The organism is Lederbergia sp. NSJ-179 (genome assembly GCF_022867885.1).
GTDB lineage: Bacteria > Bacillota > Bacilli > Bacillales > Bacillaceae_C > Lederbergia.
Window position 1 is genome coordinate 115,343 of sequence record NZ_JALIFP010000004.1, and the last position, 57,671, is coordinate 173,013.

The window sequence follows — 57,671 nt, forward strand, 5'->3', positions numbered from 1 at the left end:
ATGATCACACACAGCCAACACCAGCTACACCTAAAGGATTGGAAATTTTAACAGCAAGAAGCATGTCTGTTGAATTAAGTTGGGAACCTGTTAAGGATGTGACCGGCTATTCTATCTATCGAGCGAATCAGGAAGATGGCTCATACAAAAAAATAGCTGGCACGACAACGCCAGGGTATACCGATGAAAAACTTACACCGGATACAAAGTATTATTATCAAGTATCGGCAACCGGGATTGGTGGTGAATCGGAAAAAACAGATCGTGTAAGCGTTAAAACCGGGCCTCCTGTCGTTTTACCAGAAATTCCGTCAGGATTAACGCCAGGCAAAATTGCCACTTCTACCTTTGAAATTCAGTGGGAAGCTGTTGAAGGTGCGGAAAGTTATAACATCTATCGAAAAGCAAATGAGGAAAATGACTTTTCGATGATTGCGAATACCGATTCTACTAGCTATCAAGACAAAGGTGTGAGTAACAAACAAACGGGATACACATACAAAATAACGGCCTTGAACGAAATGGGCGAAACAAAGCCTTCGAAAGAACTTACAATTGATATGCCATTACCACAAGCACCAATCGATTTGAAAATTGGGTTAGTGGGAGAATCATTTGTAGGGTTATTGTGGACATCAGGTGGTGGTGGCTACCAATTTAATATCTATAGAGAAGCGAATGGTAAAGTGGAAAAAGTAGGCGATGCGAAGGTGGCAACTGGTTTTGATCGGACAGTCGAGCCTGGTGTTGAATATGTCTATTATCTCAAAGCAGAAAATGCTAATGGGGAATCGGAGGCATCTAATAAAGTAACTATCACACCAGATCAGGTTAGTGCAACAAGTATGAAGACTTTTGTTAAGCAGTTCAAAGAATCAGGTGAGTGGAATGATGAGAAATCTGCTCACGGGTTGAAGCTCCATTTGACAGCAGTCGAAACTTTTGAAAAACAAGAAAATCAGGAAAAGATTGTGAAGCATATGGAAGGCTTTCAACAATTAGCTAAACATCAAAAAGATCATCAGTTACTCCCTATTCATATCTATAATGTCTTAAAAGCTTATGCTGAAGCGATGCTAAGCAAATGGAATTCGTAAAAATAGATTTTTGAAATCATTTTGTTTCAGATGATTAGGCATGTAGTATACTGGAAAAAGGGGGGAAATACATGCCTAATTTTTTCCATAAATGGTTTCGGTTCAATTTACTCAAAAACCAAACAAGTCTTCTGTTGTTTTTAACGATCGCGATTTTCCTTATTATTCTAATTGTGAGTATCACTTCTTACAATACGTCTAAAGCTGTACTCCAAGAGCAATTAAATGAACCACAGCAGCAAATGCTTCAGATCAGTATGAATTTTATCGACGAAGCGATCAACGAAAGCAATAGAATCGCCACAGAAGTGGCATTAGATGACCATGTTTATCGTTTTCTAACAAGCGATGACCCAAATGCTTATAATAATATAAAGGAAATTTATCGACTATTAACCTCCTTCGTGACGAATTCGCCTGTTATTAAAAGTATATATGTGTATGATATCAACAAAGGGAGTTTCGTGACCATTCCGCATGGATATAGTGCAACAAAAGTGACATTTGTTGATTCACAATGGACAGATGTTGCGGAAGAATTACAAGATAAGATGATGATTGTGAAAAAAAGGGAGGTACCTGAAGGAGCAAGAAGTAGCGGTTCAGAAATTACTCTCTTTCGAAAAATCCTGATCCAAGGTGAATCTAAAGGATTGGTTGCCGTTAATTTAAATGAGAAAGAGTTGTTCAGAAAAATCAACCCACCAAAGTTAACCAATATAGATAGTACTCGCTTTATTATAGATGAGCAGAATGAAATCCTTTATTCTGTATCCAATCATTCTTTTGATCAAGAGGCTGTCGAAGCTGGCATCGCCAATCTTAAAAAAGAAAGATTAGGAGATGTTCGATACGAAGGAGAAACCTTACTGGCCAGTCAAGTACAATCTCCGGTTACAGGTTGGCAGTACATTTCGCTTGTGACACAAGAAAGTATATTGGCAAAATCCAAAAGAGTAGGTCATATTGTATTTTTCGTATCTTTAGTCGCTCTTTTCATTGGTTTGATGGTCATCGTTTATATGAATATCAAAGTATTTCGACCGATTTTTCGACTAAAGCAGTTATTTATCATGAAAGAGCAAGATATTTCAAAACAAGGTTTAAACGAATTGGAGAATATTGCTGGTCAATTAATTCACGATCATGCCCATTTAGCCCAAACATTGGACACAATTAAAGCGGAAGCTTCCTCAAAATTCATTCTTGATATCTATCAGGGAGATATCAAGTCAAGGCGAGAAATACAAGAAAAATGGAATGATTATTTTCGAGACTGGAATAATAAAAGTTTAGTGGTTGCCATTCTTTCGATCGACAACTTTTCAGCTTGGTCGCATACATTCCCAAGTATGGATCATTCTCTCTTAAAATTTGCGCTTAAAAATATAATTTCCGAAGTGCTTACAGAACATGCTTATAATGAATGTGTGGATTTTGGTCAAGACAAATTGGCTGTTTTGCTTCAATATGATGGAAAAACTGAGCCACTAACACACAAATTCATGAAAGCGTTGTCCTCCTCTGAACGTTTACTAGGCTTTAGTGCATCTGTTGGGATCAGCCATCCAAAGCAAACGGTAGGAGAGATCAAAGAGGCTGTATTTGAAGCCGAGCTGGCACTTGGATATAGACTATATAAAGGATATGGAAGCGTCATACCTATAAATAAATGTCATGTTGATACTCCTCATATCCCGACAAAGATGGACCAAAGATTAAAGCAATTAGCGGAGTCGATCATTGGAGGGGATGATACCCAAGGGATAAAGCTGGTAGAAGAGATCATTCAAGAGATTCGTGATCAACAAACCTTACCAACAATCGCTTTATCAAAAATACACAGCATGATTGATGTGATATGGAGTCATACACATGATAAATTTCAAGGCCATGCTGAGGAAAATGAGCTGAAAACAGGGATAATTTCTATTTATTTAGATGATATTGAAGTGTTATTAAAAGATGGCGTTATTCATGAGTCTGAAAAATGGAAAAAACAAGCGAAGAATAAAGAAAGTATACTTTGTGAAAAAATGATTACCTATATGAAGGATCATTTGAATGAGGCCATTGGAATTGCAGAAATTGCTGATTCAATTGGAATTAGTGTTAGTTTAGCGAGTCAAATTTTTAAAGAAAAGACGGATGATACGATTTATGGCTACCTTACCAAATTAAGAATAGAGAAGGCAGAAGAATTATTGTTACACACAGATAAAAAGGTGGCGACTATTGCATTTGAGGTAGGATATCAGCATGAAAACAGCTTTATTCGGGTTTTCCGTAAATATAAAAATGTCACACCAGGTAAATATCGAGAAATGTTACGAAATAAAAAAAGATCGTTAGCTGAATAAAATGATTTTTAAAATATAAGAGGTGTAATGATGGATAGAAAACAGATAGTTGAGCGACATGATCCAGTTATTAAAAGAGTAGAACCCCTGGCACCACTATCAATAGGCAATGGAGAATTTGGATTTAGTTTTGATTTTACGGGTTTACAAACCTATCCTGATGCATATGAAAGTCCACTTGGCACACAATCCAATTGGGGTTGGCATTATACGAGGGGGAGAGAGCTTTTCACAGATAAGGATATTCGATTTCAAAGCTATGATACATACGGCCGGCAAGTCAAATATCCGATGAAGCCGGAAGATAAAGAAGAGGCTTATCATTGGTTACGGCAAAATCCTCATCGATTGCAGCTTGGGAGAATATCTTTCCGTTTTTTCACAGAAGACCATCATGAAATCCCGGTTGAAGCGATCGACGATATTCATCAACAACATTACTTATGGACAGGGATAGTAGAAAGTCGCTATAAGGTGGATGGGATTCCAGTTACGGTGAAAACAGCCTGTCACCCCAAGCAAGATGTTATTAGTGTAAAAATAGAATCTTCCTTATTAAAGAGTCAAAGGATTCAAGTATTCACATTATTTCCTAGTCCTGATATGACGGACAACAGCTGGGCAAAAGCGATTTTTCCAGATTGGAATGCGGATGATCGACATAGAACAGAAATAGTACAAAGGTCAGAACATTCCGTTATTTTAAAAAGAACACTGGATGAAGATTCCTACCAAGTCCGTTGGACATGGGAGCACGGGGAATTGGAGCAAACAGATCGGCATGAATTTACCTTGTCTTCCGATGGCGAATCGGCAGAAATGTCTTTCACTGTAGCCTTCTCCGCTGAGGAACCTGTAAATGTGGATGCGGACGAGGTTTTTAGCGAAAATGAAAAGCACTGGGCCTCCTTCTGGAAAGAGGGTGGCGCGATTGATTTTTCAGGAAGCCCTGATCCAAGAGCCTTTGAATTAGAAAGAAGAGTTGTCCTTTCTCAATACTTATGTGCGATCCATAGCGGAGGGTCATTGCCACCACAGGAAACGGGGTATATGTACAATAGCTGGTTTGGAAAATTCCATTTAGAAATGCATTGGTGGCATTCTGCTCATTTTCCGTTATGGGGACGTGCCGAGATTCTTGGTAAAAGTCTGGACTGGTATAACAAAATCCTGCCATTAGCACGAGATTTAGCTGAGAGTCAAGGGTATGAAGGAGCAAGATGGCCGAAAATGGTTGGGATAGATGGAAAGCAAAGTCCGTCTCCTGTCGCACCGGGACTTATTTGGCAGCAACCACATCCTATCGCACTAGCCGAGTTGTATTATCAGGACAATCCAACTCGTGAACGATTGGAAAAATATAAGAATCTGATTTTTGAATCAGCGGATTTTATGGCTTCGTTTGCTCATTGGGATGAAGAGAAACGCGCCTATGTTCTGGGTCCTCCCCTTATTCCAGCACAAGAATGTCATCAAATGCAAGAAAGCCTAAATCCACCATATGAATTAGAGTATTGGAAATATGGGCTAGAAATAGCGATTAAATGGGCAGAAAGATTAAAGTCCAATGCCAACCCGTCTTGGTCCAAAGTGGCGCAAGCGATGTCTCCTCCTCCAGCCGCGGAAGGGGTCTATCTTGCCCATGAACACTGCGAACAAACCTATACGGAGAAAAATCATGATCATCCTTCCATGGTGGGGGCTTTAGGGATCCTATCAGGAACATTGATCGATAAGGAGATGATGAGAAATACATTAAGAAGGGTATTAAAGGTATGGGATTGGGAAAGTGCTTGGGGCTGGGATTTTCCCATGTGTGCAATGACAGCTGCAAGATTAGGGGAAAAGGAAATGGCTGTGGATTTTTTAATGATGGAAGCTACCAAAAACACCTATTTACCAAATGGCCATAATTATCAAAGACCCGGATTAACAGCTTATTTACCGGGTAATGGTGGTTTATTGGCTGCTGTTGCAATGATGGCAAGCGGCTGGAAAGATGCTCCAGATTCTAATTGTCCTGGTTTTCCCAATGATGGTACTTGGAAGATTGAACATGAAGGCTTGAATGCTTGGTTGTAAAGAGTGATGACTATCGTGAAAATGAGGAAAATCCATCAATGTCAATTTATGCTATTGATAAATCCTTCGAAAAAGAGTAAAATACTAGTAAAGGCTACATTGTTCGTACCTTTAATTAAGTTTTTCACCTAGTTAGGATATAGGGAGTTTTAGATTGAAACTGAAATGACAAATCTCTGTCTATAGGACATGGAGGACAAGCAGGAAGGTTTCTGCAAACACCCACTTTGCGAAGTGGTGTTTAAAACTTCATTAAACAAGATACGGCAAATGTGGCTTTTTATAAAACGGCCTATGAACGCCAGCTTCTACATGGGGCTGGTTTTTACATAGAATAATTTTAATTTGGATGTCACTTAAGATATATTGGCAAGAAAAAACAAATCTTGTTCATTTATCTCGTTTGTGTTACATTTATGTTAACGTTTTAGGTTCGTGTAGGGAGGGAATCAAGTGTACACATTGCTCATTATTTTATTACTTATTGATTCTATTGCACTTATAGGTGTCGTTTTACTTCAGTCCGGAAAGAGTGCTGGTCTTTCAGGGGCCATCTCTGGCGGTGCTGAGCAATTATTTGGTAAGCAAAAAGCACGAGGATTGGATCTTGTTCTTCAGCGCACAACGGTAATACTTGCTGTATTATTTTTTTTACTTGCCATTGCTGTAGTTATGTTCGAATAAATATTGAAAATCTAAACCTGGTCGAAAAAGGCTAGGTTTTTTTGTGCTTGCTAATGTTTTACTGATCTACACCCACTTGGATCGGCGTTTTTCCCGTTTCTTCGCATTTTTGTAGATTCAAACCTACCTTGGATCTATGTTTTTCCGGTTTCTCTTCGTTTTCGTTGACCTAACCACGCTTTGGATGTACGTTTTTCCCGTTCCTTCTCATTTTCGTCGACCCACCCACGCTAAGCTTAAAAAAATTAAGGAATATATTAGGAACGATTAGGGAATTAATGTACAATTATAGAATGGGTCAGGGCAAATAGGGATACCCGGATTACTTATGTAAAATGGAGGGAAAACCCAAAATATGTCTTTGCATGATCTTGGGTATATAGAGTAACAACGTATCGAGTTATAGAATAGGAGTTATCAAAATGAAGATAAAACCACCACAGCCATTCACGTTTCAAGCAGGAAAAAGGGCTGTCTTATTATTACATGGATTCACAGGAAATAGCGCTGATGTGCGGATGCTCGCACGTTTTCTTGAAAAGAAAGGTTATACAAGTCACGCTCCCTTATATAAAGGCCACGGAGTTCCACCGGAAGAACTGCTTCATACAGGTCCAGATGATTGGTGGCAGGATGTCATGGAAGGCTATCAACATTTAAAGGATTTAGGGCATGAAGAAATTGCGGTTGCCGGACTTTCGTTAGGTGGTGTTTTTTCCTTGAAATTGGGTTACACTGTACCTGTGAAGGGAATTATTCCCATGTGTGCCCCTGTGTTTTTTAAAACAGAGGAAGCGATGTATGAGGGAGTTTTACAATACGCCAAAGAATACAAGCAATTTGAAGGAAAATCCAAGGAACAAATTGAACAGGAAATGAATGAATTTCAGAAAACACCCATGAGAACGTTGAAAGCTTTACAACATTTAATTGCCGATGTACGCGGGTCTGTGGATATGATTTATAATCCGCTGTTTGTTGTACAAGCGAGACACGATCAAATGATTAATCCGGAAAGCGCCAATATTATTTATGAAGAAGTAGAATCTTCGCTAAAAGAGATCAAATGGTATGAAAAGTCCGGGCATGTCATTACCTTAGGTCCAGAAAAAGAACAGCTTCATGAAGATATTTATCATTTCCTCGAAGGATTGGATTGGACAAATTAGGTACCTAGGAGGACGAAGGATGGACGATAATATACAAATATTTATAGAGAAGATACTAGATTATCTGCAGGAGAAAGGAAAACCCTTAACTGTAAGTGAAATAGAGGAAGACTTACAGGTTACAGAGGCAGATGATTTTAAAAGTCTGGTAAAGTCCCTTGTCTATTTGGAAGAACAAGGGATGGTTGTAAGAACGAGAAGTAATCGTTATGGCTTACCAGAAAAAATGAATTTGATACGCGGAACACTATCGGGGCATGCGAAAGGTTTTGCTTTTTTATTGCCAGATGATAAAAGCCTCGATGATGTCTTTATCCCTCCGCATGAAAAAAATGGTGCCATGCATGGGGATCACGTATTGGTACGTATTTCAAATGAAAGTAAGGGATCTCGCCGCGAAGGAACGGTCGTCCGGATTTTAAAACGTGGCTCTGAAAAAATGGTGGGAACCTATTCAGAATCGAAATATTTTGGTTTTGTGGTCCCGGATGATAAGAAGATTGCCGATGATATTTTTATTCCGAAGAATAAAACGATGGGGGCAGTCGATGGCCATAAGGTAGTTGTACATATTACAACTTTTCCGGAAGATCGTAAAAATGCGGAGGGAGAGATTGTAGAAATCCTTGGTCATAAAAATGATCCAGGCGTTGACATTTTATCGATTATTTATCAGCATGAGCTGCCACTTGCCTTCCCAGACGAGGTCATGGAGGAAGCGAACCGGATTCCGGATGTGGTGGATGAACGTGACTTTCCGAACCGAAGAGATTTACGTGAGGAGACCATTGTAACGATTGATGGGGCGGATGCAAAGGATTTGGATGATGCCGTCACATTATCTCGACTACCTAATGGACATTATAAATTAGGGGTTCATATTGCCGATGTAAGCTACTATGTTTGCGAAGGGGAAGCGATTGATCGAGAGGCGTACGAGCGCGGGACAAGTGTCTATTTAGTTGATCGTGTGATTCCAATGATCCCCCATCGTTTATCAAATGGAATTTGTTCTTTAAACCCACAGGTGGATCGTTTTACAATCTCTTGTGAAATGGAAATTAATGGACAAGGGGAAGTGGTAAGTCACGAAATTTTCCCAGGGCTCATTAAGACAACCGAAAGAATGACTTATGAGGCGGTTAATCGGATATTAATTGAGAAAGATGAAGAGCTGCGGGAAAAATATGAACCGCTTGTCCCGATGTTTGAATTAATGGAAGAGCTTCAAGGCGTTTTACAAAAGAAGCGCATGAAGCGTGGAGCAATTGATTTTGATTTTAAAGAAGCAAAAGTTTTAGTAGACGAAGAAGGAAAGCCGACAGATGTAGTCACGCGCGAACGCTCCATTGGGGAACGGCTGATTGAGGAATTTATGCTAGTTGCCAATGAAACGGTGGCAGAGCGTTTCCATTGGATGGATGTCCCTTTTATTTATCGAATTCATGAAGACCCGAAAGAAGATAAATTACAAAGATTTTTCGAGTTTATCACAAATTTCGGTTTGGTTGTACGTGGAACCGCCAATTCTGTTCATCCTCGTGCTCTTCAAGAAATTATTGAGACGGTTTCTGGGAAACCAGAAGAAATGGTGATTTCAACTGTTATGTTACGCTCTATGCAGCAGGCGAAGTATGATCCAGAAAGTGTGGGCCATTTCGGGCTATCAACGAAATTTTATACTCACTTTACTTCACCAATTCGCCGGTATCCGGATTTAATCGTCCATCGTTTGATCCGCACTTATTTATTTGAAGGGAAGTTAGACGAGGAAACACGAGGAAAGTGGAATGCGGAGCTTCCAGATATCGCAGAGCATGCTTCGAAAATGGAACGTCGTGCTGTAGAGGCTGAGCGGGATACAGATGAAATGAAAAAAGCGGAATATATGCAAGATAAAATCGGGGAAGAGTTTGATGGAATTATTAGCTCTGTCACAAATTTTGGTCTGTTTGTCGAATTGCCCAATACGATTGAAGGGCTCGTCCATGTTAGTTATATGACGGATGATTATTATCATTATGATGAGCGTCATTTTGCGATGATCGGAGAAAGAACGGGAAATGTCTTTCGAATTGGGGATGAAATTACAGTTCGAGTCATCAATGTCAATAAAGATGAACATGATATTGATTTTGAAATTGTCGGTATGAAGAAAAAGCGGCAAAAGAAAGAGGAAGAAGCGAAACCACAAATTGTTAAATTAAATAAGGGGCGTAAAGGGAAGGGACCACAAGGAAATAAGGATAATGAGGAATGGTCTACAAGACCGCCGCGAAAAAAGAAGAAAAAAGCGTATCGCAATAAAGGTAGAAAAAAACAATAAAGTGTGTGATCAAAAGAGAGGATAAAATTTACCGTACTTTTTGAACATCCTCATAAAGTCAATGGGTTGGAGACTGAGGCTTCTACCCATTTTCTTCTTCGTGTATAATAGGGAAACAGAATATTTGTAGAGATGGGGGGAGAATTCATGCCAAAAGGGGAAGGAAAACTGATTGCGCAAAATAAAAAAGCAAGACATGATTATTTTATTGAAGAAACTTACGAAGCAGGAATGGTTTTACAAGGAACAGAAATCAAATCGATCCGGGCTGGACGTGTCAATTTAAAAGATTCCTTTGCGCGAATACAAAATGGGGAATTATACTTGCATAATGTCCATATTAGCCCCTATGAGCAAGGGAATCGCTATAATCATGACCCACTACGTACGCGGAAATTATTATTGCATCGCAAAGAAATTAGTAAATTAATTGGCGAATCTAAAGAACAAGGATACTCGATTATCCCATTAAAGATTTATATTAAAAATGGTTATGCGAAAGTCTTGATCGGACTAGCCAAAGGGAAAAAGAAATATGATAAACGTGAAGAATTGAAACTAAAAGAAGCCAAACGCGATATCGAAAGAGCCTTCCGAGAACGGCAAAAAATGTAATGATAAGCACAAAAGGGCAAGTGTATGTCAATAGGTTTGTAAGGATATAGGGAGGATAAGGAGGAACAGCAAGCCCACGTCATCCTGGCGCAACACTGTTCTTCCTTACATCGTGTGGGCATAGTTCGCATTGTTAGGAACTTAACTGCTACAGGCGAAAAACTATAAATTTTGAAGTGATGAAAAAGTTGACCAGTGCATATGCTTATGCTGGACAACTTTTTTTGTTGATAGCTTATTTCTCTTAATCTATAATCGCGACGATGCCCCATTCTGTAGCAGTTTAATGCGGTTATAAAGACTGGCTAAAGAATAAAACAAAAATATGGAGTAGTTTGAAAATAATGGTAAAATGAGAGAAGACACAGCTTTAATTGACAAGGGGGTTATTTTTCTATGAAGTTATCTATTGGAGGCTATTCGTTTAGAAACACGATGTATGAGGGGAAAATGGATATTTACGGTTATTTGGAAACGGTTAAATATCGGTATGGCTTGGATACAGTCGATTTTTGGAATGGGCAATTTGCCAATCGAAGTTTTGAGGCCCCTGAAGAAGAGTATATATTCAACATTCGCGAGGCTTTGGAGGAAAGGGAAATGACGTTAGTCAACTATGCGATTGATGGGGCACATATATGGGATCCAGATCCGGAAAAACGTGAAAATTTATATCAAAACGCCCTACAACATTTAAAAATTGGTGAGATCCTTGGAGCCAAAACGATTCGAATCGATACAGGAGGCCATTTTGGTTCACATCCGGATTTTTCAATGAGTATGGAGGAAGAGCAGTTTGAATATATTGTAAACCGTTACAAAGAGTTCTGTGATCGAGCAGCCAATTTAGGTTATAAGATTGGTCCGGAAAATCATACAGGTCCTTCGTTAAGTCCGAAAAACTTGAAGAAAATTGCAGAAGCTGTGCATCATCCTAGCTTCGGGATTTTGTTACATATGGGGCGTTGGCAAGAGGACGAGAGCATTGGTGATGAAATGGTTGCTCCATGGGTTTGTCATACCCACTTTGATGCTAGAACAGCTACAGCTGAAAATGGGGTTAGTATGATCCGCATGTTAAAAGATATTGGGTACGATGGATATTGGAGCATTGAACATAACGCAGAGAAACACCAATATATCGAGATCGAATGGCTTTTAGGGGCAGTGAAGCGATTGATTAAAAAAGCAGAAATATAATTTTAGCGGTTAAAGTCGGAAAAGAAGCTGCAACTAAGTACCGACACGAGTGTGAATGGGAAAGTCACCCACAAGCTTGTTGGTGCGGTACCTTGGCTTTTGGTGTATGGAACCGTATAGGGTCGGATGTTAAAAATTGACTTGTTCCTTTTTGAACATATAAATTTTAGGGGGAGTATTATGCGGAAAATACGAATTGGTATTATCGGAGTAGGTCAGATTGGGAAAAGGCATTTAGAGTTATATGAATCGATAGAAGACGCACAAGTTGTAGCTGTATGTGATCAAAATGAGCAGGAAGCAAGAAGAGTTGCGGAAAAGTATAATATTGACCATGTCTATACAGACTATCGTGAGTTAATTGCAAGAGATGACATTGAAGCAGTGGATGTTTGCTTGCATAATAATTTTCATGCGCCGATGACCATCGCTGCATTAAAGGCTGGTAAGCATGTTTATTGTGAAAAGCCGATCGCTGGCACTTATTTTGATGGAAATGCAATGGTAGAAACGGCAAAAGAAACCGGAAAAATGTTGCACATTCAATTGGGTACGCTTTATCATAAGGAAACAAAAGCAGCGAAAGCTTTAATTGATGATGGAAAACTGGGAAAACTTTATCATGCACGCTCTAATGGTTTTCGTAGAAGAGGCCGACCATTTGTGGATGGCTATGGGACTAAGTTTTTTACGAATAAAGCAACTGCGACTGGTGGGGCGCTAATTGATATGGGCGTATACCATATTGCCCAAATGTTATATCTCTTAGACACCCCAACGCCTACAAGAATTTCCGGGAAAGTCTATCAGGAGATGGAAATGGATCCTATTAGGCGAGCGGAAAGTCAATTCGATGTGGAGGAATTAGCGCTAGGGTTCGTGAAATTTGCAGATGGTTTAACTCTTGATATAAGGGAAGCTTGGTCAGCGCATATGGGTGATTTCGAAGCATCTAGTATTTTAGGATCTTTAGGTGGTATTCGTTTACCTTCCATGAGGGCTGGAGGCGAGTCAACACCGTTTAGTTTTTTCTCGACTGTAAGCGATCTTGACTTGAATAGTACTGTTGACCTGAATGCGATGGATATCCGCCGCCATCGTTTAAGGGAAAATGAAGATGCCTATGATTCATCGCAGCAACATTGGATCGCGGCGCTGCAAGGAAGGGTGGACTTATTACCGACTGCCCATATCGCCTTACAAACGATGTTAATTAGTGAAGCGATTTATCTATCAGATCAAAGAGGCGAAGAAGTTTCTGCACAAGAAGTGATGGAAAAGTCAATGTCGACTGCTATTTCATTATAAAATTAGGCTGGTAGCTTCTATGCTACTGGCTGCAAAATAATTCCAATTTCGAAAGGAACATTTGCTTGGCTCATGTAAATGCAGTAAACAAAAGTACTCTAAATTATGTAAAACTGTTTAATTTTTTTCTTTATGGTTCCATTTCAATTTTACTATCTTTTTTTCCACTTTATTTTCAGAGTGTGGGGTTTAATAAGATGGCCATTGGCATGCTTATGGCAGGTGGCCCGTTTGTTTCGATCTTTGCCAATCCCTTTTGGGGATATTGGAGCGATCGGCTGCAAAATATTCGCCGTATTTTAGTGATCATGCTTATCGGGAATTTGATTATTGTTCAATTTGTGTTCCAATTGAATTCGATGGTCTGGACGTTTATCGCCATGCTCTGTTTTTTTCTATTTCAAACACCGTTATTTTCGCAAAGTAATAGTTTGATCTTGAATACGATTGAAGGAACTAGCTATAAATTTGGTGCTTTTCGATTATGGGGGTCTTTAGGTTGGGCGCTGCTGGCTGTTGCTGTTAGCCCACTAATTGATTGGATAGGAATTGAAAACCTTTGGATTGTGTATAGCGGGATGTTATTTCTCACCATTCTTTTTACAATTAAACTTCCAACAGGAAAGGTGGAAGGGACGAAAAAAATAGAAAAAGGCGGATATGGTCAAGCCTTATTTGGGAATAAATATTTTTTAGTCTTTGTTTTATTAGGTGTATTGATTTCTGTGCCCAATTCGATGAATCAAACATTCAATTCTTTATATATTGACCAACTTGGAGGATCTGTTGTTCTAATCGGTTGGGCGGCCTTTTTGACCGCTATTTTTGAAGTGCCTGTGTTTTTATTGTTTGATCGCTATTTAAAACGAAATATCCCAGTTATGATTGGCTGTTTGATTGTTGTCAGTTTATTATTTGTGCTACGCTGGTACCTCATGTCGATTGCGGTATCGCCTGTCCAAATTATTTTTATTCAAATGCTACATAGCATTAGTTTTGGTGGCTATTATTATATAGGGACGACTTTAACGGCTGAATTGATCCCTGTTGAACTGCGGGCAAGTGGACAGGCTGTCTATGCGCTCACATGGGGAGGCATATCAGGGATCATAGCGGGTTTTTTTGGTGGCTGGTTATTTGGAACATTTGGTCCACAAATGATGTATCAGGTAAGCACAGGGATTGCATTATTCGGTGCTGTTGGTTTCAGTTTTTTGTGGATATGGATCCGAAAAGATGCGAAGTACCAAGTAAAGGCTAAATCTGAGGGAGTAGAACTATAAAAGATGAATGCGTTTGTCAATTTATGATTTATTAGCTATAATAAAGTTAGCTATTTTAGCTAATATGAATTGTGAGGTGGGATTCCATGATTGTCAGTTCAACCGAAGTACAGAATAATTTTGGAAAGTATTTACAACTTGCTGCCAATGAAGAGATTATTATTACCCGGAATGGCACGGAAATCGCTCGATTGCAATCGTTGAAGGATCATCCAACGAAGGAGGTTATATGGGACAGTTCAGTCAAAGAATCAGCAGAGCAGTATCATTTCAAAGGAAGAAAGGCTTCGTATGAGGAGTTTTTGGAATTAACTCGTGATGTGGAGAATCGCTATGAATACATTGATGGAGAGATTTATTTATTGGCCTCACCAAAAACGGCCCATCAGTATGCAATTACCCAAATGCTCGTCATCTTTCATGAGGCATTTCTTGGAGGACCGTGCATCCCGTTTGTTGCCCCTTATGATATCCGTTTAAAAAGAGTGAATCACGATGACCCAAATGTGGTTCAACCTGACTTAATGGTGATTTGTGATCTGGATGACCACTTAGATGAAAGGGATTACTATCGAGGGGTTCCATCCTTAGTCGTTGAAGTATTATCAGATAGTACAAGAAGTAAAGATATGGTGAAAAAGCTAGATCTCTACATGGAGTCTGGGATCAAAGAATATTGGATCGTGAATCCATTCAATCGAGACGTCACGATCTACTATTTTGAAAAAAATGAAGTCAGTGAAATAAGTACCTTCAAATATCCTGAGACTGCCAAATCTTTTCTTTTTGAAAATGTAACGGTTGAATTGGAGAAGATTTTTAAGTGAAAATAGCGTCAGCAAATATTGGCAGGCGTGAATCCTTGATGTTTTAAGGTATTGTGTTATAATAAAGAACGTAAGCAATTTGGTTTTATCTATTCCGAGTTCCCACTTGGACATGGATTGAGGATCATATCCTTATCCTTTTTTACATGGGGACGTTACGGATTCGACAGGGATAGTTTGAGCTTAAGTTGCGAGTCGAGGGGATCGGCCTCGTTAAAACGTCAACGCCAATAATAACTGGCAAAGAAAACAATAACTTCGCATTAGCAGCTGCCTAATAAGGCCTTAATGCGGTTCCTCCCTCCATCGCCCATGTGGTAGGGTAAGGGACTCACTCTTAGTGGGATACGCCGGAAGCCCTCCGCCTGGGGGCCAAGGAAGAGATAAATCAGGCTAGCGCTTCGGATGCCTGTCGATAGGCGGAAGAAGTTGCGAAATAACAATATATCGACTACACTCGTAGACGCTTAAGTGGCGATATTTCTGGACGTGGGTTCGATTAGTAATAGTCGCCTTATGTGGCAACACATAAGTGAAAACTTGGCTTTATCGGTGAAACCTACGTTGCAAACTTTGCAATAAGGCAATGCCGAGCGGTATGTGGAGCAATCCAACAGCCGTGTATCGACTTATAGGCTGCCAACAATGGTAGTACTAGGATGCGAAAAGCTGTCTAGTGACAAATCTATTTTTCGCATAAGACGCCAAGGGACCTGAACAAACAAGGTTCAAGATATAGTCAGTGCCATGACGAAAGCATGGAATAGCACGTCCCACCGTCTCCACCAAATACATAATTTGGTGGTTTTTATTTTGCATTTTTATAACTGGAAAAACCTCTCTTCAAATAACAATTTGGAATTAAGACTTTTCGCATTATATTTTCCGTTTCTAGGAGTGACCCTTTCGTAATTTTCAAGTATCCAGAGTGCGCGACTTCTTTTTTGATGTATTCTTAAGTAAGGGCTAACACTTCTTAATATATAAAGAACGTTTTCTTTTTTCTTTATATTTAATGTATAAGAATCCTTATGTTTATCTGGCCTATAGTTCTTTTTACTATTAATGTATCCACCTGTTAAAGTTTTAAATATAAACTAAAAGTTCTTTGTCTGATGAAGAAATGGTTATACAAGGTCGTCGGAATTCTTTTTTATGCATTCTTGTCAATGTAATTGATCCCTCTCCGTCAATAATTCCTGCTAAATAAGCTGCTTCCCAATCCTTCATAATTTCACCTCTGTTCATATGAAAAATAATTCCCCCTTAACCTATTATACCATTTTTACCTTTGCCTTTTAGGGAATTATAGCGAAATAGAACAAAAAGATTTAATCTTCAGAGCGGGTTTTGGACAAGCGTCCTAACTAAAGAATAATAAAAAATATATTTAACTTTTGTAATGCAGCGTTGCTGTTACTGGCAAGTGATCAGAGGCATTTGGTATGTTTGTTACAACCTTTGCCTCCGTCACTTTAAAATCACGACTAGTGAATATATAATCCAATCTAGATCTTGGGTGAAGTGAAGGGTAAGTATAACCTGGACATTTCCCCCCAATATGCCAAACATCTTGAAACTTGTTTGTTACTTTTCTCCATCCTTTAGAGCACGGTTTCATATTCCAATCTCCCATTAATATGATTGGTTCGGATTTTTTATCAAGATGACTGATAATAAAATCTGTTTGCTTTCTATGAAGAAACGGATTAAGACTTAAGTGGGTGACATTGATTTGGAAAGATTGTGTATGTACCTGAATGGTTGCATCTAGTAAAGACCTCCCTTCCAAGCCCCCATATAGCGTATTCAGTGAATGGTATTTCTTACAAGTAATTGGAAACCGGGATAAAAGAGCATTTCCATATTGGCGTACCTCTGTTACGTGCTGTGACTGTATAGAAATAGACGGGCTAAAAGCATATTCCAGTTTTAGTTGGTTGGCAAGCCAAGCAGCTTGATCCTCAAAATGACTACGATTAGAAAAATGGTTATCAACTTCATTTAGCCCAACGATATCAGCATGACAACGATCGATCACTTCCGCAATTCTATATAAATTTGCTTGCTTATCCATTCCTTTCCCATGGTGGATATTAAAAGTCATGACCCTGATCTCCAAAATCTACTCTCCTCAAAAAATGGTTTATCAAATTTTCCATATTTAATGCTCACTCTTCTGTAAGCTTAAAAAGCGATGCTAAATGCTTTTTGGTTTTCATTTAATCTGTATTAAAATAACCAATAATTCAAGTCGTATTCTAATCATTTTCTTGGCCCTCATCCTACTCCATTCCGCAATCGTTTGAAAAGTATAGAATTAGTTCCGGGAAGGTATGCTAAATATATTGCCCCCGGAATATCATTTTAATAATCGAAAAGGAAAGAAAAAAGGATGAAGAAAATGTTATATATTTTAACCATCATTGTCATCGTGCTAGTCATCTTTTTTTTAATAAGGGGCTTGAGACATGAAAATCAGTCCTTGGAACGGAAAGATATCACACAAACGGAGAATCCCGTTATTCTGCTAATCATTGATTCCTTAATGGACAAGCCTTTGCAGAAAGCAATCAAAGAAGGCCGTGCACCAGCGCTAAAATATTTAACAGAAAACGGCCACTATTATCCAAATGTGATTAGCAGTTATCCAACGATGTCCGTCACGATCGATAGCTCCCTTTTAACCGGTACCTATTCGGATAAACACCGAGTCCCAGGCCTTGTTTGGTATGATGAAAAAGAAAAGCGTCTCGTCAATTATGGAAGCGCGAAAGAGGAAGTGTTTAAAGTAGGAATGAAAAATGTAGTGGAAGACAATTTTTATCATTTAAATCATTCTCACTTAAACCGTGATGTAAAGACTATCCATGAAAAGTTAGCAGAGAAAGGGTTGCAAAGTGCGTCCATAAACGCACTGGTCTATCGCGGAAATGAAAAAATGACGTTAAAGCTATCGAAACTATTAGCGAAGTTCGACATAATGCCGGAAAAATTAAACATTGAAACGCCGTTGCTATTTTCTTATGGTGCATTGGCACAGTTCAGCCCGAAAAACAATCAAAATAATCAAGTTTGGAAAAAGGTTGGATTTAATGATAAATTTACCGCCCAAGAATTAAAATATATCATCCAAAATGGAAAGCTTCCTGCTTTTACGATCGCCTATTTTCCGGATCTTGATCAAGAGGTTCATAAACATGGCCCTACAGATCATATAGATGCGATCGAAAAAATAGATAAGCAGCTTCAGGAAGTATTGAATACGTACGAGTCTTGGGATAAAGCATTGCAATCTGCTGTTTGGATTGCGATGGGAGACAGCGGACAAGCGAAGGTTGGGAAAGACAAAAGTAAATCTTTCATCCACTTAAACAAGATCTTGGATCATTATCAAATCCACAAAATCACGGAGCCGGTAAAACAAGATGATCAAATCGTCTTAGCCTATAATGAAAGAATGGCGTTCATTTATAATTTGGATCAAAATTTAACAAATGAAGAAATTGTACAGAAATTGCAAAAAGATGATCGAATGAATTTGATCGCCTGGAAAAGTGAGGCCGATATAAAGGTAGTAGCGAACGGTCAGAAAGGAAATTTAATCTTCCGGCCGAACGGTGATTTCAAAGATGCCTACGGCCAATCTTGGTTTTTAACAGGTGAACATTCTATTTTGGATCTTACGGTAAACAATTCCCATATCAAATATGGGAATTACCCAGATGCTCTAGCACGATTACACACTGCATTAAATTCCCATTCTGGAAATTATATCATCGTGGATGCAAAACCCGGTTTTGAATTTGCTGGCGACGGGACTCCCATCCATCCCGGAGGCGCGGCACATGGATCCCTACATAAACATGATTCATTGGTACCAATGATTGTAACCGGAACAGAAGCAACACCAAAACATTTGAGAATCGTTGATTTATATCCATGGTTTTTACAACTATTGAATAAGGGAGACTGAAAGCGTTGAAAAAGTCTATTGCATTTATCGGGAATGGTATAATAAGGTACGCGATAAAATAGGTTTCCAAGGGTGGTCAATACCGTCTCTTTGTCCCCTGTCAAGGGGCGAGATGCTGTTATGATGACTGTATTCGAAGGATTAATGCTTGCCATTGCTTTCGCAAGCTTAATCCTAGCGATTCTGTCATTTGAGGTTATGAATGAACGGCTAAAAGCGCGACGACAATCGCCACGCCGTTCTGACCCACAATCCTGTGGGACTCCGCCCTTGCGCCTAGGAAACAATAGAGCGGATTATTCGCTTAATGCTGATCGCCTTAGAGCGATTCTATTACAGGCCGTTCGGCGTTCACAGCCCCGTATGGTCTTTTTTAATATATTCCATCTACAATGTTTAGCTTTATAATGGACTGAGGACTTGTGTGATGAAAGGGGAGCGATTATGTTTATAAAAGGTTTGAATCATTTTCTGTTTTCTGTTTCCAATTTAGAGACATCCATTTCATTTTATGAAAAGGTTTTTGGGGCAAAGCTGCTGGTGAAGGGGAAGAATACAGCCTATTTTGATTTGGCGGGGATGTGGCTGGCTCTCAATGTAGAAGAGGGAATCCCACGAAATGAAATTAATCAATCCTACACACATATCGCTTTTTCGATTGATGAAGAAGATTTTGATCCGTTGTACGAAAAACTTAAATCATTGGAGGTCAATATTCTTTCAGGTCGTCCGAGAGATGATAGAGATAAAAAATCGCTTTATTTTACTGACCCAGATGGACACAAATTTGAATTTCATACAGGTACACTACAAGATAGACTTGCTTATTATAGACAAGAAAAACCTTATATGGAATTTTTTAACTAAAGGGGGTTTTTGAACCTACTGCAGAGGGTTTTTTTCGGGGTAAGGAGAGCTGTGTAAAAAATTGTGTGTGGTAAAGTTAGAATAATAGTAGATTGGCGCAGTAACAAATGATGCTCTCCTATTTCCACTATTTTCCTGAATCATAAAATTTCGATCGAAATGAGGTATAGTTGGCCACTAGAAAGGCCATGTTCTCCGATACTCGAACTTTGTGTCACTGAAAGTTCCGTGGTATTAATGAAAAGTTCAGCAATCCCCCGGGAAGTTCAGCAATTCCCTCTCGAAGTTCAGCAATCCCCTCCGGAAATTCAGCAATCCTCACCGAAAGTTCAGCAATTAAGAAGGATGGGAGCAGATATTAAAGTACGTTCAGGTGTATCCTTCATTAAAGGCAGAACACCTCTAAAAGGTTCATACGTTCATGCTTCTGATATTCGGGCGGGCATCTGTTTAATCCTTGCGGGGCTAGTGGCAGAAGGCCAAACAAAAATCACCGATATCGAGCATATTGAACGGGGGTATGAAAATGTGGTTGAAACATTTCAATCACTTGGAGCTAGAATTGATTTAAAGGACACTAATTTAGAAGAAGACGAGATTTTCCGTGAAGTTCACTTAAATTCGTTTTTACGAGGAGAGCACGACAGAACCATTTACAAAAAGTGATTTTACAAGAAAACTAAGGCAGGGTTGGGGCTTAAGGGTGGCATGAGCACGACCATTGAAGGAAACTGTAACATAGTTTTTTTGAAATTAATTTTAATGATTTTTCCATTTTTGGTTAAGCTAACTAGCGAAAAGCGAAGACGAAAAGGAGTGTTCATTTTTGCTAAAGCTTAAAACCTTGGTAATGGCCGTTTGTTTTTCCCTCATCGGAAGCGGTACGATAACAGTGACTGTTTCGGCTCATGAACCGGCTCAATTCAAAATGGAGGAAGCGGAATTTCAGTCCCTATTGGAAAAAGGATATTCAGAAAAGGATATTTTTCATGCGAAAGGGATCGCTCATTTAGCGAAAAAAGATGTGGAGGATGTATTAAAGTACTATAAAAAGAGTGGTTCTTGGGAAAAGACAGCTGCACATTTTGGAATTGATTTAGAAAAAATGAAGGCCAAGCACGAAAAAATGAAAAAGTTTTATCTGGAAAATCAAGAGGAGATTTTAGCGTATATCGCTGAGTATTCTGATACCTCCCTAGAAGACCTAAAAAAGCTTCAGGAAGGGAACTCTTTTAAGATTCACCATTTGATGAAGGCCGCAGTCATTGCGAAGTTAAGTAATAGTGCTATGATCGATATTGTTAACGATCATAAAGCGGGGAAAAATTTTTATGAAATGGCGCAAGATCGAAATGTACAAAAAGAGGAATTCAGAAAAGAAATGAAAAGGATTCATCGGGAACTAAAGAGAAGGGTTAGTTCCTAAAGGTAAAGGGGGGCTTTCCAACTGAATGGTTAGCCCGCCTTTTTGTGTTTAATATCATAATCAATCGTAAGAAAGGGGAGGCCGAAAATCCACATTGTATGTTTTGCTCTTAATTTTCCTTTGGCAACCTCTTCCACTTGAAAGCATTCTTCTAAAGGAAGTTTGAATAAATGTTTTTTCCAAGCGAGATAAATACCTGAATCTGACAAGAGATGCTTCCTTTTGCTTGTTAATTGTAGTCCTGTCCCTACCTGCTTTACATCCAAGATTCCAACCATCGCTGACCATGGTAGAGGAAGGGCGATATTCATATAGGTTTTTTGCTTTGTTTTATGCTCAGAATAAAGGGCAACAAACACAACCTCGTTTTCCACTTTCCGCACCCAAGCTCTGGGCGCCGTTCTCCCATCCACTTCCTCTTGAATCGCCCAAATTCCGCCTCTCATTTCTACTTCCTTGCTTGAAATGGGCAAATTGATTTGTTGCACATACCGACTCCATAATCGATATAGCGCCGCAAACGGTTTAAACCAAGTAGACCATCTTATGGTAGAAGAAAGACGATAATCATTGGTTCGTTCGTAAAAAGCAATAATGGCGGGGGATAGTGTGTGACAATTGATTTCATAGACACTCATATCATCGACAAGTCCGTGGTAGATTGGTTCGTTTTCCCCTTTTTTAACTTTTTCAAGGATCTTCTCGCCAACCACCCATTTTCCGCGAATTTTACTAATAGGGAAAGATACGGTTTGAGCTTCGGATTTAGGAACACAGAGGGACCAACCAGCCACACCAAGCAGTCCAAATACAAGACAGTTCAACACACCATGAAAACGCAGCATGAAATCCATATTGACAATAAAGGTAAAAGATAGGTTCCCATATGCATATAAAAGCGAAAAACTAATTGATACAGCTAATGAGAGAAAGGAAATACGCACAAGCCATTTTTGCCAATCGTTTTGGAAGGAACTTTTGAAAGCTAGGGCAATCAATCCAGCAATTCCAATGATATAGAGAAGAACAGATAGCAGCTCAATCCAACGAGAAAAGGTGATTCCAATTGCGACAATCATGGGCGATACTAAAAGCAAACTGGTCATCCAGTGGTAAGCAGCTGGCTTTGACAATCTCCCTAAAAAGCCAATAAAAATCGGCAATAAAAATGCGGAATAATGAAAATGAATGGCGGTCAACCAGGTGAGCAAGGCTGAAAAACCGGTATCTAAGCCTGCTTCATAGGCAAAAAACCAAGCCCCGCCAATTGCCAAATAAATCAATCCAAGATCAACAGAAAATTCCTCTAGATGAACAAAGCCTCTCCTTAAAAAACGGTTTAGACCGTAAATAGCCATAATCACGGTGAAGAGAAAATAAATAGCAGCAACCCAGCCATCCCAAGGTGTTTGCCCTGTCCATTGCAGAAAGGCAACAGCTCCATAGGCTGGAATGGCAAAATAATAATAATTTTTACTGAGCCAATCCTCTCCATTTGTCACTAATTGCAACATGATAGGAATATAGAGAATTTGAGCAATGGTCAGCATCGTGGAAGGCCACGGCTGAAGGCTAAAACCAGCGATGAAAATAAATAGAATAATATGAATAAATATGAATTTATGCAGGTTCATGAGCGTTAAACTCTCCTTCATAGGCGAAAACAGTCCCAATAAGGGGATTGGTGACGGTGACTTTAATGTAAAAAGTATCCCTTTTTTCAAGATACTTTTCCTTAACTGTTGCTAAACCTTGAAAAATTTTCGGCAAAGGAATTTCTAAATGGCCTAAAACAAGTCTTTGGTCCTTTGAATCGATTTGCAGACTTCCATCACTTAAAACGGAGATCGTTAAATCGGAATAAAATAAACGGGGTTCTCCAAGATAATCCTTGATCAACATCCGATTCTGATCCAAGCTCATAAGCGCATTAAAGTATCGTTCCTTTTGTCCAAAATAAAAAATGCGTTCCCAGTGAATTTGTTCCTCACCATGAGGACCTGTTAACGGAGTGTTTTTAATCGAAAAGGGAATGTGTTTCCCTCGTTCGGGAAACAATAATTTCCATTTGATTCCTAACCAAAAAAATGGAAATAACCATTTGGGGCCACCTTGGATATTGCTCATGATCCCTTTCGCTTGAAAAGGAAAGCTGTATCTATTTTGCAACATCGGATGTAGACGAAAAAAATCCTCACCCATGACCTTTTTATAAATCGACATATGGACACCTCATTTTTTGCGTTTGCAGCTTTTCGCAGTTGGAAGATCCTTATGTAATAAAAACCCAAGCAAAGATAGGACCACTAATGCTAGATTAAAAGTGAGTGGGCTAAATGGATGTGCTACATAATCTGGATTAGACAAAATGGCAGAGAGGGCCAGAATAGGGAAAGCAATCATTTGAAAAATGTATAGCCTTCTTTTTCGAGGAGTAACTAATAGTAATCCTCCGAATAGTATTTCGCCAATCCCAATTATCGCTGTTAGCGTTTGAGCGAGTTCAGGATGGACTCGCAATAAATTGGTCATCATTCCAATTTCTTCCGGGTGGACGTGGATGATCTTGGGCACCAATCCGTGGTAAGTCCAAATGAAAAAGAAAAGAAAGGTGATTATCCAGCTGCAAAAAAAGCGTTTATATTGAAAGGATGGCTTTTCTTCTTTTTCTAGCCATCTTTTTAAAACATCAAAGCTTAGAGCCGTTGCCCAGCCGATAAGAGGGCGGAAAATAAAATGATCGAATAATTTCCCGAACTTCTCGCCATTTACTTCATAATTGTATTGGGTTATAAAATGGATAGCATCTGCTTCAGGTTGATATTTCCAATATCCCCGCCCTTCACGGATGATGCTGATCGCTTGGTCTGTGCCGAAATGCAATGATGAGGTCCGGGAGCCATCTTTGCTATGGGCCTCTCCACTATTTTTCCCCCAGCCTGCAATGTGAATGCCAAATCCAATTTTTGTTTTATATGTAAAGTGTTGAGGTTCACCCTCTTTTTTGGGCCTATACGTGATGGTTGTAAAGCGCAGATCCCACTGCGCATGCTTCGTGGGGTTTTGCGTGGCCTCCCATAAACGGTCTATTTCCGTATGTATGGGAATTTCCACATAAATCGGTTTGGTTTTCATTATCCACCTCAGGTCAAGACTATTTTTGTATGTTTAATCGACAATAATATGATCAACGGGCACAGCATACTTACTTTCACGAAACTGACCAGGAGACAAACCAATCCGTTTATGAAACACTTTGCTAAAATAGTTTCCATTCGCATAACCTACTAATCTGGCAATCTCTTGAATCGATAAATCGGAGGAACGAAGTAATTCCATTGCTTTATCGATCCGAATTTTCGTCAAATATTTTAAAGGTGTCATTGTCGTTGTTCTATGAAACATCCGTGTAAAGTGATATTTGGATAATCCAGATTCAGAGACAAAATCATCCAACCCAATGGGTTCATTATAGTGTTTTTGGGCAAATAAGGCGGCTTTGGCGATTTGTTCAGGCCATTGCTGAAACGAGGAGCCCATATTACGGGCAAAGCGATAAAGTTCCATCATGAACGGATACGCCAAAGCGGATGCTTGATACGCATCATTGATTTTCTTTTCCACGGCATGTTGATAAATGGATAATAATAATTGAATCGGTTTCGACTCTGGAGGAAAGGTAATCACAGAGCCGATTTTTTCATGGATAAATTCGAAGGCCGCTTGGATTTCTTTTCCGAATAAAGTAATGTGAATAAACTCCCAATGCTCGCTATCCTTAGGGAAAAAATAGCGATGATGACTGGGCAATTCTACTAGAAAGGCTTGTCCAGAAGAAAGTGAGTACCTTTTGTTCTCAATGTCAATCGTCCCTCGACCAGATAACGTATATTGAAACACAAACCTGCCAATTTCACTCCTTTTCAGTCCATCCCAATTATAATCAGTGGAATCAATGTTTTCCCAGCCAAGTGAATGGATCCCGACAATTCTGTCTTGATGAAGGCCGCTAAATCTAAAACCGAAAGATTCATATTTTTTATTTCGATTTTCGGATAGCAATATAATACCCTGCTTTCTATGCTTTTTACTGTTGGAATATAAGCGATTTCTCTTTATGAATATAGCAAGTAGATAAGAATATTTCAATGGGGAAGAATGATTTCTCCATTTTGGTGCTGTCGATTATCATGCCCAGCAATCGGGGTGAAAAAGTTCAAAACATTAGCCTCACTTGTTCATTATTCTCGGAAAATTTTATCATTTTGAAAAAAGAATGGCAAATGGATTATACTTCCTCTAATTCAGTTATTTTTACAATAGATTTCCCTTCGAGCTGGGGAGGATCAAGTAAATGAACGGTTGCTGTTTCGCCATCATCATTTAGGCTGTCAATCCAGACAGAAACACCATTATAATTTACATCAATTTCCGAGGATGAAGACAAAATTTGTTTGAGCCTCTTCACATCCATTACATTCACTCCTACTATGTTTCTTTCTGTTATTGGAAAGAAAGGGATTTTTATGCATGAATGAAACTTTCTTTTTATTTTAACTGTAAACTTATTCTCAAAAATAGGTTATAATTTTTATTAGGATCATATTTCGTATGGCCCCAAACTATATCAGCAATATTTTACCCTTCTTTCACTTCTTTTTACCATTGTAACATTTTTAATTAACATCTATCATAAAAATCATATAGCATAGCTTTTTTTTATGTTACGAAAATAGCAATAAATTGCTATTTATCTTTTAAGGAGGCATGGATATTATGTCAAAAATTTCTTTTTTAGGTGCAGGAAGTACCGTATTCGCGAAAAACGTACTTGGAGATTGCATGCTCGTTCCAAGTATCCAAGGGTTTGAATTCGCTTTATTTGATATTGATCAAGAAAGATTGAAAGATTCCGAGGATATGTTAAATAATTTGAAAGCAACAACAGGATCTACGGTCAATATTAAAGCATATACAGACCGCAAAGAAGCACTGCGAGGAGCAAAATATGTGATTAACGCCATTCAGGTTGGGGGCTATGATCCTTGTACCATTACTGATTTCGAAGTGCCAAAAAAATATGGGCTCCGTCAAACGATTGCCGATACAGTGGGAATCGGCGGCATTTTCCGAAATCTAAGAACGATCCCGGTTATGCTCGATTTTGCGAAGGACATGCGTGAGGTGTGTCCAGATGCTTGGTTCCTGAATTACACAAATCCAATGGCTGTGCTGACAGGAACGATGATTCGCTATGGAGGCATTAAAACAGTAGGGCTTTGTCATAGTGTCCAGGCTTGTGCACCTGGCCTCTTGAAATCATTGGACATGCCAACAGACAATATTCAATGGAAAATCGCTGGAATTAATCATATGGCCTGGTTGCTGGAAATTACCCGCAATGGTGAGGACCTATACCCTGAAATTAAAAAGCGGGCTGAGGAAAAGCAAAAGACGAAGCATCATGATATGGTCCGTTTTGAGCTTATGAAAAGGTTTGGTTACTATATTACCGAATCTTCTGAGCATAATGCTGAATACCACCCATATTTTATTAAAAGTCGTTACCCAGAATTGATTGAAAAATTCAATATCCCGCTGGATGAGTATCCACGTCGGTGTGTGAATCAAATCGAGGGCTGGAAGAACATGCGAAATGATTTAGTAAACGATAAAGAATTGAAACATGAAAGAACCCATGAATATGGTTCCTATATTATCGATGCAATGGAAACCGATGTCCCTTTTAAAATTGGGGGAAATGTTCTTAATACAGGTCGTATCATTAGCAATCTTCCTGAAAAAGCGGTCGTTGAGGTAGCGTGTCTTGTGGATCGTAGCGGGATCACACCTACGTATGTCGGGGATTTACCAGAACAATTGGCGGCCCTGAACAGGACAAATATTAATACACAGCTGCTGACCATTGAAGCGGCGATTTCACAGAAGAAGGAATATATTTATCAAGCTGCTATGCTTGATCCACATACTGCTGCTGAGCTATCGATCGATGATATTGTGGCGCTTTGTGATGACTTGATCGAAGCCCATGGCGATTGGTTGCCGAAATATCAATAAGCGCATCCGTACGTTTTCTAAAAGGAATAGGTATTTAAAAACAGGCGAAATGAATGAACATTCGCCTGTTTCGTTTTTAAAAGAGTAACGACGAAAGGTTCTGGCTGTGCCCAAAATCCGGAGTGAGGCGAGAAAAGGTAACGGCGCAGGTTCTGGCTGTGCCTTAAATCAAAGTTCCGCGTGAAAATGGTAACGACGAAGGGATTGGTTGTACCCTAAATCCGGAGTAAGGCGAGAAAAGGTAACGGCGAATGGATTGGCTGTGCCCTAAATCTGGAGTGAAGCGAGAAAAGGTAACGGCGAAGGGTTTGGCTGTGCCCAAAATCCGGAGTGAATCGAAAAAAGGTAACGACGAAGGTTCTGGTTGTACCCTAAATCCGGAGTAAGGCGAGAAAAGGTAACGGCGAATGGATTGGCTGTGCCCTAAATCTGGAGTGAAGTGAGAAAAGGTAACGGCGAAGGGTTTGGCTGTGCCCAAAATCCGGAGTGAATCGAAAAAAGGTAACGACGAAGGTTCTGGCTGTGCCCTAAATCTGGAGTGAAGCGAGAAAAGGTAACGGCGAAGGGTTTGGCTGTGCCCAAAATCCGGAGTGAATCGAAAAAAGGTAACGACGAAGGTTCTGGCTGTGCCTTAAATCAGGAGTGAAACGAGAAAAGGTAACGACGAAGGTTCTGGCTGTGCCTTAAATCAGGAGTGAAGCGAAAAAAGGTAACAGCGAAGGAGTTGGCAGATTCCCAAATCCGGGTTATGCGAGAAAACGGTAACGATTAGTGAATAAATCCGTTCGAAATCCCTCATTCCTTTAAGGTAATGCCGTACGCCATCCGTCACAAATGCTATTTCTAATGGCAAGGTAGCATTTACTTAAAAAAGCCGAAATTTTAATAAACAATTGACAATTTGCAATAAAATGGGTTATCTTTTGTGGTAAATACAAAAGCATGGTAACTGACGACATTTTGTGGAATAAACCACAAGGGAGCTATGCTTTGATAATGCCGGGTCGTCTGGGTAGAGATAAGGACTAGGAATCCTTATCTCTTTTTTATTACACTTTTGGAGGGGATGTCGATGAACACAATCATTTTAGATGGTAAAGTCGTTGCCCAAGAAATAAAAAACGACTTAAAGAAACGAATTGGAGCACTAACGGAAAAAGGTATAGTGCCGTGTCTTGCAACTATTTTAGTTGGTAATAACCCTGCATCAGAGACTTATGTAAAGATGAAGGGGAATGCCTGTAGAAGTATTGGGATGAAATCTATTCGGATTCAACTACCAGAAGAAATGGATACACAGGGATTAATTAAAGCAATTGAAGATTTAAACAATGATGATTCTGTTCACGGAATACTACTTCAACACCCAGCACCTTTTCACCAACCTATTAAGAGAGCCCTTTTGCAACGTGAGAGCATTTTAATCAATTTTTTTGCAAAAAGACAACCTTTTACAGTTGACTGTGATTATTTTAATATGTTATAGTAATAAATTTGCATATTTTTCGATTGAGTGGTATCATAAGAATAGAATGAATACAGGAGTGGATCATTTTGTTTGATATAGGTGACAAGGTATTTTATCCAATGCACGGAGCAGGGGTTGTTCAAGCGATTGAAATGAAAGAAATGCAGGGTCACATGGTGGAATATTGTGTTATTACTATTCCGATTACCAAATTAAACATTATGTTGCCACGGGAGAATTTAGTTAAAACTGGCATCCGGTCTGTGGTTGATCTTCAAACAGTGAGAAGTATTGTTGCTAATTTTCATGATGAAAAACCAATCAGTGATTTGCCATGGAAACAACGATATAAGCAAAATTTGGAGCTGCTTAAAACAGGAGAAATGGAAAATTCTGCTCAAGTTGCACAAGATTTATTGTATCGTCAAAAGGAAAAACCGCTGAACTCAACAGAAAAGCAACTGCTAAATGAAGCCCATAAAGCGCTGGTCAGTGAAATCAGTATTATCAAGGATATTTCTGCGGAGCAAGCGGACGAATTATTACAAGCTTAATATCGATTTAAAAACCCCTTCTACTATTCCATTTTTAGAAGGGGTTTTAAATTTATCCGTAAATCTTTGGTGTCATTTTTAAAATCCGAGGGAGTATCAATTGCTAAATTGCAATATAGAAAATCCTTTTGCTTCCAATTGTACCTGTTTATCGTGTACCCTTTTTCCATTCCATAAATCAATGGGAGTTTGTCTATTGAAAAGAGCAGGAATTTGGAATGATTCCGCTTGCTTGGACAAATTAAAAATTACAAGGATTTTCTTATCTTCCTTCTCTTTCGCAAACGCAAAACAATTTGAATTTGTCTCCACAGGTAAAAAAGAAAGATCCCCTTCATTCGCAAGTAAAGGCTGATTTTTGCGAAGAGCGATTAACTTTTGAACATGTTCAAGCATGTGATGATCTTGTTTATCTTCTTCCCATATCATACATTTTCTACAACCAGGGTCTCCGCCGCCATCCATCCCAATTTCATCTCCGTAATAAAGGCATGGTGTGCCTATAAATGTTAAAAGGAATGTCAAAATTTGCCGAACCTTTCGCTTGTCTCCAGAACACTCATTCAAAACTCGAGGGGTATCATGGCTACCAACTAAATTGAATGCGCTTGCATTTATGGAAGAGGGATACCTATGAATAACCGATGTCATACTCTCAACAAAATGTTTACAGTCAATGGTTTCTTTAGCAAATAAATCAAGGATATTTCGGGTAAAGGGATAATTCATAACGGCATCAAACTGATCCCCACGCAGCCAAGGCATCGCATCATGCCATATTTCACCAAGGATATATAGATCTGGCTTTATCCCTTTTACAACACGGCGAAAATCTCTCCAAAATGCATAATCTACTTCATTTGCCACATCAAGTCTCCAACCATCAATATCAAATTCTTCCACCCAATAACGACCGACATTCAATAAATAGTTTCTTACCTCTTGATTTTGCGTATTTAACTTTGGCATAAAAGGTGTGAAGGCAAAGGTATCATAATTTGGCATGGGTTCAAAGGATAACGGAAACTCCCGGATATGAAACCAATCTTTATATTTGGAAGCCTGTCCCTTTTCAACCACATCCTGAAATGGTGGGAAATAAAAGCCTGAATGATTAAAAACGGCATCAAGCATCACTTTTATCCCATTGTCATGGCAAACTTTCACCAATTGTTTCAGCGTTTCCTTGTCACCGAATTGCGGGTCGATCTCTAAATAATCAATGGTATCATACTTATGATTGGAATAAGCCTTGAAAATGGGTGTGAAATAGATTCCTGTAATTCCAAGATCGTTTAAATAGGAAATATGATCGATCACCCCTTGCAAATCTCCACCAAAAAAATTATCTGCCTTTGGTTCACTACTTCCCCATTCAAGCGTTTCTTTGGGATCGTTTTCAAGATTCCCATTAGCAAATCGTTCAGGGAAAATTTGATACCATACTGTATCCTTTACCCATGATGGTGGTTGAAAAGCATCAGATGCATGGACGAAAGGTACCGCAAAGTAGAAAGCTACATCCTTTGGTTTTCGGTTCGAAAATCCACCTTCTCCAAAATAAATCTTGTCTACTCCATCATTAAGCTCAAATCCATAGCGAAGCCGACGGTAAGGTGGCTTGATCACAACTTGCCAATAATCGAAAAACTGATCTGTCCCCGTTTTTCTCATAAGCGTTTTCACATTTCGCCATTCTTTGTTTGACCAATCGTAAGGATCCCCATAAATAAGTTTGATGCCTTCACAGTCTTCCTTTTGTGTTTGAATCATTATATTTACGCTATTATCAGCGCAAACGTATGCATAATTATCTATCGGTCTATGTATGATAGAATGTTTATTCACTTCTTCTCCTCCTTTGATTATTGTCTATTCAACTATAATGTAGACCATGTTTCGAACATTTGTCAACGATAAACTATAAAAGTTTCTAATAGAAAACTATTGACAGAATTTGCAAATCAAATATAATTATAGGCAAATCAATGAAATCGTTTGCGCAAACCTTATTACAATTGATTTTACTTAGAATGGCTGTCAAGGAGTTGGTAAAGTGAACTTTCCTAGTCCGAAAAGAGTAACTCTGATCCTTGTCATCTTTTCAATCCTCTTTATGACTGGGTGCTCCGAAATTGAAAAACCAACATTTCAACCTGAAAAGAGAGAAATGCAAAGTATAAAGCCAAATGGCGTATACTATGAAATCTTTGTTCGGTCTTTCGCGGATTCCAATTCGGATGGGATTGGTGATTTGAAAGGAGTGACGGAAAAACTAGATTACTTAGCTGATTTAGGGATTGAAGGGATTTGGTTGATGCCTGTTCATCCATCGCCAAGCTATCATGGTTATGATGTAACTGATTATTTAGATATTCATCCTGACTATGGAAGTTTAGAAGACATGAAAGAATTTGTTAAGCAAGCTCATAAAAGGGATATAAATGTCATCATAGATTTGGTGATCAATCATACTAGCAATCGACATCCATGGTTTCAGAAGGCCTCAACAGATGACCCAAAATATAAGGACTACTATGTGTGGTCGAATGAAAATACGAATCTTCTAGAAACAGGAGAATGGGGACAGAAAGTATGGCATGGTTCTGGGAAAGAAAAATATGAAGGAATCTTCTGGGATGGTATGCCGGATCTGAATCTTGATTCCGCAAAAGTAAGGGAAGAAATCATTGACATAGCCACTTTTTGGTTGGAAGATGTCCAAGTAGATGGATTTAGACTGGATGCGGCAAAACATATTTATTCCCCCTCTGATAGTGAACATCCTGAAGAAAAAAATCATCAATGGTGGCGGGAATTTCGGCAAGAGATGGAACAAATAAATCCCGATGTGATGTTGGTTGGGGAAGTTTGGGATGCAGCGACTGTCGTTGCACCTTATTTAGATGATGGATTAACATCTGCTTTTAATTTTGATTTGTCAGAAAAAATATTGGAATCTGTCCAATCCGAAAAGGACGCTGGAATCGTTTCTTCTCTAGTAAGAACGAGGGAATATTTCCAGAAAATATCTAATGGAAAATTTATCGATTCTACTTTTATCACAAACCATGACATGCCTCGAGTCATGACAGAGGTCAAAGGGAATGAAGATCATGCAAAAATGGCGGCTTCATTACTACTAACCCTTCCTGGAAATCCATTTATCTACTATGGGGAAGAAACGGGACTTGAGGGTTCGAAGCCTGATGAAGAAATCAGAGAACCATTTATCTGGTCAAATGATAAAAATGCCTCCGAACAAACAAATTGGAGAGTGATCAAACATAACAAAGATATGCAGAAAAAATCAGTGGAATCTCAAGTAAAAGACGTAAACTCAATGTTCAATCATTATCGGAATATGATTCAGGTGCGTAGATCCCATCCAGCTTTAATCAAAGGTGAGATTGAAAGCGCTTTGACAAAACAGTCGGGAATGGTCATTTTTAAACGCATGACGGAAGAGAGCTCCATTCTTGTCCTTCATAATCTAACGAAACAAAATCAAAATGTTTTTTTACATGAAAAGGAGAGCGTTTACTCTAAATTATATGATCAAACAAATGAGCAAGCAGAAGTGAAAAAAGAGGAGGGGAAGGTGAAGATCATGTTGCCGCCATACTCAACGATTATTTTAGAAGAAAAATAGTGGGAATTTAGTTAGTAACAATCTAGATGGACTTCATTCCATCAGATGTTTCTATAAAAAATATATAAAAAAGGTGGGAATATCATTGAAAAAACTTATTTATCTAGCATTTATTTCTATGTTAGTGTTCATGCTTGCTGCTTGTAGTAAGCCAGGAAGTACGAAAGAAAAAAATGGTCAAGATTCTGGCCAACAGAAGGAAACAGAAGAAAATGCACCAGCGGAAACCGCCAAGTTGGAGCCTGAAGAGGGAGCTGAATTAATTGTTTGGGGCAATGGGGATGAAGAAGGGGAATGGATCGAGTATGTTGCGGAGGAATTTACGAAGGAATTTGATATCCCAATCACATATGAAGATGTTACCCATACAGATGCTCCATCGAAACTACAGACAGATGGTCCGGCTGGTTTAGGTGGAGATGTATTTATGGGTCCGCATGACCATGTGGGAAACATGAATACAGCTGGACTTATCTATGATAATTATTTTGCAGATGAATATAAAGAGAGATTCATGGAAGGAGCCATTAATGGTGTTTCCGCTATGTCTGATGGTGAGATGACGACATTTGGTTATCCACTAGCGATTGAAACGACAGCCCTTTATTATAACAAAGATCTACTTGATGAAATGGGCTTTAAACCAGCAGAAACAATGGATGAATTGATAAAACAGTCAAAGGAATTTATGGAAAAACATCCAGGATCCTATGGATTTATGTTTCCGCCAAGTGATTTTTACTTTATGTATGGATTTGTTGGTGGAACCGGGGGTTATGTATTTGGAGATAATAATACCAACCCAGAAGATATCGGTTTAAATAATGAAGGGGCTGTGAAAGCGGCTGAATTGCTCACTCAGATTCATGATGAACTGTTGCCATTAAAGAAAGAAGATATTACACCAGATGTCATGACTTCCTACTTTGATGAAGGTAAACTCTTATATTATATCTCTGGTCCATGGGCATTGAAGGGGCATCTTAATGCAGGAGTAAATTTTGGGGTAAAAACAATGCCAACATTAGAGAATGGACAAGTGCCAACGACTTTTTCAGGAATCAAAGCGTTCTTCGTAAACTCGTATAGTGAATATCCAAAAGCCGCTACACTATTTGCGCAATATGCGACAAGTGATGAAATGTTATTAAAACGCTATGAGATGACAAGCCAATTACCTCCTTCCAATGCATTGCTAGAAAACAAGACAATCAAGGAAGACCCTAATATGTTGGCTTTCTTAGAGCAGTCTCAATATTCTGTTTCGATGCCAAATATCCCTGAAATGCAACATGTGTGGGGTGCTATGGAGGTGGCATTCACAGCTATTTGGAATGGCGAAGCAGAAATACAAGATGCATTAGATAAAGGGGTACAACAAATCAAAGATAGCATTAAGTCACAGCAGTAAACAAAAGGGCTGAGCTAATACCCTAGATGTGTTGGCTCAGCATTGAAATGGAGGGGACAATATGAATGCATCATTACAAGAGGTAAAAAGACCAGACAGCAAGATGCCTGGGACTCCTTCGAAAAAAGGACCGTTTTCTAAACCTGTTAGAGCAGCCCTTTTATCCACTTTATTTATGGGATTGGGGCAAATCTATAATAGGCAATTTATAAAAGGATTGGGTTTTTTGGTTGTAGAAGCTTATCTACTCATCTTTTGGACCGTGCCTTTTCAGTGGGCGATGTGGGGATTAACGACACTTGGAGATACGCCACAATCCCGAAAAGGCTTTGAAATTGCTCAGGGAGACCATTCTATTTTTCTCTTAATCGAAGGAATCTTATTCTTGATTTCTTTCCTACTTTTACTATGGTTTTATTATTTGAATATTCGAGATGCGTATAAGGTAGCGAAGAAAAAGGAAATGGGTATACGACCGAATAATGCAAAACAGATGTTTAAGAATATTTGGGAAAATGGATTTCCTTATTTGTTATTAACGCCATCGGTATTGTTTACTTCATTCTTAACAATTTTGCCTTTATTATTTGGGATCTTGATCGCCTTTACGAATTATTCCGCTCCTAATCATTTGCCTCCAAAACATTTGGTTGATTGGGTCGGTCTTGGTACGTTTGTGAAGCTGTTTCAAATGAAGACTTGGAGTACAACCTTTTACGGCGTGTTTGGCTGGACGGTTGTCTGGGCGATTCTAGCAACGATTACCACCTTTTTTATCGGTTTAATTTTTGCTGTATTGATTAGTCAAAAAAACATTAAGCTCAAGAAATTATGGAGAAGTATTTTTATTTTACCTTGGGCCATCCCACAATTTGTTTCTATTCTAATTATGCGTAACATCTTTAATGGGCAATTTGGTCCAATTAATCGAACATTAATGGATTTAGGGATTATCCATACAGCCATACCATGGTTGTCTGATCCATTGCTTGCAAAGATCACATTGGTTGTAGTCAATATGTGGTTTGGTTTTCCATTTTGGATGGTATTGATGAGTGGAGTTATGACCAATATTGATAAAGAATTATATGAGGCAGCAGAAGTGGATGGAGCTTCCTCCATGCAAAAGTTTTGGAAAATTACGATGCCATTGATTATGTTTTCAACTGCACCACTGGCCATTATGCAATTTGCTGGAAATTTCAATAATTTTAACTTGATTTATTTGATGACACAAGGTGGTCCAGTTAATACAAATTACACCTATGCAGGTTCAACGGATATTCTGATTAGTTGGATTTATAAACTAACACTTGACAATAATCAGTTTGCTGTTGCATCAGCTGTTTCCATATTAATTTTTATTGTGATTGCCACTTTCTCCATTATTAATTTTAGAAATACTAGAGCGTTCAAAGAGGAGGATATGATGTCATGATGAACATGTCCTTAAGAAAAAAATTAACGAATGGTTTGATTTATGCCATCCTAGTCATTACCGCTATTTTTGTCTTATATCCTGTTATTTGGGTGATTACTGGATCAATGAATCCCGGGGACTCCCTCTTTTCTACAAGACTTATCCCGGATTCACTGTCCTTTAAACACTATACTTATCTATTTCAGGAAACAGATTATTTAATTTGGTATAAAAATACCTTGAAAATAGCCTTTTGGAATATGGTAATTTCTACCGTATTAGTCGTAACCGCCGCTTATGCTTTTTCAAGGTTTCGTTTTCCAGGAAGAAGACAGGGATTAATGACGATGCTTGTGTTGCAAATGTTCCCAGGCTTTATGGGCATGATTGCGATTTATATCTTGCTTTTGCAATTGGATTTACTTGATAATCATTGGGGACTCATTTTGGTCTATGCAGGTGGATCTATTCCATTTGGGGCATGGTTGGTGAAAGGTTATTTTGATGGTTTGCCCCGGAGCTTGGAAGAAGCGGCAAAAATTGATGGGGCGAGTCATGTGAAAATCTTTTATAAAATTATGATGCCTTTATCCAAACCAATTCTTGTTTTCATCGCTGTCAATAATTTTATTGGCCCTTGGATGGATTTTATCTTTGCCAGACTTGTACTGCGCACAAGTAGCAAAAAGACATTAGCCATTGGTCTATTTGAAATGGTAACAGGAAGAGGAAATACAGAATTTACAACATTTGCTGCTGGAGCTGTATTAGTTGCTTTACCCATCACCATCATGTTCTTTATTTTCCAAGACCATTTGGTAGAAGGCTTGAAAGCAGGGGCCAATAAAGGATAAAGAAAATAGGGGACACGGAAAGGAGCTTATTGTATTATATTTCTAACCAGAAAGAAAATGAAAGCAGGGGTAACATGTCCGTAACGATTAAAGATGTTGCCAAACATGCCAATGTTGCTCCATCTACTGTTTCAAGAGTCATTGCTGATAATCCGAGGATTAGTGATGAAACGAAAAAGAGGGTAAGGAAAGCAATGAAGGAACTTGGATACCATCCTAATCTCATTGCAAGAAGTCTTGCTAATCAATCAACTAGCGTCATTGGCTTAGTGATGCCTGAATCGGCTGATGTTATTTTTCAAAATCCTTTCTTTTCAAGCGTGCTTCAGGGACTCAGTGCCAGTGCTTATGAAAAGACATATGCTTTACAAATGACAACCGGGAAAACAAAGGACGAAATTTTTCAAGAGGTTGTGCAAATGGTGCAGGGGAGAAGAGTAGATGGACTTGTGTTATTAAATTCACATGTCGAAGATCGCTTAATGTCCTATTTAATGAATTGCGGGTTTCCGTTTGTTGTTGTCGGAAAGCCTTATAAGAATGAGGACCAAATCACTCATATCGACAATGATAATTTTCGAGCATCCAAGGAGGCAACAGAATATCTGTTAGGATTACATCATGAAAGGATTGCTTTCATCGGAGGAAATCGTGATTTGGTCGTGACCGTGGACCGTTTGCTAGGGTATGAGAAGGCATTGAGAGAGGCTGGCATCGAACTTCGCGATTCGTATATTGTCCATGCAGAGTTCTTAAAAGAAGGAGGTCAAGAGGCAATCGATGAACTATTAAAGCTAGATGATCCCCCTACAGCATTAGTCGTAACAGATGATTTAATGACATTGGGTGTACTGCATATGCTCGATAAAATGGGGATTTCAGTCGCCAAGCAAATGTCGATTGTCAGCTTTAATAATGTTTTTCTCGCACAGATGACCCAACCTCCGTTGACATCAGTAGATATTAATATTTTCTCATTAGGCTATGAAGCAGCGAAAAATCTTATCCTTAAAATTGAGAATCCGAAAGAACCGGTAAAAAGGATTATTATTCCGCATCAATTGGTGATACGCTCATCTTGTGCAGCTCTTTGAAAATGGATTTGAAAAGAAGTCTCTCAGTCAAAACTAGAGAGGCTTTTTTTCATAAAAGGAAATAAGGATGGGAGACTTCTCTAATTGAACAGGAACCTATAAAATTCCACCTTTGGGCAGGCTTCTAAACTTCCATATAAAATAGTTGCGAGGTAAATTTTTCTCCACAAAATGATTGACCAATTAGAAAATAAACCATACCATTAGATTAGAATTTTATGAGGAAGTGATTGTAAACGTGTTCAGGCATTTGAAGTCATACCGCTGGCAGATTAGTGCCGTTATTTTTTTAACATTAGCTGGCATTCTATTAGAATTGCTTTTGCCAACCTTAATGGCGAATGTGGTCGATAACGGGATTGTGAATGGGAATATCCCTTATATCATCAAGACTGGCTTATGGATGATTGTGGCAGCGTTGGTCGCTGTTGTGATTACAGTCGGAGTATCTTATTTTGCTTCGAAAACAGCCCAAGGGTTTGGCCGGGATGTACGGAAGAGTTTATTTGTACAGGTAGAGGATTTTTCCTTGCACGCCTTTGATAAAATTGGACCGGCTTCCTTAATTACAAGGTCTACGAATGATGTGAAGATCGTACAAGATGTGTTAAATATGGTGTTACGGATGATGACTCGAGCTCCGTTAATGCTTGTGGGCGGAATTATTCTTGCGGTATCAAGGGACCCAGGGTTATCACTTGTTTTTCTAGGGGCCTTACCCGTTTTAGTGTTGATGATATTCATCATTTCAAGAAAAGCGATCCCCCTTTTCGTATCCTTACAAAAAAAGACAGATCGTCTCAATCTTATTGTTCGGGAAAATTTAACGGGGGTTCGGGTTGTCCGCGCTTTTAATAAAGTCGATTTTGAGAAACAAAGATTCAATCAAGCGAATGCAGATTTTCGTGATACGGGAATTAAAGTCAATCAACTGATGGCTGTATTGTTTCCGGTTATGATGATTATCATGAATTTTACCAATATCGCTATCGTTTGGTTTGGGGCCATTCGTATTGACGAAGGGATCATGCAAGTTGGAAATTTGATGGCCTTTTTGCAATACGCGATGATGATTCTCATGTCTCTTGTCATGCTTTCGATGGGATTTATTATGATTCCGCGGGCACAAGCCTCCGTCAAAAGAATAAATGAAGTGCTCGATATGGATAAAGAAATTAAAGATCCTCCAACAGCAAAAACATCCGAGTCCCATGGACAAGTGGAGTTTCGGGATGTGACCTTTCGCTATGAAGGGGCAGAGAAGCCCGTCTTACATCATCTTTCCTTTCAAGCGAATCCCGGGGAAACGACTGCGATTATTGGGAGTACAGGGACGGGGAAATCAACCTTGCTTAAATTAATTCCCCGCTTTTATGATGTGGAAGAAGGAGCGGTTTTGATTGATGGAGTAGATGTTAGGGAAATGTCGCAAACAGATCTACGTCAAAAAATCGGCTATGTCCCCCAAAAAGCGACCTTATTTAGTGGTTCGATTGCTGAAAATCTGCAATTTGGCAAGGAAGAGGCGACAGAGGATGAAATGAAGGAGGCGCTAGAGATCGCCCAAGCTTCCGATTTTATTTTCAAACAAGAGGAAGGGCTTGCTGCTAAGGTAGAACAGGGGGGAGCCAATTTCTCAGGCGGTCAGAAGCAACGGCTTTCCATTGCACGGGCGCTGATTCGGAAGCCGGAAATTTATTTATTTGATGACAGTTTTTCGGCATTGGATTATAAAACAGATGCTAAATTAAGGGCTAGTCTAAGTCGAGTACAAGGGGAAAGTACCATTATTATGGTCGCGCAAAGGGTGAGCACGGTCATTCAAGCAGATCAAATCATTGTATTGAATGATGGAGAAATTGCGGGGATTGGGACTCATGATGAATTATTAGCAGATAATGATATTTATCGTGAAATTGCCGCATCACAAGGAATCGGGGTGGAAGGGGCATGAGTAAGCGTAGACGTGGTCTTGGGACAGGAGCTAGAGGAATGCAAGGGGAAAAACCAAAGGAATTTAAAAAAACACTCTTCCGATTAAGTGCTTATTTAAAGCCCCGGAAAGTCTCAATCATCCTTGTGGCGATTGCCGCTATTTTTGCGACCCTATTTAATGTTGTGAGTCCGAAGTTTCTAGGGGATGCCACCTCTTCTATCTTTGCTAGTATGAAAGATGGCATTGGCGTCGATTTTCCTTTTTTAGCAAAAATAGTATTTATCCTGCTAGGACTCTATATTTTATCTGCAATTTTTTCCTATTTCCAGCAGTTTATGATGGCAGGAATCTCGCAAAAAACGGCAGCAGAGCTGCGGAAAGAGGTCAATGAAAAATTAACGCGTCTGCCGCTTCGATATTACGATCAGCATTCACATGGGGATATCTTAAGTCGGGTGATTAATGATATTGATAATATTAATAATTCGATTCAACAGGCGTTATCCCAACTAATTACCTCTTCGATCATGATCATCGGAACGATCATCATGATGCTTTGGATCAGTCCTTTACTTACGTTGGTAGTGCTCATTACATTTCCTTTAAGCGCCGTAGTTGTTCAAGTAGTGGCTTCCCGCTCACAAAAGCATTTCACCAATCAGCAAAAGGAACTTGGGAATGTGAATGGTCATATTGAAGAGATGTTTTCAGGTCATCAGGTTGTCAAAGGTTTTGGCTATGAAAAAAAGGCGATTCGTGACTTTGATCAAATGAATGACCGACTTTATGAATCAAGCTGGAAAGCTCAGTTTATTAGCGGAATTATGATGCCGCTTATGACCTTTGTTGGGAATCTGGGTTATGTGTTTGTTAGTATTGTCGGGGGAATTCGTGTGTTAAGCGGGAATATTCAAGTAGGGGATGTACAAGCCTTTATTCAGTATTCTCAACAATTTTCACAACCGATGGCACAGGCGGCTGGGATTGCCAATATGATTCAAACGGCCCTTGCCTCGGCGGAACGAATTTTCACTCTTTTGGATGAGGAAGAGGAAAGGGAAGAGAAACCGGCTAAGATGAAACTTGCTCAGGTAGAGGGACGAATCGGCTTTGAACATGTTCAATTTGGATATGAGCAGGGGCAATTGATTATCCGGGATTTAACCCTTGAAGTAGAATCAGGGCAAACCATTGCGATTGTAGGCCCAACTGGGGCTGGGAAAACGACGATCATCAATCTTTTAATGAGATTTTATGAAATTGATCAGGGGAAAATCACGATTGATGGACGGAGTCTCTCAGAATTATCAAGGAAGCAGGCAAGATCTTTGTTTGCCATGGTGCTTCAGGATACGTGGCTATTTAAAGGAACGATCCGTGAAAATATTGCCTATGGTCGAGAAGGGGCTAGTGAAGAAGAGATTGTCCATGCTGCCAAAAGTGCGTATGCGGATGAGTTTATCCGTACATTGCCTGATGGCTATGAAACCATTCTTGGGGAAGATGCAACGAATATCTCGCAGGGACAACGACAATTGATCACGATTGCTCGTGCGATTTTAGCGGATCCGAAAATTCTCATTCTTGATGAAGCGACAAGCAGCGTCGATACAAGAACAGAAATGAATATTCAAAAGGCGATGAATAAGCTGATGGAAGGACGAACGAGTTTCGTGATTGCCCATCGACTCTCCACGATTCGCGATGCCGATCTGATTTTAGTCATGCATGAAGGAGATATCATTGAAAAGGGAACACATGCCGAATTGATCAAACAAAATGGATTTTATTCGGATCTTTATCGTAGTCAGTTTGTGGGGGCAACGGGGTAGGCTATTTTTTCGTCACTTGAGAACAACACCCTCCAAGGCCATCGTTTCCGAAGCGACGGTCATGGTTTATTGGGGTGTGGTGAAGTATTTCAAACCAGACAATGATTGATGGATTGGGTTTTGCAACAAATATAAAGACTATAGACAACAGTTATTTCAATACTTTGTCTATAGTCTTTATTGTTATTTTATCAAGGGAATAAATGTTCTTTTTTTGAAGCACTCAAATTAGTTGGGTAATATCCTAGCTATTCATATTATTAGTATATATAAAAAATGATTTAAAGTCTACATTTTTTTGAGTTTTTCCATTATATTTAATTTACCGCAAGGTGAAATGTGGTAATAACTTCAAAAAGAAGGGGATTTCATTTGAAAATAAGCTCATGGGATACAAATTTAAAAATTCGGTTAACCGGAGAAACTTTATTTAATTTGTTGTATTGGATGTATTTTCCCTTTGTTACTGTCTACTTTAGTCAAGCTCTAGGAAATCATATTGCAGGAATACTTATGACAATTCCCCCTTTAATAAGTATATTGGGAAATATTGTTGGAGGTAACTTCGCTGATCGATTAGGACGACGATTTGTTATGCTAATAGGGGCATCTATACAAACAATTATGTTTTGTTTCTTTGCTTTATCAAATTCTCATTGGTTAAATTATTTGGCGTTTATTGGGATTGGATTAGGGGGGGCACTCTATGGTCCTGCTAGTGCCGCTATGGTGGCCGATTTAACACCTCAACAAGAAGGAAAACAAGTGTTTGCTATTTTTATTACTGCTAAAAATATTGGAGCAGTTTTAGGACCGGCTTTAGGTGCAGTCTTCTTCTTTCATTACCGAAGTGAACTGCTATGGACTTGTACAATTGTTATGCTTCTTTATTCAATTGTAATTTATTTAAAAATACATGAAACAATGCCCAACTATTCAAAACAGCAAGTTAATTTAAAATTAATTCCTAATTTGTTTAAAAAAGAGTGGAAAGGATATGGGGCGATTTTTCGTGATAAGATCTTTGTTCTATATATTTTGGGAGGGGCTTTTGCTGTAATAACTATTATGCAACTGGACTTATATTTGGCCATATATGTGAGTAAATATGTACCTTTGCAAAATCTACTTGCTTGGAATAACTGGTCTTATTCGCTCAACAGTAATGAGATCTTAGGATGGATGCTCGGTCTAAACGGGCTCTTGTTTGTTATATTTGTTATGCCTGTTACCAAATGGCTAAAAAAATGGACTGATCGTAACGTATTTATTCTTTCAGCAATTTTAGCTGGAGTAGGTATGTTTTTGGTTGGATTAACTACAAACATATGGATACTGTTTTTACTCACAATTATCTTTACTTTTGGAGAAATCATACGTGCGCCCGTAATAGATAATTTTGTAAGTGATTATGCTCCTGAAAATGCTAGAGGAAAATACATGGGGGCTTCGAGGTTACAGTTTACATTTGGCAGGTTTTTAGCTCCATTAACTGTATTCTTATCCGAATGGATTTCTCCAATAGGGGTATTTAGCGTAATATTATTTTTTGCATTAATTAGTGGATTACTGTATATAAAACTTTATAAAATCTATGATTCTTCTAAAGCAGGACAAACTTCTGAAATTTCTAAATCCAGCTCATTAGATTAAAAAATACTGATTGGGTATGGTTTCCTTGATGGCGTTATTGATCCAGCCTACTTGAATACTGCGGAATCCCAATCGTCCCATCAAAAAAACGTTTGTGAAACGTTCTTTTTGGGATGGGATCATCCTTTGTGCCATGCTCAATAACACAAACATACCTAACCCAGATCCAATTTGAGAAGTATGAGAAATCAGATCATCTTTCTGTAGGGAAGTGTCGATCGTAACCCATACACTGGGCAAAAAAAAGAGGACATATGTCCTTACTTTGGACATCGTATCCTCTTTTATAGTTCGTTTAACAACGATTGCTCTTCTTATTTTTTATCAACAAACGGCTTGTCTTGAGTGACAGCAATGTCATAAAGTCGTAAGTCAGATGCCGGGTCAATTGAATAATTTATTACTCGGTTATTAACTGGAATTAATGCCGCCCGGTACACCGTAGGGAACATAGGAATTTCATCTACCATAAGTTGTTGCCATTCACTATAAATCCTTTTACGATATTCTATGTCCGCCGCTTCCTTGGAATTACCTTTAGCATATAAATCATCTGCTTTTTCACTTGTGAAACGTGTATAGTTAGCGGATGACTTACGACCGTGAATACCTTCTGGGTTTACATCCGTGCCTGTACCCCAAGCAGCTTGATAAATATCAATTTTTGGATCATCTGCTTCTAATCGGTCATAGAAGGAGTTCAACTCATGAAGTTTCCCATCTAAGAGCTCAACCTTTAGTCCTACGTTTTTCCATGATTGAATGTAGTAGTTTGCTAGTGGTTGTGCAGTATCATCACCCGACATAGAAGCAAAGTTAATGACAAGTTTTTCGCCCTCAGGAGTTTCACGGAAGCCATCACCATCTACATCTTTGTAACCAGCTTCGTCTAAAATTTTCTTTGCTTCATCTGGATCATATGTTGGTGTCTTAATTGAGTCATCATGGAAATCTTTAAAGAATGGAATGATTAGTGTTGTTGCATTCCAACGTAATCCATTGTAAAATTTCTTTCCAACTGCATCATTGTCTATCGCATACCACATAGCCCGACGTAGGTTCACATCTGACATTTTTTTATCTGGATCCATCACGTTCTCGTCTTTTTTCTTGTCAAAATGCCCTAGTTTAAACCCTATATAGGTAAAACTGTTATCGACCTGTCCTAACCATTCCACGTTAGACATGTCAGCAACATCTGGGAACTGGGCTGCTGGAAAACTATCGACCATATCAACCTTACCAGACTCAAGCTCTTTTATTACAGTTGATGGGCTGACAATTTTTGCCGTAACTTTATCAAGCTTTGGCTCACCCCGCCAGTAGTCCTCGTTTTTTACATAAGTAACAGATTCTCCAGGGACAATGCTTTCTACTTTATATGGTCCAATACCGATTGGGTTTTTACGAACTGCATCGGAAGCAGCCATGTCTTTTATTGGAATGTCTTTAAAAATATGTTTTGGTAATGCGTATGACCAAATTCCTCCCGTATACATGGATGGCCCTGTTTTATAATGAGTAATTTTCAACGTTTTGTCATCAACAATTTCTATACCTGAAATGCTATCTGCCTTGCCTTCATGGTATTCCTTCATACCGACAACATTTTCAAAATCCGCACCATAACGAATTCCAGCAGTGTCCTTATGACCGAGCACCTCATAGGCAAAAGCCCAGTCTTCTGCCGTAACAGGCTCTCCATCCTGCCAGTTTACACCATCTTTAATCTTTAAGGTAAATGTTAAACCATCGTCAGACACTTCATATGTTGCAGCACCATCGTTTGTGATCATGTAGTTTTCATCTGTGTCAAATAATGGTTCGTCAAACCACTTAATAAACTGAGCATCATAGGTATCTTGATAGAAATTATAGTTTAAAGTACCTTTAAATGAAGTACCTGCTACAACACCGTAATTGAGTTCACCATTTTCAATGGCTTCACCTTGGTTTGTCTTATCCATGCTAAAATCTTCAATGGAATAAGTGCCATCTTCACTTTTAGCATCCTTTTTTCCCGCTGTATTCTCCTTCTTATCGCCTGGCTTCTCCTTAGCATCCCCATCTGTATTATTGCCACTACAGGCTGCCAACGCTAGTGAGAGAACAAGCATTAAAGCAAATAAACACTTACTAAAACCTAGCTTTCTCATCCTTACTACCTCCCCTTTTTTAACCAAATGGTCATTTGTTGACTTAAACAATATACGTTAAGCCATTTTATACTCAACATCAATATAGATGTAGGTAATTAATTCATTATAATATAGTGTTTCCTTCCTACGCCTCACCTCCTAAAAGTATTTCAAATTGTCATTTACTTAACCTCTTCTTTGTCTAGCATCGGTTGCGCGTTTCAATGCCTGACCAACATTGTTGATACTTAGCATTAATAGTAGAATTAAGATAGATGCAGGAACCCAAACCCACCACCTATATTCTAGTGTTTGAGGGTTAGTTGCATAACTTAATAATGTTCCAAGACTTGGAGTGTCTTCAGGAAATCCAAACCCTAGAAAGGATAGTCCAGATTCCAAGCCAATATTTGCTGCAAAATTTAACGTCATTGTCACAATAATGAGTGAACTACAATTGGGCAAAAGATGCTTGAAAATAATTTTAATATTAGATGTACCCAATGTTTTAGATGCTTGTATATAATCAAGCTCCTTTTCCTGTAAAGCTTTAGACCTGATCAGACGTGCAATCCCCATCCATAAAAATGCTGTCATTATAAGGGAAAAATTCACTACGCTATATTTTGGAACAATCGCTACAAATACGATGACAATCATTGTAAATGGTAAGATTAGGAAAAAATCTAAAATTCGCATCATCATATTATCGATTTGGCCACCAAAGTATCCCGAAACTAATCCGAATACAATGCCAATGATTCCCGTCATAGCAGTTACGAGAATGGCTATCGAAAGTGAATTTCTTGTACCGATGATGAGCTGTCCAAATATGTCACGCCCCCCGTAATCCGTACCTAAAATGAATTCACTTGATGGTGGTTCGTGTATAGCAAGTAGATCCACTTTTACAATTTCATCTTGGTTAAGCACCAAGGATATCCCAAATACAAATAATATGATTAAAATCAAAAATATTAATGAAACAAGCGCCAATTTATCTCGAACAAGCTCACGCCACATAACATTCAAACCAGATGGGCTTTTAATTTCATTTGTTTGTACTTCCGCATTTGCTGTATTCGTCTCCATATCCTCACCTCACTGTTTGCCAATTATTTATTTAATACGAATACGTGGATCCACCAGACTTAATATAATATCTGATAGTAGCGCTCCAATTATGGATGCAAACCCAAATAATAGAGTAGTCGCTGTTACGACACTATAATCACGCAGCGTTATCGATTCCACTAACAGCTGACCCATGCCTGGATACCCAAAGATGTTCTCAATAAAAATGGATCCTCCTATTAAACCAGTAATCTCAAAACCCAAAAATGCAGCAATTGGTAAAAGTGAGTTACGAAAAATGTGTTGATTGTATACTCTTGTTTCTGAAGCTCCTTTCGCTCTGGCCGTTATAATAAAATCTTTTTGTTTTGTATCTACAATTTCGTTTCGTAAATACTGAATCGTACTATATGTTGTGATAAGTGCCATAGACAGTGATGGCAATAGTAAATGGTAGAATTTACTTAGCACATAATCAATACCTCCGGGTTCTACCCCAGGGGCAACACTGCCACTTGTTGGGAATAATTCTAACTTAAACCCAAAAAACCAAAGCATGACAAGCGCAAAAATAAATAATGGTGTTGCAAAGGATATATAGGTGTAGCCGGTAATCAATTGGTCTCGAAATGTATCGTTAAATCGCCCACTTGTTATCCCTAAGGGAATAGCGATTAAATAAGTCAGAATTAATGTTACAACAGACAACCAAAAGGAATTAGCAATTCTTTCCCCTAATAGTTCCGTAACCGGCATTTTAAATTGGTAGGATTCTCCAAAGTCCCCCTGCAATATGTTCCCTATCCATCTGCCATACTGCTGATACCATGGATCATTCCACCCCAATTGCTCGCGGAGTTCTGCTATTCTGTTTGGATCAACATCAGGTCCAGCCTTTCCGGATAATGCATCACCCGGCATCGCTTTTGCTAATACAAAGATAAAAATACTAAGCACAATTAGTTGAGGAATCATTATTAAAATTCGACGCAGTGAAAATTTCCACATATTATCAACCCTTCTCTGGCAAGGCCACCAAATGTGACTCTGAAACTTGCTGCAATTTATATGCTAGGCCTTCTTCATCAAAATAATCTTTATACGATTGTTCATACTCCGCACTTACTTCCTGACGGAACTTTAATAGTTCTTCACGTCTTTTCGGATCTATATCCGGTATCGCCGCTACTAATCGTTTCGTATAAATATGCAGAGGGTTATTGAATATCTCCTGTGTTTGCCCTTCCTCTACAAATCGTCCTTTATACATAACCCCTATTTGATCAGACACATGTCGAATAACTCCTAAATCATGGCTTACAAACAGATAGGTAAGATCAAGTTCTTTTTGTATTTCTTGCATGAAATTTAGAACCTGCGCTTGAACAGAAACATCCAATGCTGATACAGGTTCGTCCGCTATAATTAGCTTTGGCTTTAGAGCAATCGCCCTAGCAACCCCTATCCGTTGCCGTTGTCCACCCGAAAATTGGTGCGGATATTTAAGCATGCTCTCAGGACTTAACCCTACAAGTTCTAAAAGTTCCCTTACCCGCTTTTTCTCTTCGGCTTTTGATAAGTTTTCAAAATTACGAATCGGCTCAGCTATTATATCCAATACTCGTTTCTTAGGATTTAACGAAGAATAAGGATCCTGAAAAATCATTTGAATATCCTTACGTACAGTTGATTTTGCTTTTCTTAAACTATTGGTTATATCCTTACCCTCGAACGTAATTTTTCCAGATGTAATATGATTCAGTCCAATGATAGCTCGTCCCGTTGTTGTTTTGCCTGAACCTGATTCACCAACAAGACCGTACGTCTTCCCTTTTTCGAGGTTTAAAGAAACACCGTCAACCGCCTTGACATGCCCAACTGTCCGCCCGAAAATTCCACCTTTAATCGGAAAATGCACTTTCAGGTTTTCAACTTTAAGAAATGTCATGACGTTGTTCCTCCTTGGTTTCATCAGGGAAATGAAAATGCTTGTAACAGGTACAGCGCACTAAGTGCCCAGGTGATACCTCATGCAAAACAGGATTTTCTTCATGCTCTGATTGGTCGATCCATGGGATCCTTGAACTAAAACGACAGCCTTGACGTGGAAGGTTTTGCAATGACGGCACAATTCCCTGAATAACATGTAGTTTTGATTGATCCTTCTCTGCATTGGGTACTGAGTTTAATAAAGATCTAGTATATGGATGAAGCGGACTTTCAAATAGTGTATTAACATCAGCGATTTCAACGATCTGACCTGCATACATTACCGCTACCCTGTCTGCCATTTCTGCCACAACACCTAGGTCATGCGTGATTAATATAATTCCTGCATTCATATCGTTTTTTAAGTCTGTAAGTAAATCTAGAATTTGAGATTGTATCGTTGCATCCAGCGCCGTAGTCGGTTCGTCCGCGATTAGGATTTCCGGCTCATTTGCGATAGCGATAGCAATGATAACTCGTTGTCTCATTCCACCTGATAATTCATGTGGAAATTGGTTATACGTATGTTCGGGCCGTGGTATCCCCACTTTATTCAGTAATTCAATTACTTTTTCTTTCCGTTTGGATTTTGAAAGCATTCGATCATGTAAAAAGATCACTTCTCCAATCTGGTCCCCTATAATCATCAGTGGATTCAGTGCAGTTAGTGGATCTTGGAAAATCATCCCCATATTCTTTCCGCGCAGTTTGTTCATCTTAGTGCTAGAAATATTTGCAATATCATAGTCCCGATATAGAATGTTCCCCTCAATTTTCGCCCTAGTATGAAGCCCCATAATCGAAAAAGCAAGTGCACTTTTTCCACATCCTGATTCACCGACAATTGCCAGTACTTCATTCTTATTTAATGTTAAAGACACATCGTCTACAGCTGCGTAATAATTATCCTTTATCCGAAATTTTGTTTTCAGATTTTTGATTTGCAATAAATGTTCTGTCAAATTAACCCCCCCATTGGTTTCTATTAAAGACTATGGATAATTTTCCTAGTCCTTTATCTTCCTGTTTAAATATTCAAACAATTAGTCTTTAATTAAGTGAAATATGTGGTTGTGCATTATTTTGTAATAATTTTGTAATATACTGCCGATTTTTTAAATTATATATTATATTCTAATTCACGACAAGAATTTTTGTTTTTCCTGACTTTTACATCTAAAACAAACAAAAAATCCTTGAATAATAGAGATATTTGTAAAACCATTGTAATGTAAGTTTTTTACTGCAGTACATTCCACATACACCTTTAGCGTTTATTCACTCCAATCAATAAATTCAGACAACTTAAAGTAAGTCTTTTGAAATAGTATATTAAAATATTCTTTCAAGGTTTATAATATGTATTTTATAATAGAATTGAAAGCAATACAATAGCTTTTTTAGTTCCTAAATTTTTCCGTGCTTGATCAGTTAAAAGCGGTTTAGCTTTAAAGTGGTAAAGTGTCGGGATATCGTTTTATGAAATTTCTATCTTTATTTAGATACCTCGTATCGGTCGAATTCTGTATATTTATAAAATAAAATGTATTTATCTAGGGGATTATATTATATTAATATATCTAAACAGGCATGTCGGCATAGTAAAAAAAGAAAGAGGGGAGAATTGGTTTTTTACCGATTCTCCCCCATATTATTCCTTGCTATCCTGCTCGCCCTCTGAAAAGATTCACGATAAAAATAATGACAGCGACAACAAGTAAGATGTGAATAAGGGCGCCGCCGACTTTCGTAACCAGTCCTAGGATCCATAGCACAAGCAAAAGACCAATAATTGTCCAAAGCATTGGAAAACTCCTTTCCATTTATGTCTTTCTACATAATGTATCCATGTCCTTGTCATTAAAAACCTTGTTATTGAAACGGAAGAAGTAACGAATTGTTTTTGTATAACAATATAAATTCAACAAATAATAAAGTGAAACTTTATTCAGTGAGGTTTTTCTCCTCTCTCACTGATGAGAAGATCAAAGGCTACATTCGCGACGTCCTGTCGCAACTCTTTTGTGGCCAACATCGTGTTGGCCCGAACGAATCGGGGATTTACTTGTAGTTGATCCTCCACTCGCAATTCTTGTTTTTTCTCGAATACTTGAAGTGGGGGGCTTACTGTCAGCTAATAAACGGGAATGGAGGTGTGAAAAAGATGCAATTAGCTTCTCATGAACTGTTTAATTTAAAGGAATTGATTGCAAGTTGCTATAATACAGTAACTTGTATGGGGAATTTTATTCAGCAAGCACAGGACCCAGAATTGAAATCGATGTTGGAAAAACACTACCCGAAACATATTGAAGACTACAATATGAAGGTGAAGTTTGTTCAACAACCGAACACACCAGATTTCGAGCAATTTCAGCCAGATGAATTGATGCCAAAGCTGAATAATTTTACACAGGCGCCAATGATGCAACCGGCCAATGCACCAAGATTGGACGCAGTGACTCATAATGACCGGGAGATCGCCTTAGCTTATTTGCTTAATCAAAAAGCAGCGGCTAAAGATTATGCGGCTTCAGCAGTAGAATGTGCGAATCCACAATTAAGGACATTTTTGGAAAATGCCTTTCTCAACAGCAGCCATCATAGTTATGAAATTTGGCAATATATGACGGAGAAAGGGTATTATCCATTGACAGCGGCACAACAGGGGGATATCCAAGCCATCGGCGGGATGTATCAGGAGGTTCAACAATATCCGTTTCGACCAGATTCATCCTTTGATCAGCAGCAACCATTACAGTAACAGAATCAAACGGCTCCTACGACTTTCTTAGCGGGAGCCTGTTTGTATGAGCGGAGGACGGTTGTATAGGGGCGACAAGCAAATGTTCCTGAACCAAGGAAGGGCGATTTTTCCTTCATAGGTTCAGAGTTATTTGACCTCGAGCCCCTACCGTCCGCAGCTAGCCTTATGAATGTTGTTCTAAAAATTCTGAGACCTGTTCAGGTGTTTTGGCGTTGGCACTATGTAGATGTGCTAATTTTTCACCGTTTTGGAAAATAAGAAGACTTGGAATTCCCATCACCTGATATTTTTCAGCGAGTTCAGGGAATTGATCGCGGTCGATTTCATACCAAGTGAATTGTTGATACTCTTCGATAATCTCCCCAATAAACATGTCCAATCGTTTACAATCTGGACACCAATCGGCCTCAAATTTGATAATCACAGGCTTCTCACTAGAAATTACTTGATCAAACATTTCTTGATTTTGAATAGCTTCCATTTCAGTCATGCCTCCTTTTCGTTATTGTACGTATTTTATGTATTTATTTTCAACAATCTCGTCTTAACATGGAAAGTCCAAAATTTGTTTCTTTTTAAATGGATGGATTTTCAGTATAATGATAAGATGGAATCCTGAACTAGAAAAAAGAGGAAGAGATTATGACATCATCTAAAAAACAAATTCCTAAAATAGATTACGGCATTATTTTAACGTTAATGTTAATGGCGCTAGTTAGTTTGATTACGATTTATAGTGCGCAGAAGACGGGGCAATACAAAGTGGGAGATCACAATATGAATTTTGTCCCTAAGCAGATTCAGTGGTATGTGATTGGGTCTGTCGCGGCTTATATTGTAATGAGATTAGACTCCGATCAAATGAAGAAAATTTCTTGGTATGCCTATGGGCTTTGTGCGTTTTCATTACTTGGTCTTTTGGCGATTGATGCCTTAGGCTTTTCAGAAAAGTTTTTTTTAGCCCCCGAAAGAAATGGTGCACGAAGCTGGTACCAAATTCCAGGTGCAGGTTTAATTCAGCCGGCCGAGTTTATGAAAATCTTCTTAATTATTACGTTGGCGAAGGTGACATCTGGACATCATGTGAAGTTTGTCCAAAAGACCTTTAAATCAGATATATGGCTGCTGCTGAAATTAGGGGCGATCACAGGGGTACCCGCTCTATTAATTCTCAAGCAGCCCGATCTCGGAACGGCACTCGTTTTTGTTGCGATTCTATTAGCGGTGATTCTTGTATCAGGTATTTCTTGGAAAATCTTAACCCCGTTGTTTACGATTAGCGGGCTGGCTGGCGGAGCCTTACTGTATATTGCGATTTATCACCATGAGCTCTTGCAAGGGGTTTTAGAGTCTCATCAATATAAGCGAATCTATTCTTGGTTGGATCCTTACAATTTTCGAACCGATGAAGGCTACCAACTCGTAAATGCCTTAGAATCGATTGGTTCAGGAATGACTAGTGGAAAAGGATTTTATAAGGGTGAAGTCTATATGCCTGAAAGTCATTCTGATTTTATTTTTACAACGATTGGGGAGGAATTTGGCTTTATTGGCGCGAGTATCGTGATTAGTCTCTTCTTCCTGCTAATTTACCAGATAACAAGAACAGGTTTAGATACGAAAAATCCTTTCTATTCCTATATTTGTACCGGAGTAGTGGCGATGATCGCTTTCCACGTTTTCCAAAATATCGGAATGACGATTGGGCTAATGCCGATTACTGGAATTCCACTTCCCTTTATTAGTTATGGCGGAAGCGGACTGCTCGCCAATATGATGGTTATTGGAATAGTTTTGTCTGTGCGTTATCATTATAAAAGATTTATGTTTGCATCGGATGAAGATTAATAGAAAAGACAAGACCACTCGCTTTATCAAACTGAGTGGTCTTTCGTATATAATTTGGTGATCAAGAAGCCAAGAAGAATGAAAAGTGTCGCGAAAAGTCCACCCTCGAGTCCGAATGCACCGCCAGTTAGTAAGGAATTCCCATTAGAAGGATCAATTTGATAAAGACCATGGGGAGAAGTGCCACTAACCGCAAAGCCGAAAACACTCCCTTGAAAATAATTCCACGTGATATGATACCCGATCGGAAGCCACAAGTTATTCGTACGATCAAACATATAGGCGAATAATAGTCCAACGAAGACAATATTGATTAGACCGATCATACTCACATGTGGATTCGTACCATGCGCAAGACTAAACACGACCGCTGAGACGAGATAGATGACCCATCTTTTATTTTGACGTGAGGCCATTGTTTGCATCACATAACCCCGGAAAAACATTTCTTCAAAAAGCCCAACCAAAATAAACATAATCAGAAAGCTAATCGTAAAAGCATTAAAGTCTGGCTGTGAAAAAGAATTCAAAAGCTTGATATTCCCTGTTGCTAATAATAGAAAGAAAATGCATGCAATGGAAGCTGCGCCAAGGAAAAGCCCGAATAATAAATCCTTCCAAGAACTCTTAAAACCAAGTTCTTTCACCGATTTTTTGTTCCAAAATTTCCAAAGGAGGAGGGTTGCCAAGATGCCACCAATTGTGCCTCCTCCTTGTGTAAGTAGCAGGACCCAAGGCCGATTTTCAAAAGCAGCCATAATATCAAGTGAAATCGAAGCAGATTGATTGGTGATTTCCGTAACAGCTAATAGAATGATGCCTGGAATTGAAAAGATGTTTTGGCTAATATACATCGTGATAAAGGCAATAATAATGACCCACCCAGCTCGAATTTGCCCCTCGTTATTTTTAAACATATTCTTTTCCACCTTATAAAAAAACATTGAGTTTTAGTTTTACGAAAATAGACGTTTGATATGCAAATGATCAAGGTATTTATTTAGAATCCATGTTTCATTCGCTAACGGATGCCTTAAATTTTTCGAATATGGAAGAAATAGGTCAATATCTGAATGATCGGGATCAATAACACAATGAAAATAGGAAAATAGCGAAACTGATCTTCAAATAATGGATAAAAGACAAGGGCAAATGCGGCAATGGGTGCCGATATCCAAGTAGAAATAAACGCTTTCCGGCAAGCCTCCCCTGATATTTCTCGTTCACGCTCATCCCTTTCTGAAAATTGCAGTGGGAAAAGCCAGCTCGAATTTTCTTTGTTTTTCTTTTTGTAACGGTATATGAAATATAGAATGATGCTAAATAGAAAGTAAATCAAGAATGGCCAAATAGATAAAGTCACCTCCCAGGGCGGAGTTGGATTGTTCATGATGACGGCGAATTGGGCATATGTGTCATATAAAGCGGCGAGGGCCCACCCCATTAAAATAAGGGTAAGAATACTTAGTACCATAGAAAAAACAGGCGATCTCATTCGTTTTCCTCCTTTTTTTTGAGCCAAAAAACTTTTTCCATTGGAAGCTCAAAGGTCTCGCAGATTAGTAAGCCTAATAATAGCGATGGGGTATAATCCCCTTTTTCTATCGCCGCAATTGTTTGGCGAGTGACCCCGACTCTAACGGCGAGATCTGATTGCGAATAGTGAAATCTGGCACGCAACTCCTTTACGCAATTTTTCATCAGCACATACTATTCCTCCTTATGTTAAATCAACTTAACATTGGTATATTTTTATTGTAAAGTATTCCTAACGATATGTAAAGCCTATTTAACAATTTCAGTAAAAAAAAGAACAGACTTTTTTGGAAAGTCTGCTCGATTTCTATATGCTAGTCTTTGGATGGAGTTACTGGATATTCCCTTGGTAGGGGAATTGATTGGTATACCCTTGATGCTGCTGAAGGGACTGCTGGATTTTTTGCGTTTCTTCCGCTTCCAATTGATACCAGCCTTTTTCAAACATTAAATTAAAGAGATCATGCTGCATATTTTGTGTTTCAGTAAAGATCGCTAATAAATCATCATAAAGATGCTGATGACTCGCTTCACTTAGGACAACGGAATAAGCATTGGTCATATATTTTTCCTGACTCAAAATATCATTAACAAAATCTCGTTCATTCATTTGTGGCGTTTTCGGAACCTGGGTGCTTGGATTTTTAATTTGTTGCATATTTTGATTTTGCATGGAGAAACTCCTTTCTTTTTATTGTGTCATTGAATTATTTTGCTGTTTTTCTTCTAAGTGACTTAAAATTTTCATATAATGTCGTTGGTGCATTTGCCCACAAGCTTCTAATTTGTTTTTAATCTGCTGGTCCTGACAATGTGATGCAGCATGGTGAGCTTTTTTCATGGCCAAGAGATTCCATGCCAGCATGTCATTAATATACAAATAATCCTTTGTTGTAATGACATGTGGGGGCTGCTGCATGATTGGTTGTTGATTTTGCTGATTCATTGGTTGGTTTTGCATCATATTCTTACCTCCTTTATTTTGACATGTATAGTTTGGCTTGTCTTTCGAATATTTATGTACAGATCTCAATGTACAATTCACGAAAGGGGAGAAGTTCAGCAATTGCAGTCCGAAGTTCAGCAATCCGAGCCAAAAGTTCAGCAATTACGGTCCAAAGTTCAGCAATTCAACTCCGAAGTTCAGCAATTCGACTCAGGAGTCCAGCAATCATCCGCAATCTCATGTAAAATAAATACAGTTTATTTTATTTTTTCATTTGCAAGCGGATTCAATTTTAGATATATTAATAGTAATCAATTAAATAATGAGTCTCTTATTTTTTTTAAAAAATAATGAATGACTATTCATTCAAAAATGGGTAAGGAGGAATTTTGATTGACATACCGGATAAAAAAGGCGGCTGTCATTGGGTCTGGTGTTATGGGTGCAGGGATTGCAGCACATTTGGCGAATGTAGGGATTTCCACATTTTTATTGGATATTGTTCCTAATGAGAATAAGGGAGATCGAAATAATTTAGCGAATACAGCATTGAAGAGATTGATCAAGGAAAAGCCAGCTCCACTTACACATAAGAAACGATTGTCCTATATTACCCCAGGGAATATAGAGGATGATGTGGAAAAATTAGCGACTGTTGATTGGATTATTGAAGTAGTGGTTGAAAATTTGGAAGTGAAAAAACAAGTATTTTCTCTTATTGATCAACATCGGAAATCTGGGAGTATTGTCAGTTCCAATACGTCTGGAATTTCGATTGAAGCAATGGCTGAGGGACGATCAGAGGATTTTAGACGCCATTTTCTCGGAACCCATTTTTTTAATCCGCCACGGTATTTAAAATTGCTTGAAATCATTCCGACTGTAAAAACGGACCCAAGTGTTGTGACCTTTATGAAACAATTTGGGGAAGATGTACTTGGAAAGGGAGTGGTTGAAGCAAAGGATACCCCTAATTTTATCGCCAACCGGATTGGGACCTATGGGTTACTTGTCACGGTACGTGAAATGCTGGCAGAAGGAATGAGTGTAGGGGAGGTTGATTCCATTACAGGGACACTTCTAGGACGCCCTAAAAGTGCTACCTTTCGCACATTGGATATCGTAGGATTAGATACCTTTATTCATGTAGCCCAGAATGTTTACGAGAAGGTTGAAGGGGCGGAAAAACAAATATTCACTGTCCCCGATTTTATGAAGAAAATGTTGGAACAAAATTTGCTCGGTAGTAAAGCTGGAAAAGGGTTTTATTGGAAGAAGGGCAATGGCATCCTGGAGCTAAATCCTGAAACCTTCCAATACGAACCGCGAAAGAAACTAAAGACACCAGGGATTGAAATGGCGAAACAAGCCAAAGGCACAAGCAATCGATTGAGTGCTCTGCTTTATTCCGATGACCGTGCAGGCCGGTTTCTCTGGAAAATTATCGCTCCCGTCCTTGCGATTTCCGCTGAATTGGTAGGAGAGATTGCAGATGACCTTGTCGCGATCGATCAGGCGATGAAATGGGGATTCGGTTGGAAAACAGGTCCATTCGAAATATGGGATGCGATTGGTGTTGAAACATCGGTACAGAAGATGGAAGCGGAGGGGATTCATGTTCCCGAATGGGTGAAGGCCATGTTGGAAAACGGGCACTCCTCTTTTTATCATGATAAACAATTTTATACAAACAAGGGAGAATATCTGCCAATCAAAAGGAATCCAAAGGAAATTGATTTACGGTTATTGGAAAAGCAAGGAAAGATTGTGAAGAAGAACAGCGGGGCCAATTTGATTGATATTGGAGATGATGTTCTTTTATTAGAGTTTCAATCTCCCAATAATGCGATTGGTTTCGATATTATTCAAATGATCCATCAAGCAATTGATGAGGTGGAAAAGAATTACAAAGGACTTGTGATTGGAAATCAGGGCAAAAATTTTTGTGTGGGGGCTAATATTGCCATGATTTTGATGGCGGCTCAAGAGGATGATGTTTTTGAGGTCGATCTTGTTGTCCGTAAGTTTCAAGAAGCGATGTTGCGGATTAAATATAGTGAAAGACCTGTTGTTGTCGCTCCGTTTGGCATGACGCTTGGTGGGGGAGCGGAAGTGAGCTTACCCTCCGCGCATATTCAGGCTTCAATGGAAACGTATATCGGACTTGTAGAAACAGGTGTAGGGCTGATTCCAGGTGGAGG

Annotated in this window: 51 protein-coding genes, 2 other RNA genes and 1 riboswitch (2 of these 54 running past the window's edge); of the genes, 32 read left to right on the top strand and 21 right to left on the bottom strand. The window is 38.9% G+C overall.

The window, feature by feature from the left end; translation table 11 throughout:
* The 13 genes from MUB24_RS04835 to ssrA all read left to right on the top strand — a co-directional run.
* Nucleotides 1-1,097: the final stretch of a fibronectin type III domain-containing protein gene (locus MUB24_RS04835; RefSeq protein ID WP_244701963.1), read on the top strand. The gene continues 2,167 nt to the left of window position 1, outside the view; the window shows 1,097 of its 3,264 coding nt (coding positions 2,168-3,264); its start codon lies beyond the left edge, outside the window; it ends in the stop codon at nucleotides 1,095-1,097.
* A 71-nt stretch (nucleotides 1,098-1,168) separates the two neighbouring features.
* The gene (locus MUB24_RS04840; RefSeq protein WP_244701966.1) at nucleotides 1,169-3,457 is read left to right on the top strand and encodes a helix-turn-helix domain-containing protein; all 2,289 of its coding nucleotides are present in this window, start codon (nucleotides 1,169-1,171) and stop codon (nucleotides 3,455-3,457) included.
* 30 nt (nucleotides 3,458-3,487) lie between these two features.
* The gene (locus MUB24_RS04845) at nucleotides 3,488-5,539 is read left to right on the top strand and encodes a glycoside hydrolase family 65 (protein WP_244701969.1); all 2,052 of its coding nucleotides are present in this window, start codon (nucleotides 3,488-3,490) and stop codon (nucleotides 5,537-5,539) included.
* An 88-nt stretch (nucleotides 5,540-5,627) separates the two neighbouring features.
* Nucleotides 5,628-5,822, top strand: a non-coding RNA gene (gene ssrS / locus MUB24_RS23810) — 6S RNA.
* A gap of 170 nt (nucleotides 5,823-5,992) precedes the next feature.
* On the top strand, nucleotides 5,993-6,223 hold the full coding sequence (secG, locus tag MUB24_RS04850) for a preprotein translocase subunit SecG (protein ID WP_244701972.1): 231 nt from the start codon (nucleotides 5,993-5,995) through the stop codon (nucleotides 6,221-6,223).
* A 422-nt stretch (nucleotides 6,224-6,645) separates the two neighbouring features.
* Nucleotides 6,646-7,392, top strand: coding sequence for an alpha/beta hydrolase (locus MUB24_RS04855; protein ID WP_244701975.1), 747 nt, complete (start codon nucleotides 6,646-6,648; stop codon nucleotides 7,390-7,392).
* A 19-nt stretch (nucleotides 7,393-7,411) separates the two neighbouring features.
* Complete coding sequence (gene rnr / locus MUB24_RS04860) at nucleotides 7,412-9,718, top strand: ribonuclease R (RefSeq protein WP_244701978.1); 2,307 nt, start codon at nucleotides 7,412-7,414, stop codon at nucleotides 9,716-9,718.
* Nucleotides 9,719-9,865: 147 nt separating this feature from the next.
* Nucleotides 9,866-10,333 carry an SsrA-binding protein SmpB gene (gene smpB / locus MUB24_RS04865; protein WP_244701980.1) on the top strand — a complete coding sequence of 156 codons (468 nt, stop codon included), beginning with the start codon at nucleotides 9,866-9,868 and terminating at the stop codon, nucleotides 10,331-10,333.
* Nucleotides 10,334-10,729: 396 nt separating this feature from the next.
* The gene (locus MUB24_RS04870; RefSeq protein WP_244701983.1) at nucleotides 10,730-11,533 is read left to right on the top strand and encodes a sugar phosphate isomerase/epimerase family protein; all 804 of its coding nucleotides are present in this window, start codon (nucleotides 10,730-10,732) and stop codon (nucleotides 11,531-11,533) included.
* Between the two features lie 180 nt (nucleotides 11,534-11,713).
* Nucleotides 11,714-12,841: a Gfo/Idh/MocA family protein gene (locus MUB24_RS04875; protein ID WP_244701985.1), complete on the top strand. Its 1,128-nt coding sequence runs from the start codon at nucleotides 11,714-11,716 to the stop codon at nucleotides 12,839-12,841.
* Nucleotides 12,842-12,906: 65 nt separating this feature from the next.
* Complete coding sequence (locus MUB24_RS04880; RefSeq protein WP_244701987.1) at nucleotides 12,907-14,124, top strand: MFS transporter; 1,218 nt, start codon at nucleotides 12,907-12,909, stop codon at nucleotides 14,122-14,124.
* A gap of 86 nt (nucleotides 14,125-14,210) precedes the next feature.
* Entirely contained in the window at nucleotides 14,211-14,951 is a 741-nt protein-coding gene (locus MUB24_RS04885) for a type II toxin-antitoxin system Phd/YefM family antitoxin (RefSeq protein WP_244701990.1), read from the top strand.
* A gap of 156 nt (nucleotides 14,952-15,107) precedes the next feature.
* Nucleotides 15,108-15,453, top strand: a transfer-messenger RNA (tmRNA) gene (ssrA, locus tag MUB24_RS04890).
* Between the two features lie 584 nt (nucleotides 15,454-16,037).
* On the opposite strand, the gene MUB24_RS04895 is transcribed toward ssrA, so the two are convergent.
* Both MUB24_RS04895 and MUB24_RS04900 read right to left on the bottom strand, forming a co-directional pair.
* Nucleotides 16,038-16,199, bottom strand: coding sequence for an LAGLIDADG family homing endonuclease (locus tag MUB24_RS04895; protein WP_244701991.1), 162 nt, complete (start codon nucleotides 16,197-16,199; stop codon nucleotides 16,038-16,040).
* A gap of 142 nt (nucleotides 16,200-16,341) precedes the next feature.
* Entirely contained in the window at nucleotides 16,342-17,073 is a 732-nt protein-coding gene (locus MUB24_RS04900; RefSeq protein WP_244701992.1) for an endonuclease/exonuclease/phosphatase family protein, read from the bottom strand.
* A gap of 273 nt (nucleotides 17,074-17,346) precedes the next feature.
* Here MUB24_RS04900 and MUB24_RS04905 point away from each other — a divergent pair, with 273 nt between their 5' ends.
* From MUB24_RS04905 to MUB24_RS04925, 5 genes are all read left to right on the top strand, one after another.
* Nucleotides 17,347-18,927, top strand: coding sequence for an alkaline phosphatase family protein (locus MUB24_RS04905; RefSeq protein WP_244701993.1), 1,581 nt, complete (start codon nucleotides 17,347-17,349; stop codon nucleotides 18,925-18,927).
* 120 nt (nucleotides 18,928-19,047) lie between these two features.
* Nucleotides 19,048-19,335, top strand: coding sequence for a putative holin-like toxin (locus tag MUB24_RS04910; protein ID WP_244701994.1), 288 nt, complete (start codon nucleotides 19,048-19,050; stop codon nucleotides 19,333-19,335).
* 36 nt (nucleotides 19,336-19,371) lie between these two features.
* On the top strand, nucleotides 19,372-19,794 hold the full coding sequence (fosM, locus tag MUB24_RS04915) for a FosM family fosfomycin resistance protein (protein WP_244701995.1): 423 nt from the start codon (nucleotides 19,372-19,374) through the stop codon (nucleotides 19,792-19,794).
* 237 nt (nucleotides 19,795-20,031) lie between these two features.
* Nucleotides 20,032-20,460: a hypothetical protein gene (locus MUB24_RS04920; RefSeq protein WP_244701996.1), complete on the top strand. Its 429-nt coding sequence runs from the start codon at nucleotides 20,032-20,034 to the stop codon at nucleotides 20,458-20,460.
* A 160-nt stretch (nucleotides 20,461-20,620) separates the two neighbouring features.
* Nucleotides 20,621-21,220: a hypothetical protein gene (locus MUB24_RS04925; RefSeq protein WP_244701997.1), complete on the top strand. Its 600-nt coding sequence runs from the start codon at nucleotides 20,621-20,623 to the stop codon at nucleotides 21,218-21,220.
* A gap of 29 nt (nucleotides 21,221-21,249) precedes the next feature.
* Here the strand turns inward: MUB24_RS04925 and MUB24_RS04930 are convergent, their stop codons facing one another.
* The 5 genes from MUB24_RS04930 to MUB24_RS04950 all read right to left on the bottom strand — a co-directional run bounded on the left by MUB24_RS04930 (nucleotide 21,250) and on the right by MUB24_RS04950 (nucleotide 25,694).
* Nucleotides 21,250-22,854, bottom strand: coding sequence for a YndJ family protein (locus MUB24_RS04930; protein ID WP_244701998.1), 1,605 nt, complete (start codon nucleotides 22,852-22,854; stop codon nucleotides 21,250-21,252).
* Nucleotides 22,841-23,443 (bottom strand): DUF4166 domain-containing protein, encoded by a 603-nt coding sequence (locus MUB24_RS04935; RefSeq protein WP_244702000.1) that lies wholly within the window; start codon nucleotides 23,441-23,443, stop codon nucleotides 22,841-22,843. The genes MUB24_RS04930 and MUB24_RS04935 overlap by 14 nt, the downstream gene beginning before the upstream one ends.
* Before the next feature lie 9 nt (nucleotides 23,444-23,452).
* Nucleotides 23,453-24,355: a DoxX-like family protein gene (locus MUB24_RS04940; protein ID WP_244702002.1), complete on the bottom strand. Its 903-nt coding sequence runs from the start codon at nucleotides 24,353-24,355 to the stop codon at nucleotides 23,453-23,455.
* A 33-nt stretch (nucleotides 24,356-24,388) separates the two neighbouring features.
* Nucleotides 24,389-25,282: an AraC family transcriptional regulator gene (locus MUB24_RS04945; protein WP_244702004.1), complete on the bottom strand. Its 894-nt coding sequence runs from the start codon at nucleotides 25,280-25,282 to the stop codon at nucleotides 24,389-24,391.
* A 226-nt stretch (nucleotides 25,283-25,508) separates the two neighbouring features.
* Nucleotides 25,509-25,694 carry an H-type small acid-soluble spore protein gene (locus MUB24_RS04950; protein WP_244702006.1) on the bottom strand — a complete coding sequence of 62 codons (186 nt, stop codon included), beginning with the start codon at nucleotides 25,692-25,694 and terminating at the stop codon, nucleotides 25,509-25,511.
* A 302-nt stretch (nucleotides 25,695-25,996) separates the two neighbouring features.
* Here MUB24_RS04950 and melA point away from each other — a divergent pair, with 302 nt between their 5' ends.
* The 3 genes from melA to MUB24_RS04965 all read left to right on the top strand — a co-directional run bounded on the left by melA (nucleotide 25,997) and on the right by MUB24_RS04965 (nucleotide 29,320).
* The gene (gene melA / locus MUB24_RS04955) at nucleotides 25,997-27,298 is read left to right on the top strand and encodes an alpha-glucosidase/alpha-galactosidase (RefSeq protein ID WP_244702008.1); all 1,302 of its coding nucleotides are present in this window, start codon (nucleotides 25,997-25,999) and stop codon (nucleotides 27,296-27,298) included.
* Nucleotides 27,299-28,233: 935 nt separating this feature from the next.
* Nucleotides 28,234-28,319: riboswitch (ZMP/ZTP riboswitch) on the top strand.
* Between the two features lie 51 nt (nucleotides 28,320-28,370).
* Nucleotides 28,371-28,784, top strand: coding sequence for a tetrahydrofolate dehydrogenase/cyclohydrolase catalytic domain-containing protein (locus tag MUB24_RS04960; RefSeq protein ID WP_244702010.1), 414 nt, complete (start codon nucleotides 28,371-28,373; stop codon nucleotides 28,782-28,784).
* A 68-nt stretch (nucleotides 28,785-28,852) separates the two neighbouring features.
* Complete coding sequence (locus tag MUB24_RS04965; protein WP_244702012.1) at nucleotides 28,853-29,320, top strand: CarD family transcriptional regulator; 468 nt, start codon at nucleotides 28,853-28,855, stop codon at nucleotides 29,318-29,320.
* A gap of 96 nt (nucleotides 29,321-29,416) precedes the next feature.
* Here the strand turns inward: MUB24_RS04965 and MUB24_RS04970 are convergent, their stop codons facing one another.
* Complete coding sequence (locus tag MUB24_RS04970; protein ID WP_244702014.1) at nucleotides 29,417-31,168, bottom strand: alpha-glycosidase; 1,752 nt, start codon at nucleotides 31,166-31,168, stop codon at nucleotides 29,417-29,419.
* 208 nt (nucleotides 31,169-31,376) lie between these two features.
* On the opposite strand from MUB24_RS04970, the gene MUB24_RS04975 reads away from it, so the two are divergent.
* The 8 genes from MUB24_RS04975 to MUB24_RS05010 all read left to right on the top strand — a co-directional run bounded on the left by MUB24_RS04975 (nucleotide 31,377) and on the right by MUB24_RS05010 (nucleotide 43,172).
* The gene (locus tag MUB24_RS04975) at nucleotides 31,377-32,972 is read left to right on the top strand and encodes an alpha-amylase family glycosyl hydrolase (protein WP_244702016.1); all 1,596 of its coding nucleotides are present in this window, start codon (nucleotides 31,377-31,379) and stop codon (nucleotides 32,970-32,972) included.
* Nucleotides 32,973-33,057: 85 nt separating this feature from the next.
* The gene (locus MUB24_RS04980) at nucleotides 33,058-34,383 is read left to right on the top strand and encodes a sugar ABC transporter substrate-binding protein (RefSeq protein ID WP_244702017.1); all 1,326 of its coding nucleotides are present in this window, start codon (nucleotides 33,058-33,060) and stop codon (nucleotides 34,381-34,383) included.
* Between the two features lie 61 nt (nucleotides 34,384-34,444).
* Nucleotides 34,445-35,821, top strand: a complete 1,377-nt coding sequence (locus MUB24_RS04985; RefSeq protein WP_313898423.1) for a sugar ABC transporter permease — start codon at nucleotides 34,445-34,447, stop codon at nucleotides 35,819-35,821.
* 5 nt (nucleotides 35,822-35,826) lie between these two features.
* Nucleotides 35,827-36,657: a sugar ABC transporter permease gene (locus MUB24_RS04990; protein WP_244702084.1), complete on the top strand. Its 831-nt coding sequence runs from the start codon at nucleotides 35,827-35,829 to the stop codon at nucleotides 36,655-36,657.
* Between the two features lie 74 nt (nucleotides 36,658-36,731).
* Nucleotides 36,732-37,751 (top strand): LacI family DNA-binding transcriptional regulator, encoded by a 1,020-nt coding sequence (locus MUB24_RS04995; protein WP_244702018.1) that lies wholly within the window; start codon nucleotides 36,732-36,734, stop codon nucleotides 37,749-37,751.
* Nucleotides 37,752-37,980: 229 nt separating this feature from the next.
* Nucleotides 37,981-39,705 carry an ABC transporter ATP-binding protein gene (locus MUB24_RS05000; RefSeq protein WP_244702086.1) on the top strand — a complete coding sequence of 575 codons (1,725 nt, stop codon included), beginning with the start codon at nucleotides 37,981-37,983 and terminating at the stop codon, nucleotides 39,703-39,705.
* Nucleotides 39,702-41,519, top strand: coding sequence for an ABC transporter ATP-binding protein (locus MUB24_RS05005; RefSeq protein ID WP_244702019.1), 1,818 nt, complete (start codon nucleotides 39,702-39,704; stop codon nucleotides 41,517-41,519). The genes MUB24_RS05000 and MUB24_RS05005 overlap by 4 nt, the downstream gene beginning before the upstream one ends.
* A gap of 372 nt (nucleotides 41,520-41,891) precedes the next feature.
* The gene (locus MUB24_RS05010) at nucleotides 41,892-43,172 is read left to right on the top strand and encodes an MDR family MFS transporter (RefSeq protein ID WP_244702020.1); all 1,281 of its coding nucleotides are present in this window, start codon (nucleotides 41,892-41,894) and stop codon (nucleotides 43,170-43,172) included.
* On the opposite strand, the gene MUB24_RS05015 is transcribed toward MUB24_RS05010, so the two are convergent.
* From MUB24_RS05015 to MUB24_RS05045, 7 genes are all read right to left on the bottom strand, one after another.
* Nucleotides 43,164-43,445 carry a hypothetical protein gene (locus MUB24_RS05015; RefSeq protein ID WP_244702021.1) on the bottom strand — a complete coding sequence of 94 codons (282 nt, stop codon included), beginning with the start codon at nucleotides 43,443-43,445 and terminating at the stop codon, nucleotides 43,164-43,166. The genes MUB24_RS05010 and MUB24_RS05015 overlap by 9 nt on opposite strands.
* Before the next feature lie 41 nt (nucleotides 43,446-43,486).
* The gene (gene opp4A, locus MUB24_RS05020; protein WP_244702022.1) at nucleotides 43,487-45,328 is read right to left on the bottom strand and encodes an oligopeptide ABC transporter substrate-binding protein; all 1,842 of its coding nucleotides are present in this window, start codon (nucleotides 45,326-45,328) and stop codon (nucleotides 43,487-43,489) included.
* A 168-nt stretch (nucleotides 45,329-45,496) separates the two neighbouring features.
* Nucleotides 45,497-46,402 (bottom strand): ABC transporter permease, encoded by a 906-nt coding sequence (locus MUB24_RS05025; RefSeq protein WP_244702023.1) that lies wholly within the window; start codon nucleotides 46,400-46,402, stop codon nucleotides 45,497-45,499.
* A 27-nt stretch (nucleotides 46,403-46,429) separates the two neighbouring features.
* Entirely contained in the window at nucleotides 46,430-47,392 is a 963-nt protein-coding gene (gene opp4B / locus MUB24_RS05030; protein WP_244702024.1) for an oligopeptide ABC transporter permease, read from the bottom strand.
* A 4-nt stretch (nucleotides 47,393-47,396) separates the two neighbouring features.
* Nucleotides 47,397-48,332: an ABC transporter ATP-binding protein gene (locus MUB24_RS05035; RefSeq protein ID WP_244702025.1), complete on the bottom strand. Its 936-nt coding sequence runs from the start codon at nucleotides 48,330-48,332 to the stop codon at nucleotides 47,397-47,399.
* The gene (locus MUB24_RS05040) at nucleotides 48,319-49,335 is read right to left on the bottom strand and encodes an ABC transporter ATP-binding protein (RefSeq protein WP_244702026.1); all 1,017 of its coding nucleotides are present in this window, start codon (nucleotides 49,333-49,335) and stop codon (nucleotides 48,319-48,321) included. The genes MUB24_RS05035 and MUB24_RS05040 overlap by 14 nt, the downstream gene beginning before the upstream one ends.
* A gap of 699 nt (nucleotides 49,336-50,034) precedes the next feature.
* Nucleotides 50,035-50,178, bottom strand: coding sequence for a lmo0937 family membrane protein (locus MUB24_RS05045; RefSeq protein WP_244702027.1), 144 nt, complete (start codon nucleotides 50,176-50,178; stop codon nucleotides 50,035-50,037).
* A 359-nt stretch (nucleotides 50,179-50,537) separates the two neighbouring features.
* Between MUB24_RS05045 and MUB24_RS05050 the strand changes: the two genes are divergently transcribed.
* A complete protein-coding gene (locus MUB24_RS05050) occupies nucleotides 50,538-51,137 on the top strand; it encodes a spore coat protein (RefSeq protein ID WP_244702028.1) in 600 nt (199 codons plus the stop codon).
* Between the two features lie 166 nt (nucleotides 51,138-51,303).
* On the opposite strand, the gene MUB24_RS05055 is transcribed toward MUB24_RS05050, so the two are convergent.
* Nucleotides 51,304-51,621 (bottom strand): thioredoxin family protein, encoded by a 318-nt coding sequence (locus tag MUB24_RS05055; RefSeq protein ID WP_244702030.1) that lies wholly within the window; start codon nucleotides 51,619-51,621, stop codon nucleotides 51,304-51,306.
* Between the two features lie 161 nt (nucleotides 51,622-51,782).
* Between MUB24_RS05055 and MUB24_RS05060 the strand changes: the two genes are divergently transcribed.
* Complete coding sequence (locus MUB24_RS05060) at nucleotides 51,783-52,988, top strand: FtsW/RodA/SpoVE family cell cycle protein (RefSeq protein ID WP_244702031.1); 1,206 nt, start codon at nucleotides 51,783-51,785, stop codon at nucleotides 52,986-52,988.
* A gap of 26 nt (nucleotides 52,989-53,014) precedes the next feature.
* Here MUB24_RS05060 and MUB24_RS05065 read toward each other — a convergent pair whose 3' ends face one another.
* The 5 genes from MUB24_RS05065 to MUB24_RS05085 form a co-directional block, all read right to left on the bottom strand.
* Entirely contained in the window at nucleotides 53,015-53,905 is an 891-nt protein-coding gene (locus tag MUB24_RS05065) for a CPBP family intramembrane glutamic endopeptidase (protein ID WP_244702032.1), read from the bottom strand.
* A gap of 116 nt (nucleotides 53,906-54,021) precedes the next feature.
* A complete protein-coding gene (locus tag MUB24_RS05070; RefSeq protein ID WP_244702033.1) occupies nucleotides 54,022-54,483 on the bottom strand; it encodes a DUF3169 family protein in 462 nt (153 codons plus the stop codon).
* The gene (locus tag MUB24_RS05075; RefSeq protein ID WP_244702088.1) at nucleotides 54,480-54,689 is read right to left on the bottom strand and encodes a helix-turn-helix transcriptional regulator; all 210 of its coding nucleotides are present in this window, start codon (nucleotides 54,687-54,689) and stop codon (nucleotides 54,480-54,482) included. The genes MUB24_RS05070 and MUB24_RS05075 overlap by 4 nt, the downstream gene beginning before the upstream one ends.
* A 166-nt stretch (nucleotides 54,690-54,855) precedes the next feature.
* On the bottom strand, nucleotides 54,856-55,197 hold the full coding sequence (locus MUB24_RS05080; protein WP_244702034.1) for a spore coat protein: 342 nt from the start codon (nucleotides 55,195-55,197) through the stop codon (nucleotides 54,856-54,858).
* 18 nt (nucleotides 55,198-55,215) lie between these two features.
* Entirely contained in the window at nucleotides 55,216-55,485 is a 270-nt protein-coding gene (locus tag MUB24_RS05085) for a hypothetical protein (RefSeq protein ID WP_244702090.1), read from the bottom strand.
* 378 nt (nucleotides 55,486-55,863) lie between these two features.
* Here MUB24_RS05085 and MUB24_RS05090 point away from each other — a divergent pair, with 378 nt between their 5' ends.
* Nucleotides 55,864-57,671, top strand: the 5' portion of a protein-coding gene (locus tag MUB24_RS05090; RefSeq protein WP_244702035.1) for a 3-hydroxyacyl-CoA dehydrogenase/enoyl-CoA hydratase family protein. 529 nt of this gene lie beyond the right edge of the window; only the first 1,808 of its 2,337 coding nucleotides appear in the window; the start codon lies at nucleotides 55,864-55,866; its stop codon lies beyond the right edge, outside the window.

Coding starts and splice junctions, on each gene's coding strand:
- MUB24_RS04840 (WP_244701966.1), top strand. CDS start 1,169: ATGCCTAATTTTTTCCATAAATGGTTTCGGTTCAATTTACTCAAAAAC.
- MUB24_RS04845 (WP_244701969.1), top strand. CDS start 3,488: ATGGATAGAAAACAGATAGTTGAGCGACATGATCCAGTTATTAAAAGA.
- MUB24_RS04855 (WP_244701975.1), top strand. CDS start 6,646: ATGAAGATAAAACCACCACAGCCATTCACGTTTCAAGCAGGAAAAAGG.
- rnr (WP_244701978.1), top strand. CDS start 7,412: ATGGACGATAATATACAAATATTTATAGAGAAGATACTAGATTATCTG.
- smpB (WP_244701980.1), top strand. CDS start 9,866: ATGCCAAAAGGGGAAGGAAAACTGATTGCGCAAAATAAAAAAGCAAGA.
- MUB24_RS04870 (WP_244701983.1), top strand. CDS start 10,730: ATGAAGTTATCTATTGGAGGCTATTCGTTTAGAAACACGATGTATGAG.
- MUB24_RS04875 (WP_244701985.1), top strand. CDS start 11,714: ATGCGGAAAATACGAATTGGTATTATCGGAGTAGGTCAGATTGGGAAA.
- MUB24_RS04885 (WP_244701990.1), top strand. CDS start 14,211: ATGATTGTCAGTTCAACCGAAGTACAGAATAATTTTGGAAAGTATTTA.
- MUB24_RS04895 (WP_244701991.1), bottom strand. CDS start 16,199: ATGAACAGAGGTGAAATTATGAAGGATTGGGAAGCAGCTTATTTAGCA.
- MUB24_RS04905 (WP_244701993.1), top strand. CDS start 17,347: ATGAAGAAAATGTTATATATTTTAACCATCATTGTCATCGTGCTAGTC.
- MUB24_RS04910 (WP_244701994.1), top strand. CDS start 19,048: ATGATGACTGTATTCGAAGGATTAATGCTTGCCATTGCTTTCGCAAGC.
- fosM (WP_244701995.1), top strand. CDS start 19,372: ATGTTTATAAAAGGTTTGAATCATTTTCTGTTTTCTGTTTCCAATTTA.
- MUB24_RS04920 (WP_244701996.1), top strand. CDS start 20,032: ATGAAAAGTTCAGCAATCCCCCGGGAAGTTCAGCAATTCCCTCTCGAA.
- MUB24_RS04930 (WP_244701998.1), bottom strand. CDS start 22,854: ATGAACCTGCATAAATTCATATTTATTCATATTATTCTATTTATTTTC.
- MUB24_RS04935 (WP_244702000.1), bottom strand. CDS start 23,443: ATGTCGATTTATAAAAAGGTCATGGGTGAGGATTTTTTTCGTCTACAT.
- MUB24_RS04940 (WP_244702002.1), bottom strand. CDS start 24,355: ATGAAAACCAAACCGATTTATGTGGAAATTCCCATACATACGGAAATA.
- MUB24_RS04950 (WP_244702006.1), bottom strand. CDS start 25,694: ATGGATGTGAAGAGGCTCAAACAAATTTTGTCTTCATCCTCGGAAATT.
- melA (WP_244702008.1), top strand. CDS start 25,997: ATGTCAAAAATTTCTTTTTTAGGTGCAGGAAGTACCGTATTCGCGAAA.
- MUB24_RS04960 (WP_244702010.1), top strand. CDS start 28,371: ATGAACACAATCATTTTAGATGGTAAAGTCGTTGCCCAAGAAATAAAA.
- MUB24_RS04985 (WP_313898423.1), top strand. CDS start 34,445: ATGAATGCATCATTACAAGAGGTAAAAAGACCAGACAGCAAGATGCCT.
- MUB24_RS04990 (WP_244702084.1), top strand. CDS start 35,827: ATGTCCTTAAGAAAAAAATTAACGAATGGTTTGATTTATGCCATCCTA.
- MUB24_RS04995 (WP_244702018.1), top strand. CDS start 36,732: ATGTCCGTAACGATTAAAGATGTTGCCAAACATGCCAATGTTGCTCCA.
- MUB24_RS05005 (WP_244702019.1), top strand. CDS start 39,702: ATGAGTAAGCGTAGACGTGGTCTTGGGACAGGAGCTAGAGGAATGCAA.
- MUB24_RS05015 (WP_244702021.1), bottom strand. CDS start 43,445: ATGTCCAAAGTAAGGACATATGTCCTCTTTTTTTTGCCCAGTGTATGG.
- opp4A (WP_244702022.1), bottom strand. CDS start 45,328: ATGAGAAAGCTAGGTTTTAGTAAGTGTTTATTTGCTTTAATGCTTGTT.
- MUB24_RS05025 (WP_244702023.1), bottom strand. CDS start 46,402: ATGGAGACGAATACAGCAAATGCGGAAGTACAAACAAATGAAATTAAA.
- opp4B (WP_244702024.1), bottom strand. CDS start 47,392: ATGTGGAAATTTTCACTGCGTCGAATTTTAATAATGATTCCTCAACTA.
- MUB24_RS05035 (WP_244702025.1), bottom strand. CDS start 48,332: ATGACATTTCTTAAAGTTGAAAACCTGAAAGTGCATTTTCCGATTAAA.
- MUB24_RS05045 (WP_244702027.1), bottom strand. CDS start 50,178: ATGCTTTGGACAATTATTGGTCTTTTGCTTGTGCTATGGATCCTAGGA.
- MUB24_RS05050 (WP_244702028.1), top strand. CDS start 50,538: ATGCAATTAGCTTCTCATGAACTGTTTAATTTAAAGGAATTGATTGCA.
- MUB24_RS05055 (WP_244702030.1), bottom strand. CDS start 51,621: ATGGAAGCTATTCAAAATCAAGAAATGTTTGATCAAGTAATTTCTAGT.
- MUB24_RS05060 (WP_244702031.1), top strand. CDS start 51,783: ATGACATCATCTAAAAAACAAATTCCTAAAATAGATTACGGCATTATT.
- MUB24_RS05065 (WP_244702032.1), bottom strand. CDS start 53,905: ATGTTTAAAAATAACGAGGGGCAAATTCGAGCTGGGTGGGTCATTATT.
- MUB24_RS05070 (WP_244702033.1), bottom strand. CDS start 54,483: ATGAGATCGCCTGTTTTTTCTATGGTACTAAGTATTCTTACCCTTATT.
- MUB24_RS05075 (WP_244702088.1), bottom strand. CDS start 54,689: ATGAAAAATTGCGTAAAGGAGTTGCGTGCCAGATTTCACTATTCGCAA.
- MUB24_RS05080 (WP_244702034.1), bottom strand. CDS start 55,197: ATGCAAAATCAAAATATGCAACAAATTAAAAATCCAAGCACCCAGGTT.
- MUB24_RS05085 (WP_244702090.1), bottom strand. CDS start 55,485: ATGCAAAACCAACCAATGAATCAGCAAAATCAACAACCAATCATGCAG.